The sequence below is a fragment of the Micromonospora sp. NPDC002296 genome (assembly GCF_040296145.1).
Classification (GTDB): domain Bacteria; phylum Actinomycetota; class Actinomycetes; order Mycobacteriales; family Micromonosporaceae; genus Micromonospora.
Map to the genome: position 1 here is coordinate 339,883 of NZ_JBEOWQ010000001.1, position 45,747 is coordinate 385,629.

Sequence of the window (45,747 nt, forward strand, 5' to 3'; positions counted from 1 at the left end):
CTGACGGGCAGAAGTACGCGCTGCACCTGATGCCGTCCGGCGCACTCTCACCGAGCGCGATGATCATCATCGGCAACGGTGTGGTGGTCGACCCGAAGGTGCTGCTGACCGAGATCGACGGCCTCGCCGAGCGCGGGGTGGACGTGTCCCGGTTGCGGATCTCCGGCGACGCGCACCTGATCATGCCGCACCACCGGGCCCTGGACCTGGTGGTGGAGCGCTACCTCGGCAGCTCCCGGATCGGCACCACCGGCCGGGGCATCGGCCCGGCGTACGGGGACAAGGTCGCCCGGATGGGCATCCGGCTTCAGGACCTGCTCGACCCGGGCATCCTGCGCAAGAAGCTGGAGCTCGCGCTGCGCGAGAAGAACCAGATCCTGTTCAAGGTGTACAACCGCAAGGCGATCGACGTCGAGGCGACCGTCGAGGAGTACCTGGAGTACGCCGAGCGGCTCAAGCCGTACATCGCCGAGACCCGGGTGATGCTCTGGGACGCCCTCGACCGGGGCGAGACGGTCCTGCTGGAGGGCGCCCAGGCCACCATGCTCGACATGGACCACGGCACGTACCCCTTCGTGACCTCGTCGAACCCGACGGCGGGCGGGGCGTGCGTGGGCGCGGGCATCCCGCCGACCGCGATCAACAAGGTCATCGCGGTGAGCAAGGCGTACACCACCCGGGTGGGCTCCGGCCCGTTCCCGACGGAGCTGTTCGACGACAACGGTCAGCACCTGCGCAAGGTCGGCCACGAGTACGGCACGACCACCGGCCGGGAGCGCCGCTGCGGCTGGTTCGACGCCGTCGTGGCCCGGTACGCCTGCCGCCTCAACGGGGTCACCGACCTGGTGATCACCAAGCTGGACGTGCTCACCGGCCTGCCGAAGGTCCCGCTCTGCGTCGGGTACGAGATCAACGGCGAGCGCTTCGACGACATGCCGATGACGCAGACCGAGTTCCACCACGCGACTCCGATCTACGAGGAGCACGACGGCTGGTGGGAGGACATCACCAAGGCGAGGACCGAGGCCGACCTCCCGGAGAACGCGAGGCGCTACATCGCCCGCATCGAGGAGATCTGCGGCACCCGAGTCAGCATCGTGGGCGTAGGCCCCGGCCGCGAGGAAAACGTAACCCGCCACCCCCTCCTCCCCTAACCCCACCCCACCCCCACCACCCCACCACCCCGCCTCCCCGCCTCCCCCTCCCCGCCCCCGCCTGCGTTGATCATGAAGTTGTTGCCCGCCATCTCGGCGTGTCGCGGCAATAACTTCATGATCAACGCAGGCGGGGGTGGGGTTTTCCACAGGGCGGGGTGGGGGTTTTCCACAGGGGGTTTCGGGGGGCGGGTGGGGGGCGGGAATCTGGTTTTGTGGATGCGGTGGGGGTGGTGCGCCGGGTTGCCGCTGCGCAGGACGGCGTCGTGACGTTGGCGCAGGCGCGTGCCGCCGGTCTCACCGTGCACGAGGTGCAACGGTTGTGCCGCTCGGGGCGGTGGCGGGCGATCGCGCGAGGCGGTTACCTCGTGGACGCCGACCTGTACGACGGCGTCCCCCGGGCGGCCCGGATCAGGGCGGCGGTGGCGTCCTTCGGTCCGGGCGCAGCCGCTGTCCTCGGGACCGCCGCCGAGCTGCACCGGATCGCGGGGCTGCCCCGGTCCGACGCGATACACCTGTCCGTGCCCGGGGCGGTCGCCAGGCCGGCCCGGGCCGCGCATCCCGAGGTGGTCGTCCACCAGTTGGTGATCGCGCCGGGTCAGCTCGGATCGGTCGGGGGGATCGCGGCGACCGGGCCCCTGCGCACCGTCTCCGACCTCATCCTTCGTGAGGACCGTTACGCCGCCGTGTCCCTGCTCGACTCCGCGCTGAACCGAGGGCTCCTCGGGCCCGAGGAGTTGCGCCTGATCGGGTCCATGATCCGGGGGAGACGGGGAGCGGTCTCGGCCCGCCTCCACCTCACCGAGGCGGACGGTCGGGCGCAGTCGCCGCTGGAGACCCGGACGAGGCTGCGCTGCGTGGACGGCGGGGTGCCGCCCGAGGTGCTCCAGTTGGAGGTGCGTGACGCCGACGGTTACCTGCTCGGCATCGGTGACCTCGGCTGGCGTGCCGCGCGTCTGATCGCCGAGGCTGACGGGCGGGAGCCGCACAGCGGTCCGCAGGCGGTTTACGCCGACCGCCGACGCCAGAACCGACTCATCAACGCGGGCTGGCGGGTCCTGCGTTTCACCTGGTCGGACACCCTACGTCCCGACTACATCCCCTGGGCCGTCCGCCAGGCGCTCAGGGGCGTCCCGCTCCGGTGATCATGAAGTTGTCGCCCGCGACACGCCGGGCGGCCGACAACAACTTCATGATCAACGGAGGTGGGAGAGGGGGTGGGAGAGGGGGTGGGTAGGATTTCGGGTCGTGCGGGTACTTCTTTTGGGTGGTGGGGGGCGGGAGCATGCGCTCGCGCTCGGGCTCTGCGCGGATCCGGCCGTCGAGGGGCTGATCGCCGCGCCCGGTAACCCGGGGATTGCCGGGGTGGCCGAGTTGCGGGCGGTGGACGGCGCCGATCCTGCCGCAGTGGCCGCGCTGGCCGTGGAGACCCGGGCCGACCTGGTGGTGATCGGGCCCGAGGGCCCGTTGGTCGCCGGGGTCGCCGACGCCGTGCGTGCCAAGGGCATCGCGGCGTTCGGGCCTTCCGCGGAGGCCGCCCGGCTGGAGGGTTCGAAGACCTTTGCCAAGGACGTGATGACCGCCGCCGGCGTGCCGACCGCCCGGGCGTACACCTGCGCGGACGAGGCGTCCACCGCCGCCGCGCTGGACGAGTTCGGGCCGCCGTACGTGGTGAAGAACGACGGGCTGGCCGCCGGCAAGGGGGTTGTCGTCACCGACGACCGGGCCGCCGCGCTGGCGCACGCCGCCGAGTGCGGCCGGGTCGTTGTCGAGGAGTACCTGGCCGGCCCCGAGGTCTCCCTCTTCGTGGTCACCGACGGTGAGGCGGCGGTGCCGCTGTTGCCGGCGCAGGACTTCAAGCGGGTCGGCGACGGCGACGCCGGACCGAACACCGGCGGCATGGGGGCGTACGCGCCGCTGCCCTGGGCGCCGTCCGGCCTGGTCGACGAGGTGATGGCCGACGTCGTCCACCCCACCCTGGCCGAGATGCGCCGCCGGGGCACCCCGTTCGCCGGGCTGCTCTACGTCGGCCTGGCGATGACCGCCGCCGGCCCCCGGGTGATCGAGTTCAACGCCCGTTTCGGCGACCCGGAGACCCAGGTCGTCCTCGCCCTGCTGGAGACACCGCTCGGCGGCCTGCTGCACGCCGCCGCCACCGGCACCCTGGCCGACCACCCGCCGCTGCGCTGGCGCGACGGCGCGGCGGTGACCGTGGTGGTGGCCGCCGACAACTACCCGGGCACCCCGCGCACCGGCGACGTGATCACCGGTGCCGACCGTCCGGGCGTCATCCACGCGGGCACCGCCCGCCGGGCCGCCGACGGCGCGTTGCTCTCCGCCGGGGGCCGGGTCGTCTGCGGTACGGCCACCGGCCCCACCCTCGCCGCCGCGCGGGACGCCGCGTACGCGCTGGTCGGCGGCATCGGGCTGGCCGGCGCGCAGCACCGCACCGACATCGCCGCGGCGGCGGTCGACGGCCGGATCACAATTCCCCGCTGACCCGGCACCCCTCGCCTCCGGTTGACCGGTGAGGTGAGGGGGTGGCGGATCGCCTGCCGGCATCGAGGGCTACCGCGAGTACGTCGCGTCGCGGCTGGACCCGCTGCGCGCACGGCGTACCCGCTGTGCGGCGACTGGCACACGGCGGACGACCTGGCGTCGATGGCGCTGGTCCGGCTGTTGCGGCACTGGCGACGGGTCTCCGCGATGGACAACCCGGACGGCGCGGTGCGGTCGGCGAGCGACGGGGCCGCCCGGCACCCGGCCTGACCTTGTACCAAGGAACCGTGGGTCGGGTCGGGTCGAGTCGGGGGCCGTCGGGGCGACCGGCGGGGGTGGGTCAGACCATGCCGAGGGCGGCGCGGATGACGGCCTGGGCGGTGGCGCTCAGCTCCTCGCCCTTGGCGTTCGTCGCGGTGATCGAGTACTCCACCCGGAACCGGCCGTCCCGGGTGGAGGCCACGGCGGCCAGGTAGCCGAACCGGGAGCCGGTCTTGGCCCACAGGGTCTCGCCGTTCGGCAGCGGCGTGGCGGTCAGCCCGGCGCTGTACCGGGCCGGCCCGCCCTCGACGTCGTCCACCTGCGGGAGGGTGAACATCTCGGTGAGCTGAGGCTCCGGCACCACCCGGCCGGTGAACAGCGCCGTGATGAAGGTGTCCAGGTCGGCGAGGCTGGAGATGACGTTCCCGGAGGCCGGGGTGAAGGTCTGGCTCCAGGTGGTCGCGTCCACCAGCTCGGTCGCCCCGCCGCGCACCACGGCCTGGTAGCCGTGCGCGTGCGGGCCGCGGATGCGCGGGTCGTCGCCCGGCGCGTACGTGTCCCGCAGGCCGAGCGGCCGGGCGATCCGCCGGTCCAGCTCCGTGGCGTACGAGTGGCCGGTGACCTTCTCGATGAGCAGGCCGGCGACGATGTAGCCCATGTTGGTGTAGTGCTGCTTCTCTCCGGGCTCGAACTCACGGTCGTTGTCCAGCCCGCGCCGGACGATCTGCTCGGGGGCCCAGCGGTCGTACCGGTGGGCGAGCTGCCACTCGACACCGCCCGGCATCGTCGGGCTGGGGATGCCGTTGGTGTGGTCGAGCAGCTGGCGGACGGTCACGGTCGGGTAGTCGGCGGGTAACAGGCCGGGCAGGTATCCCTGCACCGGCCCGTTCAGGTCGACCCGCCCCTCGGCGGCGAGCTGGAGCACCAGGGCGGCGGTGAAGACCTTGGTGGCGCTGCCCACCCGGAACCGCGCGTGCGGCGGAACCGGGGACTGGGTGCGCAGGTCCCGTACGCCGCTGGTGCCCGTCCAGCAACCCTCCGGGGTGGTGATCCGCACCTGGGCGCTGGTCGCGTCGGCGCTGGGCAGGCCGGCGATCGCCGTCCGGAGAGGGCTGGGGTCGAGGGTGCCGGGCCGGCATCCGGCGCCGCCCCGGCCGAGCGCCGCCGTCCCGGCGCCCACGGAGCCGGCAGCCATGGCGGCGGAGCCGGGGGCGGGGGTGTCGGCGGTGCGCGGGGCGGCGGAGGCCGTGCCGGGGGCGGTGACGGTCAGCAGGGCACCGAGTGCGGTGGCGACGAGGACGGTCCGGCGATTCGTGGTTTTCATGCGGTCGAGCCTGCCCGCCGGGGGAGCCCGGGGCATCCGGGAGAGTCACCCGGCGCACCCCGGTCGGCGGCTCGGGTGGGTCCCTGGTGCGCCCGGTCCACGGCCGGGGAGAACCCCTGGGCAGTGCTGGTGGCGCGGTCGGGCAGGACCCGGTCAGTCGTAGTAGCGGCGCAGCTCGCGGTTCAGCACCTTGCCGGTGGCGTTGCGCGGCAGGTACTTCACGAAGACCACGTCCCGGGGCACGGAGAACCGGGCCAGGTAGTGCCGGACGTACTCCCGGACCGCCTCCGGGTCCAGCGTCTCGCCGGGGTGCAGGGCGAGGAACGCGGCCAGTCGCTCGCCGTACTCCGGGTCCGGCACACCGATCACGGCAGCCTCCCGGACCTGGGGGAGCCGGGCGATCAGGTCCTCCACCTCGGACGGGAAGACGTTCTCCCCGCCGGAGACGATCATGTCGTCGGCTCGACCGTCGACGAAGAGGAGCCCGTCGACGCCGACCCGGCCGAGGTCCCCGGTGTCCAGCAGCCCGTCCCGGCTCTCCCGTCCCGCCCCCGAGGTGTAGCCCTCGAACAGCATCTCGTTGCCCACGAAGATCCGGCCGACCCGGCCGTCGGGGACCTGCCGCCCCTCCTCGTCGAGGATCCGCAGCCGGGTTCCGTGCGGCGGTCGGCCGGCGGTGGTGGGGGCCCGTCGTAGGTCGGCGGGGCCCGCGATGGACGCCCAGGAGACCTCGGTGGAGCCGTACAGGTTGTAGAGGACGTCGCCGTAGGCGTCCATGAACCTCGTGGCCAGCCCGCCGGGCAGCGCGGAACCGCTGACCGCGACCACCTTCAGCGGCGGCCTCCGGCCGGGCGGGGGCACCTCCATCAGCCGCTGCACCATCACCGGCACCGCGAACATGGCGTCGCAGCGCTGCGCCACCAGCGCGTCCAGCGTGGCGGTCGGGTCGAAGCGGCGGTGCAGCACGATGGTCGCCCGCAGCGCGAAGCAGACCTGGAGGGCGGCGTACCCCCAGGTGTGGAACAGCGGAGCGGCGATCAGCACGGTGTGCCGGACGTGCAGCGGGATGCGGTCGATGATGGACACCAGCGGGCCGAAGCCGTGCGGGGTGGGCCGGCGGGCCCCCTTGGGCGAGCCGGTGGTGCCGGAGGTGAGCACGATGGTCCGGCCGTCGCGCGGCGGCGGCCGGAGGTCGCCGGGCTGCGCCCACGTGACCAGCTCCTCCAGCCGGGCCTCGTCGACCCGGTGCAGCTCGGCGGGGAGGCCGGGGAGCCGGTCGGCGAACTCGGCGTCGTGCACCAGGACCTTGAGCGCCTGCTCCTCGGCGACGGTGGCGAGCTGCGCGGCGGAGAGCCCGGAGTTGACCAGCACCGCGTCCGCGCCGAGCAGGGTGGTGGCGACCATGGCCTCGATCAGCCCGTGGTGGTTGCGGCAGAGCAGCCCGATCCGGTCCCCGGCCTGGACGCCGAGCACGTCGCGTAGCGACTTCGCCAGCTGCTCGGCCCGGTCCAGCAGATCCCGGTACGTCAGCTCGGCGCCCAGCTCGTCGACGACGGCGGTGCGGCCCGGGTCCCGGGCGGCGGCCTGGCGCAGCTCGCCGGCGAGGCTCCAACCCCACCTGCGCAGCGCGCCGAGCTGGGAGGCGATCCGGATCGGCCGGCCCGGGGTGAGCAGCCCGCGCCGGGTCAGCGTGGCGACGACGAACGGCAGGTCCATGCACGGCCTCCTTCGGCGGTGCGCGTTCCGGCGGCGGGTCAGCGGATGTGCATGCCGGAGATGGCCCGGGAGATGACCAGCCGTTGGATCTCCGAGGTGCCCTCGAAGATGGTGTAGATCTTCGCGTCCCGGTACCAGCGCTCGACCGGGTGGTCCCGCAGGAAGCCGGCCCCGCCGAGCAACTGGACCGCCTTCTCGGTGACCGACACGGCCACCTCGCCGGCCTTGAGCTTGGACATCGAGCCCTCGCCGGCGGTGAACGGGCGGTTGTTGCGCCCCATCCAGGACGCCCGCCAGACCAGCAGCCGGGCCGCGTCGATCTCCATCCTCATGTCGGCCAGCGCGAACGCGACGGCCTGGTTCTCGATGATCGGCCGACCGAACTGGACCCGGTCCTTCGCGTAGTCGAGGGCGTACTCGTAGGCGGCCCGGGCCACGCCGAGCGCCTGCGCGCCGACGGTGGGCCGGGACAGCTCGAAGGTGCGCATCGCGGCCTGGCCGGAGGCGCGCCGGCCGGAGCGGGCCCGGTCGAGCCGTTCCAGGAGGGCCTCCCGCCCGCCGAGCAGGCAGCGGCCCGGCACCCGGACGTCGTCGAGGAAGACGTCCGCCGTGTGCGAGGCGCGCAGCCCCAGCTTGCGCAGCTTCCGGGTGGCGCTCAACCCGGCGGTGCCCGGCGGTACGACGAACGCGGCCTGGCCGCGCGAGCCGAGTTCCGGGTCGATCGAGGCGGTGACCACGTGCACCCCGGCGATCCCGCCGTTGGTGGCGTACGCCTTCTGCCCGCGCAGCACCCACTCGTCGGTGGCCTCGTCGTAGACGGCCCGGGTGCGCATCGCGCCGACGTCGGAGCCGGCCTCCGGCTCGGTGGTGCAGAACGCCGCGACGGCGGGCGAGTCGACGTCGCCGAAGCACTGCGGGACCCACTCGACGAGCTGGTCGGGGGTGCCCGCGCCGTAGATGGCGGCCACCGCGAGGGAGGTGCCGAAGATGCCCAGGCCGATGCCGGCGTCGCCCCAGAAGAGCTCCTCGCTGGCGATCGGGAGGGACAGGCCGGTGGGGTCGGCCCAGCAGGTGGCGAGGAACTCGAAGCCGTACAGGCCGACCTTCGCCGCCTCCTGGATGACGGGCCAGGGGGTCTCTTCCCGTTCGTCCCACTCGGCGGCGGCCGGGCGCACGACCTCGGCGGCGAAGCCGTGCACCCAGTCCCGCAGGTCCCGCTGTTCCTCGTTCAGGTCGAGCGAGAACTCGGCCATGTCAGGCCTTGGGGATGTCGAACAGGTTGGCGATGTTGGCGGCCAGGCCCAGGTCGCCCTTGGCCTTCAGCTTGCCGGTCATGAACATCATGACCGGGTTGGCCCCGCCGGAGACGATCTTCAGGAACTCGACCGGGCCCATGGTGAGACTCAGCTTCGGGTCGTGCTGCGGGGTCTCGTTGACCACGCAGGCGCCGTCGGCGATGGCGATCTCGTACGCGTCGGTGCCACCGTCGGGGCGGCCGGTGATGTTCCAGTGGATCACCGCGTTGGTGGCGCCGGCCCGGTCGGCGCGGAACAGCGAGGGCATCCGGCCGAAGACCTCGCTCAGGACCTTGCCGCGCAGGTCGCCGGACATCACCTCGGCGATCTTGTCGTCGGGGGTGGACTTGACCAGCTGGGCGAACTCCTTCGGGCCGTAGTTGGCGAAGTTGGCCGGGTCGAAGTCGGTCATGGGAGATGCACCTCTCGGGCGGCGAATGTGGTTACTCAAGCGTAACCTTACGCATGAGTAGGTATGCTCGCAAGGTGTCCAGCACCCCCACCTTCAAGCGCCTGCCCCGGGCCGTACGCGAGCAGCAGATGCTCGACGCGGCCGTCCGGGTCTTCTCGCGGCGCGGCTTCCACGCGGCCAGCATGGACGAGATCGCCGAGGCCGCCGGCATCTCCAAGCCCATGGTCTACGCATACCTCGGCACCAAGGAGGAGCTCTTCGTCGCGTGCCTGCACCGCGAGGGCACCCGGATGACGGAGGCCATCGCCGGGGCCGCCGCCCCCGACCTGGACGCCGACGAGCGGCTCTGGCGCGGGCTGCGGGCGTTCTTCGGCTTCGTCGGGGCGCACCGGGACGGCTGGGCGGTGCTCTACCGGCAGGCCCGGGGCTCACAGCCGTTCGCCGGGGAACTGGCCGCCATGCGGGCCCGGCTCGTGGAGGTGGTCGCCGGGATGCTCGACCACGCGCTGCGCGCCCGGGGGCGCGAGGTGAGCGCAACGGACCTGGAGGTCGTCGCGTACGCGCTGGTCGGCGCGAGCGAGTCGCTCGCCGACTGGCTCGCCGACCACCCGGAGGCAGACCCGGAGAAGACCGCCACCCGGATGATGAACGTCGCCTGGCTCGGCGCCGACCAACTCCTGCGCGGCAGCACCTGGCGTCCGCCGCAGCGGTAGCCCGGCGGGACCGCGATGGAACCAGAAGGAGGCCCCGCCTCATGGCGGGGCCCTCAGTTCGACCGGCGGCCGCGAGGGTGCGAACACTACGTCGGGAAAGACCCTTTACCAGCGACCTCCTTCAATGTGCCGGGACCGTCGCGCCCGGTATCGTCAGCCATGACGATGATGGCCGTCGAGGCCCGTTCGGTATCTCTTGCACCGCCCTGACAACACCGACGACGGCGTCTGACATGGGGGACGGATGGAAGACCAGCGTGCTGCCGCCGAGTCGATCCAGGACGGCTTGGCCGCCGAGAGGTTCGCCGATCAGTTGCGAAAACTGCGGACCGACGTGGGCAACCCGTCATTCCGGAAGATGGCCGGGCGGTCGGGCCGCATCTCGCACACGACGCTGCACGAGGCTGCCGCCGGGACCAGGTTTCCCTCGTGGGAGACCACGCGCGAGTTCGTCCGGGCCTGCGAGGCGGACGAGGTCCAGTGGCGGCGCCGATGGGAGGATGCGCAGAGACCGGGGCCGGGACACTCCGTTGCGGACGGCGACCTGACGCCGGTCAGCACCGATTCCTCGGCCGCGGAGCACCCGCAGGCGGCGGCGGAGGACGAGGTCACGGGCGCGCGACGGCACCGGTTGCGGTGGCTCGCCGTCGTGGTGGCGGTGGCGGTGGTCGCGGTCCTGGGCGTCACCGTCCGCGGCCTGTGGTCCCCGGACGGCTCCGGCGCCATGGCGGCGTCGCCGTCATCGGCAGGATTCTCGGACGCGTTGATTCCCGGGGACTCCAGCCAGTTCGTCGCCGACGTCACCATTCCCGACGGTACGCGGGTGAAGGTGAACGCCCACTTCGTGAAGGTGTGGGCGCTCGCGAACGTGGGATCGGTCGCTTGGCACAACCGCTTCCTGGCGCGGATGAACCCCACCGGTGACGATGACGGTTGCCAGGTGCCGGATCGGGTGGCGATCGGCGACACGCCGCCCGGCGAGCAGGTGATGATCAGTGTTCCGGTCACCGCCCCGAGCCGCCCCGGGAAGTGCTGGGTCGGCTGGAAGATCGTCGACGAGCACGGGCGGGCCTACTTTCCCAGCCGCCGGCCGATATTCTTCATGGTCACCGTCACCGCCTGACTGCGTCTGGCGGCAGCCGCGGTCAAGCCCGGCGAACCGCCGCCCCGGTCGATTTTTCGGGCCCCGGCTCGCCCCGACCGGTGTCAGAGTGCGCATGTTCGATGTAAGTCCCTGGCGGCACCCAAGCTGACAACACTGAATTCGCCGAGGTCGATGACGTACTCGCGGATCTGACAGGACAGCGGGGTACCGAACAACAGATTCCTTCTCGCAGAGTGATGTTCGTTCCGAACGCGACTCACTACCTACGAGGAGGATCGACCATGCGCCATCCCTGGTTAGCCGTCGGGCTCGCCGCCCTCTGCGTGGCCAGCGGCGTTCCGGCCCATGCGTGGGCCGCGACATCCGGCGGCACAGCGCAGCGGACCGTCACCACAGCCGGGCGGCCTGTCGTGGACATGGAGGCCACCGTCCTGGCCGCCCAGATCGACCCCCGTCGTTCCGACGACACGCTGACCCCGGGCGCGAAGAGTTCCGTGCTCGCCGTCGAGCAGGCGCTCCAGGCCCAGAACCTGCTCAAAGCGCAGTGGGTCGACGGCTACTTCGGCACCGAGACCATCTCCGCGTATGCGGCCTACCAGCGCTCGCTCGGCTACACGGGCCTGGCCGCGAACGGGCTGCCCGGCACGACGTCGCTGACGAAGCTCGGGCAGAACCGGTACACCGTCGGCAACACGATCGGCCCGGGCACGAGGGTCCAGCGTGACGGGTACGTCGTCGACGCCCGTACTCAGGCGATGCTGGCCGAGGCGCAGCGTCTGCTCGGTCACACCCTGGTGCTCGAGCAGGGCTCGTACAACGTCGGGGGCGACCCGACCTCGGCCGGTACGCACGACGGCGGGGGCGTGGTGGACATCGCGGTCACCGGCATGACCGCGGCCACGCGTACCGCCGTCGTGCGGGCTCTACGCCAGGTCGGCTTCGCAGCCTGGGTCCGTAACCCGAGTCAGGGTGACTGGCCGTGGCACATCCACGCCGTGGCGATCAACGACACGGACCTGTCCAGCCAGGCACAGCACCAGGCCGGCGACTACCACCTCGGCATGAACGGCCTGGCCGACCGTGGTCCGGACGACGGCCCCCGGATTCCGATCAGAACCTGGGAGCAGTACCAGCGCGGGCAGTGACCCGCTTCCGACCCGATCCACCAACCATCGCTCACTGTCCACGAGAGGACACCATGAACATCCGCAAGAGTCTCGCCGTCGTCGGCGCCGCGCTCGCCATGACCACCTCCATCGTGAGTGTCGCCTCGCCGGCGTCGGCGGCGGCCCGGGACGGGGTCTGCGACAGCGGCGAGTTCTGCTACTACTACAACAGCGACCAGGCTGGTTCGATCTCGGACTTCACTGATTCGCTCGGTGACTACGGCACGACCCAGCCGTCGTGTTACGAGTTCAAGGGTGCGGGCAACGGGCAGGGCGTGTGCGTGAAGAACAACGCCGCGTCGGTGTGGAACCGTACGGGCAAGACGGTGCGGGTCTACTTCAACAGCAACTTCGCCGGTGCGAGCCAGGACTTCGCGGCCGGGGCGGAGGGGAACCTCAACGCCACGCTGAAGAACAACAACGCCTCGCACGACATCGGCGGTTCCGACGGCGGCACCTACCCGGCCGACCCGCGCGCGGCCGAGGCTGTCGCGTTCGCGAGGGCGCGGCTCGGGCACACCGACTGGAACAACCAGTGCGAGCTGTTCGTCGAGCGGGCGTTCGGCACCAGCGGCCGGTTCGCCACGGCGCTCACGCACTACAACTGGCAGAAGAGCAACGGGCGTATCCACACCGGCTCGGTTCCGCCTGCCGGAGCGGCGGTGTTCTTCACGTCCACCACGTATGCCGGGCACGTCATGCTCTCGATCGGCGGCAACAGCGCCATCAGCACCGGACCGAGCGTCTACCAGACCAATTCGTTCCGGCAACGGTCGGACTACCTGGGCTGGGCCTACGTCCCGAGCGGCTGGTGACCCGGCATGCGCTTGCACGTGCACCTGAGCAGCGCCCGGGCCAACTTCCAGCACATGCTCCACGTCTGATCGGCGGCGGCGAATGACCATCCTGAGAAGAGTTCCGGGCATTCTGGCCGTCCTGGTGGTGGCGCTCGCCGGCGTCGCGGTGGCGCCGGGCGCGGCGTCCGCCGCCGGCCGGGACGGGGTCTGCGACAGCGGTGAGTTCTGCTACTACTACAACAGCGACCAGGCTGGTTCGATCTCGGACTTCACTGATTCGCTCGGTGACTACGGCACGACCCAGCCGTCGTGTTACGAGTTCAAGGGTGCGGGCAACGGGCAGGGCGTGTGCGTGAAGAACAACGCCGCGTCGGTGTGGAACCGTACGGGCAAGACGGTGCGGGTCTACTTCAACAGCAACTTCGCCGGTGCGAGCCAGGACTTCGCGGCCGGGGCGGAGGGGAACCTCAACGCCACGCTGAAGAACAACAACGCCTCGCACGAGCTGCTGGGCACGGGCGGGCCGACGGGCTGCACCACCGACGGCACCGACAGCAAGCTGCCGAGCACCATCCTCGTCTACCGGGTGGGTCTCGGGCGGGTCGACCGGGTCGACTTCAAGACGTACGTCAAGAACGTCCTCCCGAACGAGTGGGTGACGAGTTGGCCGAACGCCTCGCTGCAGGCCGGTGCCGTAGCCGTCAAGAGCTACGGCTGGTACTGGGCCCTGCACTCGACCCGGAAGACCCCCGGCGGACAGTGCTACGACGTCCGTGACGACACCGCCGACCAGGTCTACCGGCCGTCGTCGGCGCAGGCGTCGACGTCCTCTGCGGTGGACAGCACCTGGTCGACCCGGATGACCCGGAGCGGCAACATCCTGCGGGCGCACTACTGCGCGACCACGACCGCGTGCGGTGGCTGGGTGACCGGGGACTGGATGTCGCAGTACGGCTCGCGTGATCTCGCGAACGCGGGCAACAACTACCAGGCGATTTTGCACTACTACTACAGCAACGTGGTTGTCTCCTGACGTCACGCGCAAACCGCGCCGCCCGCCGCAGATCCGCGACGGGCGGCGCGCTCGGGGCTGCGGCCCGTTACGGCGCCACCCGTGCTCGGCCGGCTGGCTGTAGCGGCGATGAGCGTTGTCGTTCAACTCCGGCCGGCGGCGCGGCGGTGGGCGCGGCGCCGCAACTGGCGGATCGCCTCCAGCAGCCCGGTGATCGCGAACGACAGCCCGACGCCCGCCAGCACACCCGCGACGGGATTCCGTTCGAAGGCCAGCCCGCCGAAGTAGCCGAGCAGCCCGCAGTAGACCGCCCAGGAGCCGGCGGCCAGGGCGTCGAAGAGCAGGAACGACCGCAGCGGGTACCGCACGGCGCCCATCGTCAGGGTCACGGCCGTGCGCCCGCCGGGCACGTACCGGGCGGTCATGAGGATGACGCCGCCGCGCCGGTCCACCGCCCGGCGGGCCCACTCCGATCCGCTCCGTCGGCGGCTCTCCGCCGGCAGCCGGGCCAGCCGGTGCGCGCCGCCGCCCCGGCCGATGGCGTACGACAGGTTGTCGCCGGCCAGCGCGCCGACCGCCGCCACCACGATCACGGCGGTCAGGTCGGGTTGCCCGCTCGCCGCGAAGACCCCGGCGGTGACCACGACCGTCTCGCCGGGGACCGCCGGGAAGACGGCGTCCACCGCGGTGACCAGGAAGATCACCAGATAGACCCACGGCGAGGTGACCGTGTCGTGGAGCAGGTCGAGCACCGACTGCATGCCCTTCATGCTCTGCCGCCGCACCGTCAGGAAGGGGTCATTCCTATACAAAAGGCGTCAACAAGGGGCCCTTCCTTACCGCCTTTCCCTCGGCGGTGGGCGAGTGGGAGGTGAGCACCACCGGCACGCCGAGCGCCTCCTGCACCGCCGAGGGCCAGTCGGCCGGCGGGCCGTCGTCGTACACCGGGCGGGCCGCCAGCAGGCGGGCGGTGAGCGCGGCCTGGCGGTCCAGGTCGCCGGGCGGGCCGGGCTCCAGCCGGTCGGCGATGTCGTAGCGGCGGCAGATCCGCAGCCCCCGGTCCGCCAGGTCGAGGTGGGTGAGCGCGAGGCCGTCGACCCCGCCGGCCACCGCCAGGGCGTACCGGTGGGCGACCGCGTCGAAGTGGCCGAACCGGAACCGCCCCTGCCACGGGTTGGTCGGGTTACGCGGGTCGGCCAGCGGCAGCGCCGAATCCTCGGTGACCAGTGGACCGGGGCCGTGCCGGGTGGTCGCGATCCGCAGCACGCCCAGCCGCTCGGCCCCGCCGGGCTGGCCCGCCTCGGCGAGCAGGGCCTCGGCGTTGGCGAACGTGGTGGTGCTCCACGTCGTGTACGGGTGGAAGCCGTGCCACTCGTCGAGCAGCACCCCCTGCGCTCCCTCGAAGACGCAGGTCCCGGCGCGCAGCACCCCGGCCAGGTACGTCCGGTCGACGATCGCCACCCGTCCGGCGAACCCGGTGAACGCGGGCAGGCAGTCCTCCACCGGCGGGGCGTCCAGCGGGCCGAGTTCGGCGGTCAGCCGGTCCCGCAGCGCGGCGAGCCGGCGGCGCAGCACCGCCGGGGTGCGGCAGTCCGCCACCCGTGGCGCGGAGTCGGGGGGGGGGGGGGCCGGAGCGGGCGGCTGGGGGCGCCCCCCCCCCCCCCCCCACCCGCTCCGCTCCCCCCCGCGGCGGGGGGCTGGGGCCCCCCGCCCCGGGGGGGGGGTGGGGGGGGGGCGCGAGACCGTACGCGACGGTCTCGCCCACCCCCAGCCCGCAGGAGCCGTGCCGGTCGGCTCCCCGGGCCAGCTCCCGGGCCCGGTTGGCGGCCCGGTGGTACGGGGTCGCCAGCAGCGCCTCCCCGTCGACCGTGAGCCGGTCGAGCGCGTCGGGCACCCCCACCGAGGCGAGGTGGTCGGCCTCGGCGGCCAGGGCCAGCGGGTCCACCACCACGTGCCGCGCCAGGTGGGTCCGCACCCCCGGTCGGAACGTGCCCGCCCCGAACTGCGCGAACGTGTGGTGCCGCCCGTCGCGCAGGACGACGTTGTGCGCCGCCTGCGCGCCCCCGTTGAAACGGACCACCGTGTGGACCGGCCGGGTCCCGCACAGCCAGTCCACGACGGTGCCCTTGCCGGCGTCGCCGTAGCCGAGGTCGACCACCGTCACGTGGCTCACAGCCGGGTGACCCCCCGAGTCGACGGCGGCGCCGACGGGGCCGGCAGCGCACACACCTGGTCCCGCGGGCCGCCACCGAGGCGGGCCAGCGCCTTCGACACCGTGCCGGTGGCCGTCGAGCCGGCCCGCTTCAGGTCGGCCAGGCCCTGGTCCAGGTCGACGGCCTGCTCGCCGAGGCCGACGGTCAGCGCGATGGTCTCGCAGACGGCGTCCAGGTCGTCCAGCACGACGGCGTTCTGCCCCAGCAGGTCGCGCCAGAAGTCCAGCACCTTGGCGTTGCCGGCGTAGTGGCTGCCGGCGGGGAGCAGGTAGTACGTGTCCCAGCGGCGGGTCACCTCGTCGACGATCTGCCGCAGCGGCACGTCCTCGCCCAGGTCGTCGCCGATCAGGCGGCTCACCTGCCGCCGGTCGACCCTGGGGTAGGCCAGCTCGTCGCCGATGACGAACAGGTAGCCGCGCCGGCCCCGCTTCTCCCAGCAGTCGGTCACCGTGTGCCGGGCCATGTAGTACATGGCCAGCTCGTACGACTCCGTCATCTGGCCGCCACCGCCGCCCTCCAGCACGATCCGGCCGAGGTCGTCGTCCATCCGGTTGTCCGACTCGAACTGGCCGACCTGCAACGGCACCCGGTCGCAGGTGGCGTCGCCGATCGCGCCGAACATGATCTGCGGGTCGCGGGCGTAGCCCTGGCGCAGCAGCAGCCCGAGCAGCTGCGGCAGCTTGGTCTGGAGGGTGCGTGGGACGTGCCTCATCGAGCCGGTCACGTCGAACAGCACCGAGATGGCCGTCGACTGCGGGTGCTCGGCCGAGTCGCGGCTCTCCCGCGCCGCACCGCGCGGGTCGAGGGCGGGGTGCACGGTGCGCGCCCCGCTGTCGCTGTAGGAGAACGCGCTCTTGCCGGTGGCCCGGCGGTATCGGTCGGCGGCGTCGTACACGTCGGTGGACCACATTCCACTGCCCATGGCAGCCTCCTTAGGGGTTGAGGGTGAAGGGTCGGAAGGTGCGCGGCCCGTAGAGCCGCTCCAGCACCTCGTCCAGCTCGCCGAGCAGCCGCCAGGCGTCGTCGGGCCGGGAGTTCAGGGCCGGGCGGCGGCAGCCGTCGGCGAAGGCGCGCAGCTCGCGCGGAGCGCGGTCGCCCATCAGCCAGGTCATGCAGCGGGCGGCCATCGCCAGGTCGGTGCCCGGTCCGCAGGGCCGCTTCGCGGCGACCTCGGGCGGGTACCAGTCCTCGTGGCCGGGCACCAGCGCCGGGACCGCGCCCTCGCCGACCACCGAGAAGCACCAGTCCACGAGCACCACGCCGTGCCCGGCGGGCTCGATCAGCACGTGCCGGGGCAGCACCGCGCCGTGCACCACGCCGGCCCGGTGGGCCAGGCCGAGGGCGACCAGCAGCCGCCGCCACATCCAGGCCGCGTCCCGGGCGTCCAGCCCGTCGGGGTACGCCCGGCGCACCTCGTCCAGGCTGCGCAGACCGGGCGCGGTGGCCAGCACGCTGATCCGCCGCTGGGCGCCGGTCGCCGCGTCCCGGTGCCGGAAGGAGTCGACGAGCCGGGGCACGTACGGCAGGTAGCGCGGGTCGCCCCGCTCCTCGACCGTGCGCAGGGCGTGCGCCTCGCGGGCCATCAGGTCGTTGTCGGTGGGGTTACGGGGCAACTTGAGCAGCTGGTCCGCCCCGACGTCGTACAGGTCGGCCAGGTCGCCGGTGTGGGCGAGCGGGCCGAGCCGGTACGCCCCGAGGACGAACGCCTGGCTGGCCCGCCAGCGGGTGGTGACCCGCACGAACGCGTCGGTGGCCTCGGCGCGTACCGCCTCGTCGAGCGCGCCCAGCCGGTCGGGGTGCAGGGCCGCGACCAGTTCGCGGTACCGGTGTGCCGACGAGTCGGCGCCGAACAGGTCGACGTCGGTGCGGGCCGTCGCGACCAGCCGGATGGCCTCGTCGGTCCTCATCACACCGTCTCCTCCCGGGCCGGGCGCAGCAGCGCCGGGTGCAGCAGCCGGGCGTCGCCGGCGCGGTAGAGCTTGGCGCGCGGGCCGCCGCGGGTGCCGCCGCGCTCGGTGCTGGCGCCGGTGCTCTCCACGAAGCCCGGCACGGAGAGCACCTTGCGGTGGAAGTTGCCCGGGTGCAGCGGGTGCCCCCAGACCGTCTCGTAGACGGCGCGCAACTCGGTGACGGTGAACTCGGCGTCCAGGAAGCGGGTGGCCAGCGGGGTGTACTCCAGCTTGGACCGGGCCCGCTCCAGCCCGTCCTCGATGACCCGGGCGTGGTCGAAGGCGAGCGGACGGCTGGCCAGCGCGCTGACCGGCAGCCAGAGCGCCTCGTCGGCGTCGCTGCCGGCGGCCGGGTCCGGCAGGTCGGGGGCGAACGCGAGGTGGGCCACCGAGACGACCCGCATCCGGGGGTCCCGGTCGGGAGCGCCGTAGCTGGCGAGCTGCTCCAGGTGGATCCGGCGCAGCCGCTCGCCGCCGAGCCCGGTCTCCTCGGCCAGCTCGCGGCGGGCCCCGGTGGTCAGGTCCTCGTCGGGGTGGACGAAGCCGCCGGGCAGCGCCCAGTGGCCCTCGAACGGCGGTGCGCCCCGGCGGACGAGCAGCAGGTGCAGCGCGCCCTCGCGAATGGTCAGGGCGACCACGTCCACGGTCACGGCGACGGCCGGATGGTCCCGCGGGTCGTAGGCGGCAAGGAACTCCTGCTCGTTCACATCTTCCCTCTCACTCTGAGAATAACTCGATGTGAGAACAACTTAGCCCACGAAAGAGTGAACGGCAAGCCCCCGGCTCGGCAGGGGTGGACGGTCAGCGGACGGCGCCCGCCAGGTGCGGGCGGCCGGAGCGCGCGTCGTGCAGCGCGAACGCCCAGGCCGCGCCGTCGGCGGTGGCGCTGAGGGCCACCGTGGACGGCAGCGGCACCGGCAGCTTGAACGCCACGTCGACCGTGTACGCGTCCGGCAGCCGGCTCTCCAGGGCGGCCAGGCAGCGCGCCTTGCTCCACATGCCGTGCGCTATCGGGCGCGGGAACCCGAACAGCCGCGCCCCGGGCCGGGAGGTGTGGATCGGGTTGTGGTCGCCGGAGACCCGGGCGTAGTCGATGCCCACCCGGGGCGTTACCCGCCAGTGCGCGGTGGCGGCCGGCGCCGGGGGCCGCTCGCCCCGGTCGCGCCGCTCGCCGCCGCCGGCCGTGCGCTCCCTGCCGAGGTACGTCGAGACGCCCCGCCACACCTCCTCCCCGCCGACCGACCCGACGAGCACCACGTCGACCTGCCGGCCCCGGTCGTGCGGGCGCAGCTCCTCGGCGTACGCCCGGAAGTCCAGCGTCTCGCCGGACCCGACGGGGCGGTGCACGGTGATCCGGTTGGCCACGTGCACCAGGCCGACCAGCGGCATCGGGAACTCCGGCGCGGTCATCAGCCGCAGCGCCAGCGGGAAGCCCATGACGTGCGGGTACGTCGCCGGCAGCCGGTCGGTCAGCCGGAACCCGCAGACCCGGTCGTAGTCGGCGAGGTGCGCCCGGTCGACGGCGACCCCGGCGACGGTCAGCTCGACCCCGGGCAGCACGTCACCACGCCGGCGGCCGGCCCCGGGCAGGGCCCCGAGCAGGGCACGCCGGTACAGCGGGCCGGCCTGCGGCAACCGGGGCAGCTCCACGAACTTCCTGGCCATCACGCCCCCAGCAGACTCTGGCCGCAGACCCGGACGATGTTGCCGCTGACCGCGCCGCTGGCCGGCCAGGCCAGCCAGCCGATCGTCTCGGCCACGTCCACCGGCAGGCCGCCCTGGGACATGCTGTTCATCCGGCGGCCCGCCTCCCGGATCACCAGCGGGATGCGGGCGGTCAGCCGGGTCTCGATGAAGCCGGGGGCGACCGCGTTCACGCTGATCCCGCGCTCGCGCAGCACCGGGGCGAGCGACTGCACCAGGCCGATCACTCCGGCCTTGGAAGTGGCGTAGTTGGTCTGGCCCCGGTTGCCGGCGATCCCGGCGATCGAGGAGACCGAGACGATCCGCCCGCCGGCCGGGATCAGCCCGTGCTCCAGCAGCACGTCGTTGATCCGCTCCTGGCTGGAGAGGTTCACGTCGAGCACCTGGTCCCAGCGGTCGGCGTCCATCCGGCCCAGGGTCTTGTCCCGGGTGATGCCGGCGTTGTGCACCACCACGTCGACGTGTCCGTGCCGGCCGGCCAGGTGGTCGGCGAGCCGGGTCGGTGCGTCCGGGGAGGTCAGGTCGAGCTGCACGGCGGTGCCGCCGATCTCGTTCGCCACCGCGGCCAGCTCGTCCCCGGCGGCCGGGACGTCCAGCGCGACCACCTTCGCCCCGTCGCGGGCCAGCACCCGGGCCAGCGCCGCACCGATGCCCCGGGCCGCCCCGGTTACCAGGACGACCTGGCCGTCCAGCGGTCGGTCCCAGTCGGCCGGCGGCTCGGCCTGGCCCGCGCCGATCCGGACCACCTGCCCGGAGACGTACGCGGACCGGCCGGAGAGCAGGAATCGCAGGGTCGCCTCCAGGCCGGTGCCCGTGCCCGCGTCCCCGGCCGGGGTGACGTGGACGAGCTGGGCGGTCACGCCCCGCCCGAACTCCTTGCCGATGCTGCGGGTCAGTCCTTCGAGGGCCCGCTGGGCGGTCGCCTCGCGCGGCGAGCCGCACTCCTCCGGCGGGGTGCCCAGCACGATCACCCGGCCGCTGGGCAGCACCGAGCGGGCCTGCGGGTGGAAGAAATCGTGGAGCTGGCGCAGGCCGGTGGAGTCGGTGATGCCGGTGGCGTCGTACACCAGGGCGGCGTGCCGCCGCTCCGGGCCGGGCGCGGCGGCCGGGTCGGCCAGCTCGACCCCGGCGGCGGTCATGATCCTGCCGACCTGCTCGACGAGCCGGCCGCCGGTGGCCGCGCCGAGCAGCACCGGCCCGGGGACCAGCGGATCGCCGGGGGTGTGCCGGCGCAGTCGTGGCGGGTCGGGCAGCCCGAGGCGCTTGACCAGCGCGCGGCCGGCCCCCGATCGGACGAAACTCGCGTACCTGTCGGTCATAGGCGTAGCCTACTGGCCAGTAGGTTGTGGGCAAGCCCTGAATTGGAGGCGGGATCGTGCAGAGCATCCGGCGGGTCGCGGTCATCGGCGGCAACCGCATCCCCTTCGCCCGGTCCAACTCCCGGTACGCGAGCGCGTCCAACACGGACCTGCTCGGCGCGGCGCTGGACGGCCTGGTGGCCCGGTTCGGGCTCGCCGGGCAGCGGGTCGGCGAGGTCGTCGCGGGGGCGGTGCTGAAGCACTCGAAGGACTTCAACCTGACCCGCGAGGTGGTGCTCGGCTCCCGCCTCGACCCGCGCACCCCGGCGTACGACATCCAGCAGGCCTGCGGCACCGGCCTGGAGGCGGCGATCCTGGTCGCCAACAAGATCGCCCTCGGGCAACTGGACGTCGGCATCGCCGGCGGCGTGGACACCACCTCCGACGCGCCGCTCGCGGTCAACGAGGAGATGCGTCGCACCCTGCTCCGGCTCAACAGCGCCCGGACCCTCGGCGAGCGGCTGAGGATCGCCGCGAAGCTGCGCCCCTCGCAGCCGTTCCAGCCGGAGATCCCCCGCAACGCCGAGCCGCGCACCGGGCTGTCGATGGGCGAGCACGCCGCCCGCACCGCGCTGCGCTGGGACGTCGACCGGCAGGCCCAGGACGAGCTGGCGCTGCGCTCCCACCAGCGGCTCGCCGCCGCGTACGAGCGGGGGTTCTTCGACGACCTGATGACGCCGTACCTCGGGCTGACCCGGGACCAGAACCTGCGCCCGGACAGCAGCCTGGAGAAGCTCGGCTCGCTGAGGCCGGTCTTCGGGCACAAGGGCCCGGACGCCGACCGGGCCACCATGACCGCCGGCAACTCCTCGCCGCTCACCGACGGCGCGTCGACGGTGCTGCTCGCGTCCGAGGAGTGGGCGCGTGAGCACAGCCTCCCGGTGCTCGCGTGGTTCAGCTGGTCCGAGACCGCCGCCGTGGACTTCGTGCACGGCGACGAGGGGCTGCTGATGGCCCCCGCGTACGCCGTGCCCCGGATGCTGGCCCGGGCCGGGCTGACGTTGCAGGACTTCGACCACTACGAGATCCACGAGGCGTTCGCCTCCCAGGTGCTGGCCACCCTGGCCGCCTGGGAGTCGCCGGAGTTCTGCAAGGACCGGCTGGGCCTGGACGCCCCGCTCGGCGCGATCGACCGGGACCGGCTCAACGTCAACGGCTCGTCGCTGGCCGCCGGGCACCCGTTCGCCGCCACCGGCGGTCGGATCGTGGCCACCCTGGCCAAGTTGCTCGCCGGGAAGGGCAGCGGGCGGGGGCTGATCTCGATCTGCGCGGCCGGCGGCCAGGGCGTGACGGCGATCCTGGAGCGCTGACGCCACGGGCGATCGACCCTGCCGGTCGGGGCGGCCGGCGGGGTGAGGTGTGCTCGGGGCCGGTCAGCCGTGCCGGTGTAAAGCGGATGAATACCCACATCAAGGACGAAACCTCTCAAGGATAAGGACAGCTCGCTGTCCTATTCCTGGAGGTTCGTGATGAAGATTCCTCGTTGGGTGCTGGCTGCTGTTTCCAGCGCGGCTTTGGCGGTCACCCCCACCACCGCGCAGGCCGCGGCCCCGAACTTCACCGATCAGGCCAGCGCGTCCGTCCCGAACGCCATCGATCAGGCCGGCCCGTCGGCGTCCCGCCGGGCGGGCTGGCCCCGAGGCGAGACCGGGCGGGCCGACGCCGGCCAGCCGCAGCCGCCGACGCAGGGCCTGTGCCGCCCAGGCACCCCGCCGGACGCGCCGCCCACCACGGTCCACTTCGACGGCAACCCGCTGCTCGGCCCCGCCGTGCTGCCCGGCGTACCCCCGGTCGGCCCCCTGCTCACCGGCTACCGGCGCATCGGCGGCCTCACCGTGACCGGGTTCCTCCAGCAGTACGGCAACGCCACCCGGACCGGGTACGTCTACCCGCCCGCGAGCGGCTTCGTCCTCGGCCCCGACGGCCGGCCGATCAAGAACCAGCAGACGCTGCTGCCCGGCTACCGGCTCGACCGCTTCGGCTTCCCGGGCGGCGCGTTCCTCGCCCCGCTCGGCACGCCGTTCAGCGCCCGGTCGCTGCCGCCCTCGAACCTCAACACGCCGTCCGACGCCCCGCTGGCCAATTACCACGTCTACTGCGTGGTAAGCCCGTTCACGGTCGACTCCGGGCCGATCGCGCCCTGGTTCGCCCAGTCCGGCCTGGGCACCCAGTTCCAGCTCAACCCGGCGTACCTGCCGCAGGCCGGGGCCAGCCTGAGCATCACGTGGCTGCTCCAGCACGGGTACCTGGTCGAGGAGGACCTGACGGCGGCGGCCTGCGCCGTCCCGCTCCAGCGCGGCTACGCTCCCGCCGTCTGCTGATGCCAGGAGACGCGGAGGGGAGGCCGGGCGTGGACCGGTACGAGGTGCGCGGCGCACTGCTGGCGGAGGGGCTGTCACCGGACGCCTTCGAGATCGAGGACGTGCACGAGCACGTGCCGGTCCCGCCCGACTTCTGGTTCCTGCGACGCTCGCCGGACGGGCGTTGGGAGATCGGCCTGTACGAGCGCGGCGTGCACGACGTCCGCCAGGCGTACGACTCCGAGCAGGCGGCCGCCGCCGGCCTGTACGCCGCGCTGACCGGCCGTCCCGCGCCCTTCTGATCAGGTCCCCGTCGCCCGCTCCCGCCGGCCTTCCCGAGAGTGTTCGCGCAGGTCGGATCGCTCTTGCTGAATGTGCCTACCTTGGGTGCCAGCCCGCCCGGACGTCCCGGTGGCGGTGCCTCCTCTAGGAGTGGTCATGCCCGGTCGAGCTCTGCTCCGCCCCGCTGCCGTCATCGTCCTGGCCACCGCGCTCGCGGCCAGCGGCTGCACGTCCACCGCCACGAGTTCCACGGAGTCCACCGCGTCGACCGCCGTGACCGAGGCCCCCGCCGCCGCGCCGAAGCCGACCGCCACCGGCACCGGCACCGGCTCCGGTTCCGGCGCGCCGGCCAGCACCGGCGCGACGGGCGGCGGGTCGACGGGCGGCGGCTCGACCGGGGGCGGCGCGAAGGGCGGCGGCACCGGCAGCAGCGGCGGCCAGTCCGGCACGAAGTCGACGTCGAACGCGCCCACCATCGCCTACTTCCGCGTCGCCGACAAGCCGTTCTGTCCGGCCGGAACCAACGTCAACCCGATCGCCGGGGGCCCGGTCCTCGTGGAGTGGAGGGTCAGCAACGTCGACTCCGTCGCCCTCTCGATCGACGGCCCCGGCATCTACGCCGACGACTACCCGTCGGCCGGCAGCGAGGCATTCCTCTTCCCCTGCTCGGGTGGGGAGGGCGACGTCCAGAAGCACACGTACACGCTGACCGCGCGTAACTCCCACGGCAAGCAGACCAGGACCATCGTGGTGAGCGCCCCGGTGCACGACGTGCCCACGGTGTGAGTGCCGGTGGCCTGGCTCGGGTGACGAGCCCGACGTGCGGGAGAATGAGGTACGTGACGACGATCCCGAACGTGCTCGCCAACCGATACGCCTCGCCCGAGTTGGTCGCCCTCTGGTCACCGGAGGAGAAGATCCGGATGGAGCGGCGGTTGTGGCTAGCCGTCCTCCGCGCCCAGCGTGATCTCGGCGTGGCCGTCCCCGACGGGGTCGTCGAGGCGTACGAGCGGGTGCTGGACGACGTCGACCTGGCCTCGATCGCCGAGCGCGAGCGGGTCACCCGGCACGACGTGAAGGCCCGGATCGAGGAGTTCAGCGCGCTCGCCGGGCACGAGCACGTGCACAAGGGGATGACCTCCCGGGACCTCACCGAGAACGTCGAGCAACTCCAGGTACGCGCCTCGCTGGAGCTGGTCCGGGACCGGGTCGTCGCCACGCTGGCCCGGCTGGCCCGGCTCGCCCACGAGCACTCCGGCCTGGTGCTGACCGGCCGCTCGCACAACGTCGCCGCGCAGGCCACCACGCTGGGCAAGCGCTTCGCGTCGGCCGCCGAGGAGCTGCTGATCGCGTACGAGCGGCTGGAAGACCTGATCAACTGGTACCCGCTGCGCGGGATCAAGGGCCCGGTCGGCACCTCCGCCGACCAGCTCGACCTCTTCGACGGCGACGCCGGCAAGGTCGCCGAGCTGGAGCGCCGGGTCGCCGAGCACCTCGGCTTCTCCCGGGTGCTGGACAGCGTCGGTCAGGTCTACCCGCGCTCGATCGACATGGCGGTGCTGGCCGCACTGGCCCAGGTGGCCGCCGCGCCGTCGTCGCTGGCCACCACGATTCGGCTGATGGTCGGCCAGGAGTTGGTCACCGAGGGCTTCAAGCCGGGCCAGGTGGGCTCCAGCGCGATGCCGCACAAGATGAACACCCGGTCCAGCGAGCGGGTGAACGGCTTCGCGGTGATCATCCGGGGGTACCTGTCGATGGTCGGCGAGTTGGCCGGCGACCAGTGGAACGAGGGGGACGTCTCCTGCTCGGTGGTCCGCCGGGTCGCCCTGCCGGACGCGTTCTTCGCCGCCGACGGGCTGTTCCAGACGTTCCTCACCGTGCTCGACGAGTTCGGGGCGTACCCGGCGGTGATCAACCGGGAACTGGAGCGCTTCCTGCCCTTCCTGGCCAGCACGAAGATCCTGGTCGCGGCGGTCCGGCGGGGCGTCGGCCGGGAGGCCGCGCACGAGGCGATCAAGGAGCACGCGGTCGGTGTGGCGCTGGCCATGCGCGAGCGGGGCACCGCCGAGAACGACCTGTTCGACCGCCTGGCCGGGGACGAGCGACTCGGCTTGTCCCGCGCCGACATCGACGACCTGGTCGCCGACCGCACCGCCTTCGTCGGCGCCGCCGAGGCCCAGGTCAACGCGGTCACCACCCGAATCGCCAAGATCGTCACCGCCCACCCCGACGCCGCCAACTACTCCCCACCCCCCATCCTCTGAGCCACCCCACCCCCGGGCGGGGACTGCGCCCGGGGGTGGGGTGGGGTCAGGAGTTGCGGGTGGGGGTCTCGGCGGCGGAGCTGAGGTTGGGGGCGCTGGCCGGTTCGGCGATGCCACCGGGGGACCCGGTGATCGCCGGGTCGTTGGCCGTCTCGGCCGCGATCATGGGCTGGTCCGGGGGCATGATGTCCGGGGTCTTGGGGGCCACGATCACCGCCGTGCCGTACGCGCAGATCTCCATCCACATCTCGCCGCAGTCCCGGCTGTCGAAGCGCATGCCGATCACGGCGTTCGCGCCGAGGCGGCGGGCCTCCTCGCCGAGGCGGGCCACCGAGTCCGTCCGCCAGCGGGTCAGGTTGTCCGGCGCCATCGGGTCGTACGCGCCGCCGCGGAGGTTCTTCACCCCCTCGCGGTACGGGTTGCGCGTCCTGGCCATCGAGGACACCACTTCGCCGAGGATCTGGCGGATCTCGTAGCCGGGCAGTTGATCCGTCGTCACGACCAGCACGGTTCGATGCTGTCGCATCGGCCGGGGGCCGGTTCGTCGGCCGTGGTCAGCTGACCGGATGCTGCAAAACGGGTCGGCGCGGACGGCCGGCGCTCCGCCGACCATCCGCGCCGCCCGCGGTGTCAACGACCCGACAGGCCCCAGACGGGGTGCCGGGACGGCTGACCGTCAGACACCGGCCACCGAGGTGATCCAGGCCCGGTTGTACGCGACGCTGCCGTAGTTCTGGATGCTCGACCCGTCGGCGGTGGAGGCCACGCCGACCTGGAGCCCGTTGTAGAACTCCGGGCCACCCGAGTCGCCCCGCCACGCGTTGCCGTTGAGCCGGGTGCTCCGGATCGCCTGCCCGCCGTACGCGTCCGTCACGTTGGTGCTGGTCACCTGGACGCTGGCGGTCTTGAGCTGGCTGGAGGGGGAGCAGCCGCTGTAGCAGGTCATGCCCCAGCCGTAGATCGTGTTGGTGGAGCCGACCGGCGGGTTGGCGCTGGCCAGCGTGACGGTGGACGTGCTGACCGTGCTGGACAGCCGCAGCAGGGCCAGGTCGTAACGGGTGTACGAGGCGCTCACGGTGCGGGTGGTGCCGCCCGAGGCGTAGTAGACGCTGCCGACCCGCACGGACATGGTGCCGCTGACGCAGTGCCGGGCGGTGAGCACCCACTGCGCGGCGATGACGCTGCCGGAGCAGGTGAACGAGCCGTTGCTGAAGACGGCGGCCGCCCACGGGGCGGAGGAGACGGTGCCACCGCCGATGATCGGCTGAGGGCCGGCCGGGGCGGCGACTGCGCCACCGGCGGCGCCCAGGACGCCGACCAGGGCGGTGCCGACCACGGCGAGCAGGGAACGGATACGCATCGGGACGTACTCCTTGCCTCTCGGACCCGGGATCGCCGGGTCGGTCGCGCCGGCGTGGGTCTCGGTTCACCCGCCGACGGTGCATTGAGTTATGTCGATGGATAGTAGGGGTCGGCGCATCGTGCGGCAAGGGTTCAATCGAGGCTAGCCGATGTAACAATTTGGCTTTTCGTGGCGTGGCGAACGTCCTGCTCCGGGACGTTTCACGCAGGACCGGACACGTGTGACCCACCACTCCGCCGGTTATGTTGATCACTGCCTGAACTGCCCCCGGCCGGTGCGGCTGAGGCGGTATCTGCCAGGTAGGCTGGCTGCGCTCGCCCGTTGTGGGTCGGCACCCAACTGCGTACACAGTCAGGAGTGCCCAGTGCCTCGCGTCGTCGTCGACGTCATGCTCAAGCCCGAGATCCTCGATCCTCAGGGCCAGGCCGTCGCAAACGCGCTGCCCCGGCTCGGCGTCAGTGACGTCGCCTCTGTCCGGATCGGCAGGCGGATCGAGATCGAGTTCACCGGTGAACCGGACCTGGACCAGGCCCGGGAAATTGCCGACAAGCTGCTCGCCAACCCGGTCATCGAGGACTTCACCGTCCGCGTGGTCGAGGCCGACGAGACCGTGGGCGCACGCCCGTGACCGCGCGGGTCGGTGTGGTGACGTTCCCCGGCTCGCTCGACGACGGGGACGCCGCCCGGGCCGTCCGGATCGCCGGAGCCGAGCCGGTCCGGCTCTGGCACGGCGAGGCGGACCTGCGCGGGGTGGACGCCGTCGTCCTGCCCGGCGGCTTCTCCTACGGCGACTACCTGCGCTGCGGTGCCATCGCCCGGTTCGCCCCGGTGATGGAGACCCTGGTGGACGCCGCCCGGGGCGGCCTGCCCGTGCTCGGCATCTGCAACGGTTTCCAGATCCTCTGCGAGGCCCACCTGCTGCCCGGCGCGCTCACCCGCAACCAGCACCTGCACTTCCGTAACCGGGACCAGGCCCTCCGGATCGAGGCCGCCGGCACGGCGTGGACGAACACGTTCCAGCCGGGCCAGGAGGTGCTGATCCCGGTCAAGAACGGCGAGGGCTGCTACGTCGCCGACGCCGCGACGCTCGACCAGCTCGAGGCCGAGGGCCGGGTCGTCGCCCGCTACGTTCGCGGCAACCCCAACGGGTCGCAGCGCGACATCGCCGCGATCACCAACCCCGCCGGCAACGTGGTCGGCATCATGCCGCACCCCGAGCACGCGGTGGAGGCGCTCACCGGCCCCTCCCTGGACGGCCTCGGCTTCTTCACCTCGGTGCTCAAGCACCTGGTGGGGGCCCCGGCGTGACCGTGCGCGGCACAATCGGTCGGCTCAACCGCCCCTGCGGCGGCGAGCGCAGCGAGGAGAGGTCATGACCACCCATCCGGACCCGGCGGTACGGGAGAACCCGGGCGGCTTCCCGGCCGTCCCGGCGGAGCCGTTCACGGCTCCCGTGGCGCCGCAGCCCGGCCCGGTCCCGGCCCGGCCCGTCGAGGCGGTCCGCCACCCCGACCCGGCCCGGTCCGCGCCCACCGGCGACTGGGCGCACGGCCCGGACACCGTGCCGCGTGCCATGGACACCCCCGGCGAGCTCCAGCCGTACGCCGAGCTGGGCCTGCGCGACGACGAGTACGACCGGATCCGGCACATCCTCGGTCGCCGCCCCACCCAGGCCGAGCTGGCCATGTACTCGATCATGTGGAGCGAGCACTGCTCCTACAAGTCGAGCAAGGTGCACCTGCGCCAGTTCGGCGAGAAGGCCCCGCCGAGCGACCGGCTGCTCGCCGGCATCGGCGAGAACGCCGGCGTGGTCCAGGTCTCCGACGAACTGGCGGTGACCTTCAAGGTCGAGTCGCACAACCACCCGAGCTTCGTCGAGCCGTACCAGGGCGCGGCGACCGGCGTCGGCGGCATCGTCCGGGACATCCTCGCCATGGGCGCCCGCCCGGTCGCCGTGATGGACCCGCTGCGCTTCGGCGCGGCCGATCACCCCGACACCGCCCGGGTGCTGCCCGGCGTGGTGGCCGGCGTCGCCGGCTACGGCAACTGCCTCGGCCTGCCCAACATCGGCGGCGAGGTCGTCTTCGACCCCTGCTACCAGGGCAATCCCCTGGTCAACGCGCTCTGCCTCGGCGTGCTTCCGGTCGACCGGCTGCAGAAGAAGGAGGCGGCCGGCCCCGGCAACGTCGTGGTGCTGATGGGTGCCCGGACCGGCCGGGACGGCATCGGCGGCGTGTCGGTGCTGGCCAGCGCCACCTTCGACGAGGGCAGCGAGCAGCGCCGTCCGTCCGTGCAGGTCGGCGACCCGTTCATGGAGAAGCTGCTCATCGAGGCGTGCCTGGAGCTGTACGACGCCGAGCTGGTCGTCGGCATCCAGGACCTCGGCGGCGCCGGGCTGACCTGTGCGCTCACCGAGACCGCCGCCTCCGCCGGCACCGGCATGCGGGTCCTGCTGGAGCGGGTTCCGCTGCGCGAGGCCTCGATGGAGCCGCACGAGATCCTGGCCAGCGAGTCGCAGGAGCGGATGCTGCTGGTCGTCGCCCCGGACAAGCTGGAGGCGGTGCTCAAGACCGCCGAGAAGTGGGGCGTCTGGGCCACCGCCATCGGCGAGGTCACCGCGCCGTCCCCGGACGGCCAGCCGGGCCGGCTGGTGATCACCTGGCGCGACCAGCTCGTGGTGGACGTCCCGCCGGGCTCGCTGGTCGACGACGGTCCGGTCTACGCCCGTCCGATGCGCGAGCCGGCCGACCTGATCCTCATCCAGGCCGACCGGGCCGAGACGCTGCCCCGGCCGGCGACCCCGGAGGCGCTGCGGGAGACCGTGCTGCGCATGATCGCGTCGCCGAACCTGGCCGACAAGACCTGGGTCACCGAGCAGTACGACCGGTACGTGCTGGGCAACACCGTGCTCGCCCAGCCGGAGGACTCCGGCGTGATCCGGATCGACGAGCGCACCGGTCTGGGCGTCGCCCTGTCGCTGGACGGCAACGGCCGGTACGCCCGGCTCGACCCGTATCACGGCACGAAGCTGGCACTGGCCGAGGCGTACCGGAACGTGGCGGTGACCGGCGCGAAGCCGATCGCCGTGACCAACTGCCTCAACTTCGGCTCGCCGGAGGACCCGGGCGTGATGTGGCAGTTCGCCGAGGCCGTCCGCGGCCTGGCGGACGGCTGCCTGGAGCTGGGCATCCCGGTGACCGGCGGCAACGTCAGCTTCTACAACCAGACCGGCGCGGCGGCGATCCACCCGACCCCGGTGGTCGGCGTGCTCGGCGTGCTGGACGACGTGGCCGAGCGCGTGTCGATGGGCTTCGTCCCGCGCACCGACGGCGACCACGACCAGCTCTTCCTGCTCGGCGAGACGCACGTGGAGCTCTCCGGCTCGGAGTGGGCCTGGGTGACCCACGAGCACCTCGGCGGCATCCCGCCGCAGGTCGACCTGTCCCGCGAGCGGCAGCTCGCCGAACTGCTGGCCGAGGCCGCCCGGGTCGGGCACCTCAGCTCGGCGCACGATCTGTCCGACGGTGGCCTCGCGCAGAGCCTGGTCGAGTCCTGCCTGCGCCGCGGGGTCGGCGCGCAGATCGCGGTGCCGGAGCACTTCGCCGGCGGTTCGATGCCGTTCGTCTTCCTGTTCAGCGAGTCCGCCGGACGGGTCCTGGTCTCGGTGCCGCGGGGCCACGAGAAGGCGTTCACCTCGCTCTGCGCCGAGCGCGGGGTCCCGTGGGAGATCATCGGGGTCACCGACCAGGCCGGCGGGGCCCTTGAGGTGCGCGGACAGTTCCGGATCGGCCTGGACGAGCTGCGCGCCGTACACGGCGCCACGCTGCCCCGGCTCTTCGGCGGGACGGAGTCGGCCGAGGCCGCCCCGGCCGGGCGGGGCACCGCTCCGGCGGCGACCGCGGCTGCTTCGGCCCCGACTCCGGCGGTCGACACCGTCGAGGGTGCCCGGGAGGCCGTGGCCCCCGTCGCCGCGCCGGCCGAACGGGTGGCGCCGGAGCACACCGGGTTCGCCCTGGCCGACCCGACGGCCGCCGAAACGACGGCGGTTGCCGAGGCCGGGCCCACCGCCGACGCCCCGGGCGGGGCGTCCGGGCAGCCGGTCGACGGCGGGCCCGAGCGGGTCGACGGCGCGGAGCGGGCCGCCGGTCCCTCCGGGGCGACCGAACCCGACGCCGGTGGCGCCGACCGGTCCGCCGCGCCCGACCAGCGCTGACACGTTGGCCGCGGCCGTCTCCGCCCAACCCGGCTCCGGCGCCCGGTTCGACTGGGGGCTGACCGGCGCGGCGGAGCTCGGCCGCGTCTGCGCCGTCCTGGTGGTGGTGGACGTGCTCTCGTTCACCACCGCCGTGGAGGTCGCGGTCGCCCGGGGGATGCGGGTGCACCCGTTCCCCTGGGGTGAGCAGGCGGCGGAGTACGCGCGCCGGGTTGGCGCGGTCGCGGCCGTGGGCCGCCGGCAGACGACCCCGGAGCACCCGTGGTCGCTCTCCCCGGCGGCGCTGCGCACCGCGCCGGTCGTCGCCGACCTCGTGCTGCCGTCGCCGAACGGCTCGGCGATCAGCGCCGCCGCCAGCGCCACCGGGCTTCCGGTGGTCGCAGCCTGCCTGCGCAACGCCCGCGCCGTCGGGCGCTGGCTGTGCGAGCGGGGGTACGGCTCGGCCGACGCCGCGATCGGCGTGATCGCCTCCGGCGAGCGCTGGCCCGACGGCGCCCTGCGACCCTCCGTGGAGGACCAGCTCGGGGCGGGGTGCGTGCTCGACATCCTCTCCGGGGTGCCCGGCGGGCTGTCGGTGGAGGCCGCGATGACCCTCGCCGCGCTGGCCAGCACCCCGGACGTGCCGGCCGCCGTGCGCGGCTGCGTCTCCGGCCGGGAACTCGTCGAGGGCGGCTTCGCCGACGACGTGGAGGTCGCGGTCCAGGTCGGCGTCTCGGACGTGGTGCCGGTGCTGCGGCAGGGCGTCTTCTCGGCCGCCTGAGCCGGCTCGCCCGCCCTCGGCGGTCCCTTTCTCTGTCCTTCCCCGGCCCCGACGGAAGAGCGCGGCTGCCCCGGCGGGCAGCCGCGCTCTGCGTCGCGGTGCGGGCGGTCGGCCCGCGAGGGTCAGTCGTCCAGCCAGTCCAGCCGGCGCCCGCCCCGGTCCTGCTGCGGCGGGCCGTCGGGCCTGGCCCGACCCGGCTGGGCCTGGTCGCCGTAGCCGCCCTGCTGGTCATAGGCGGTCGGCTGGTCGTAGCCGTGACCCTGCTGCGGGGGCTCCTGGCCGTACCCCCCACGCTGCTGCGGGGGCTCCTGGCCGTACCCCCCGCCCTGCTGGTCGTACCCGCCTGCCTGGCCGTAGCCGCCCTGCTGGCCGTAGCCCTCTCCGCCGTAGCCGCCGCGCTGGTCGTAGCCGCCCTGCTGGCCGCCGTAGGCGCCGCCCTGCTGACCGGCGTCGTAGCCGCCCTGCTGGCCGTACCCGCCGCCGGTGGGCTCGCCGCCGCGACCGTACTGCGGAGGCGGCTCCGGCTGGCCGTAGTTGTGGCCCTGGTCGGCCTGGTAGGTGCTGGTCGGGTACGGGTCCGCCGGCGGGGTGTACGAGCCGGTGCCCTCGCCGGTGTACCGGCCGGTCGGCTCGTCGTAGCGCTCGCCGTAGCCGCCGCCCTGGCCCGGGTAGCCCCCGGCCGCCGCTTCCGCCGGTGCGCCGTAGCCCCGGCTGCCGTAGCCGCCGCCGGACGCCGGGGCGTCGGTGCCGTACCCGCCGGGCGTGCCGCCGTACCCGCTCCCGGAGGCGTACCCGCCGCCGGTCGAGGTCGGGGCGTTGCCGTACCCGCCGCCCGACGCCGGGGCGTCGGCGCCGTACCCGCCGTAGCCGGCCCCGGAAGCGGGCGTGTTGCCGTAGCCGGCCCCGGAGGCGGGCGCGTTGCCGTAGCCGCCGGCCGCGCCGTAGCCGCCGCCCCGGGGTTCGTCGCCGTATCCGCCGCCGCTGCCGGCTCCCCAGCCGCCCTGCTGGCCACCGGGGCCGTAGGCGGACGGCGGGGCGCCGTACGGATCCGGCGGGACGTCGTCCACGATCGGCCGCTGCATCATGGTCGGCGCGTCGCTGAGCGAGGTGCCGCCGACCATCGTCGGGTCCGGTCCGGCGCCGACGCGGTTGACCACCCGGGTCTTGTCGTCCGTCCCGTGGTACGCCCCCCGGGCGGCGGGCACCGCGCCCGCTGCGGCAGCACCGGCCGGGGCGTCGTCGTCGGTGTCGTCGCCGTTCTCCCGGCGCTTCATCCAGAGCAGCACCATGGTGCCCACGCCGACGGCCACGAACAGGCCGCCGAGCAGGATGAGCAGCCAGTTGAAGCCGTCGGAGTCGTCCTCGGCGGCGGCGTTCTTCGGGGCCCCCGGGGCGGCCGCGGGGCTGTCCTCGGGGGTCTCCTCGATCGGCTCCTCGGTCGGCAGCGGCTCCTCGCTGGCCGCCGGGGTGGGACTCGGGCTCACCTCGACCTTGATCGCCAGGCTGATCCGCTGCCCGGTCACGCTCTGCCCGGCGCTCGCTTCGAAGGACTTGGTGGTGCGGAACTCGCCCCGGACGGCGCCGATATCGATCCGGCCCGGGGTGATCGGCCGGTCCTTGCTGCCGGTGAAGCGGAAGTTCCCGCTGCCTTCGCTGGTGGTCTCGTAGTGGTGGCCGTCGCTGTCCTGGAGCATGACGGTGGCGTTCGGTACCGCCGAGCCGTTGGCCGAGGCCACCACCTTGCCGGAGACCGACTTGACGGTCTGCACCTGCTCCTGCGTCGGCGACGGCGCGGCCTTCGCCTTCACCGTGAGCTGGAGGTCCCGGCCGTTCTGGCCGCCCTGGGGGCTGGACGCGTTGACCGTCACCCGCTGGTTGTCCGCGTTCGGCGCGTCGCCGGAGGCGCGGAGTTGGACGACGTGGTTCACCGAGCCGGTGCCGTTGAAGTCGACCTTGCCGCAACCGCTCCCACAGCTCACGCCTCGCGGGAGACCCGCCACGGTGATGATGACGAACTTCTCGTCGTCGCTCCTCGGCGTCAGCTGCACGTTGACGGCGGTGGTGCCGCCTGCCTGGATGGTCGCTGAGCCGGGGGAGACGCTGATGTCGGCTGCCAGGGCGGGTGTGGCGGGGGCGGTGAGCAGGACGCCGACCACCAGCGCCACGACCACACCGGCCCGCTGCTTCCAGGCACGTCGGTGTGTTGACACGTCCACCGCCTTCCGGTCTGACTTCCCTGGCCGGCGGGGCGCCGGGCCGGGGATCATCACGGTACGAATACGCCGTCGGCAACTATGCCTTGTCTGACCGGATCGGCGCGACCCAGGGCCGCGTCGAAAGCGTCGGAGCCGGGTCGTATCGTCCCGTCGTGTCCTCTCCGCACACAAAGTTCGCAGCCGTGGCCGCCGCGCTCGCCGCCCTCGACGAGGGCCGTACGCCCGAACGGCCGGTGTTCCGGGAGGCGGTTCGTGCCCTGTTGGCGGCCCTTGCGGATCGAGCACCCGGCCGATCGGTGGAGGTGCGTGTCCCACCTTACGGTGCAGTTCAGTGCATTCCTGGTCCCCGACACACCCGTGGCACCCCGCCCAACGTCGTCGAGCTGGACCCGACGACCTGGTTGGAACTGGCGACAGGCCGCCGAAGCTGGGCGGACGCGGTCGCCGAGGGACGCGTACGGGTCAGCGGTGTCCGCGCTGACCTTTCCGTGCACCTTCCGCTCCGACTGGGCGACTAGTCATCACGCCGGACACGGAAAGGGGTCGCACTGTGACTCTCAGTATTGACACTCATTCGCGTACACTCTGAGGCGACGACAGTGGTCCCGGCCGAGCAAGCGCGGATCCGCCCCCGAGATCCCGCCCGGCCAGTCCAGACCCAGCATGAGGGAGCGGTAAGTGCCCCGAGGCGACGGCCGGCTGAGCCACGACCTTGATCCCCAACGACCCGGCCCGCAGGACGCGTGTGGCGTCTTCGGCGTCTGGGCGCCCGGGGAGGCGGTCGCCAACCTGACCTACTTCGGGCTCTACGCCCTCCAGCACCGGGGCCAGGAGGCCGCCGGGATCGCCGTCAGCGACGGCTCGGGCGTGGTGGTCTACAAGGATCTCGGCCTGGTGGCCCAGGTCTTCGACGAGCCCACCCTGGCCAGCCTGCGTGGGCACCTGGCGATCGGGCACGCACGCTACTCGACGACGGGCGGCTCGACCTGGGAGAACGCCCAGCCGACCATCCGGTCCACCAGTTCGGGCACCACGATCGCGCTCGCGCACAACGGCAACCTGGTCAACACCGCCGAGTTGCAGCGCGAGAGCGCCGAGCGGGGTCTGCTCGCCGACGGCTCGACCAACGACACCTCACTGGTGACCATGCTGCTGGCCAGCCGGCCGGACCTCTCGGTCGAGGCCGCCGCGCTGGAGGTGCTGCCCCAACTGCGCGGCGCGTTCAGCTTCGTCTTCATGGACGAGTCGACGCTCTACGCGGCCCGCGACCCGCACGGCGTGCGTCCGCTGGTCCTCGGCCGGCTGGAGCGCGGCTGGGTGGTGGCCAGCGAGACGGCCGCCCTGGACATCGTCGGGGCGAGCGTGGTCCGCGAGGTGGAGCCGGGCGAGCTGATCGCCATCGACGAGGACGGCCTGCGGTCCAGCCGGTTCGCCGCACCGGAGCCGAAGGGCTGCCTCTTCGAGTACGTCTACATCGCCCGGCCGGACGCCACCATCGCCGGGCGCAACGTGCACGCCGCCCGGGTGCAGATCGGCCGCCAGCTCGCCAAGGAGCACCCGGTCGAGGCCGACCTGGTCATCCCGGTGCCGGAGTCCGGCACCCCGGCGGCGATCGGCTACGCGGAGGAGTCCGGGATCACCTACGGCGCCGGCCTGATGAAGAACCCGTACGTGGGGCGCACCTTCATCCAGCCGTCGCAGACCCTGCGTCAGCTCGGCATCCGGCTCAAGCTCAACCCGCTGCGGGAGAACGTGCGGGGCAAGCGGCTGGTCGTCGTGGACGACTCGATCGTGCGCGGCAACACCCAGCGGGCCATCGTCCGGATGCTGCGCGAGGCGGGTGCCCTGGAGGTCCATGTCCGGATCTCCTCCCCGCCGGTGAACTGGCCGTGCTTCTACGGCATCGACTTCGCCACCCGGGCCGAGTTGCTCGCCAACGGGCTGGACAACGAGGGCATCCGGCGCTCCATCGGCGCCGACACGCTGGGCTACGTCTCGTTGTCGGGCCTGATCGCCGCTACCGAGCAGCCAAAGACCCGGCTCTGTCGGGCCTGTTTCGACGGGGAGTACCCGATCGAGCTGCCGGCCGGGAACCTGATCGGCAAGCACGTGCTCGAGGGTGTGGGACGCCGAGTCGCTGGTGCCTCGGACGTTCCGGAGCACGCCGCCGCACCGCTCGTCGCCGCTCCGGGCGGCGCGACCGTACACCGCCCATAGCACCGCCCGACGCGGGCCCGCCGGTCAGCCCCGGTACCCCGCGAGAACCACAAAGGGGAGAACCGTGACGCACGTGTCCGAGCGCAGCGGCACAGGAAGCAGCCCGACCGGCGCCGGCGGCGACCGCCAGCCCTGGACGGCCGGCACCGGCCGCCCGGCGCGCAAACGCTCGGTCTCGTACGCGGACGCCGGCGTCTCGATCGAGGCGGGCGACCGCGCGGTCGAGCTGCTCAAGTCCAAGGTGAAGCAGACCCGTCGCCCGGAGGTCATGGGCGACCTCGGCGGCTTCGCCGGCCTGTTCCGGCTGGACACGAAGAAGTACAAGAACCCGATCCTGGCGTCCTCGACCGACGGCGTCGGCACCAAGCTGGTGATCGCCCAGCAGCTCGACATCCACGACACGATCGGCATCGACCTGGTCGCCATGGTCGTCGACGACCTGGTGGCCTGCGGCGCCGAGCCGCTGTTCCTGCTCGACTACATCGCCTGCGGCGAGGTCGTCCCGGACAAGGTGGCCGAGATCGGCGCCGGGATCGCCGACGGCTGCCGGTACGCCGGCTGCGCGTTGCTGGGCGGCGAGACCGCCGAGCACCCCGGCGTGCTGCGTCCGGACGAGTACGACGTCTCCGCCACCGGCGTCGGCGTGGTCGAGGAGAGCGAGATCCTCAGCCCGGACCGGGTCGAGATCGGCGACGTGGTCATCGCCATGCGCTCCTCGGGCCTGCACTCCAACGGGTACTCCCTGGTCCGGCACGTGCTGCTGGGGGCCGGCCGGATGCGGCTGGACGTGGTGATCGACGACTTCGGCCGGCAGCGCACCCTCGGCGAGGAACTGCTCACCCCGACCAAGATCTATGCCCAGGACTGCCTCAAGCTGATCGCCGAGGCCGAGGTGCGCTCGATCGCGCACGTCACCGGCGGCGGCATCCCGGGCAACCTGGTCCGGATCCTGCCCGAGCACGTCGACGCGGTGGTCCACCGCTCCACCTGGAAGCCGCAGCCGATCTTCGACCTGATCCAGTCCAAGGGCCGGATCGAGGACCAGGAGATGGATGCGACCTTCAACATGGGCGTCGGCATGTTCGCGATCGTCTCCGCCGAGGACGCCGACCGGGCCCTGGCCACGCTGACCGGCCGTGGCGTCGACGCCTGGCAGGCCGGCGAGATCATCGAGGGCACCGGCAGGGTGCGGATGGTCGGCCAGCACACCCGGGGCTGATCACGCAGCGCTGATCATCCGAGCACCTGATCAGGGGTTCACCCGAGTGGCCATCGCCGCCTAGCCTGAAGGACGCCCTTCAGGCCAGGAAGGAGGGCGATGGTTGCTCGAAAACGGCAGGTGAGCGGGATGCGGGGGCTGTCCCCGGTCCCGTCGTACGTCGTGATGCAGCCGACCACCCTCTGCAACCTGGACTGCGCGTACTGCTACCTGCCGTTCCGGGCGGCGGACCGGCGGATGCCGGTCGCGGTGGCCGAGGCGGTCGCCGCGTCGGTGAACCCGTGGGCGTCGGCCGGCCGGTTCTCGGTGGTGTGGCACGGCGGGGAGCCCCTCGCGACCGGGCGGGAGCACCTGGCCGCCCTGCTCGCCCCGTTCGGGGCGGAGGTCGAACACCACGTGCAGACCAACGCCACCCTGATCGACGACGCCTGGTGCGAGTTCCTCGCCGCGCACCAGGTGCGGGTCAGCGTGAGCGTGGACGGGCCGCGCGGACGCAACGGCGACCGGGTCACCCGGGCCGGCCGGCCGGCGTACGACCGGATCGTGCGCGGGATCGAGACGCTGCGCCGGCACGGGCTGCCGTTCTCGGCGCTGGCGGTGGTCAGCGACCCGACCCCGGGCCGGGCCGCCGAGCTGTACGACTACTTCCTCGGCCTCGGCTGCGAGGTGCTGGGGGTCAACATCGAGGAGACCGAGGGGGTCAACACCCGCGGCAACGCCCACGAGGCGGCGCCGGTGCGGGCGTTCTGGGCCGAGCTGGTGGCCGCCTGGCGCCGGGATCCCCGGATCCACCTGCGCGAGGTGGAGTGGTCGCTCCGGTACGCGGCGGCGGTGCTCGACGGCAGCGCCGACGATCTGCTGCCCCGGCGGCTCGACCCGATCCCCACGGTCGGCCACGACGGGTCGGTGACCGTGCTCTCCCCGGAGCTGGCCGGCTTCACCGACCCCAGGTACGGCGACTTCAGCAGTGGCGACGTGTTGACCACCCCGCTGGCCGAGATCCTGGCCGGGGTGGAGCGGACGACCCCCTGGGTGGGTGAGTTCCTGGCCGGCGTGGAGGCGTGCCGCGCGTCCTGCCCGTACTTCGGCTTCTGCGGGGGTGGGCACGCCGCCAACCGTTACTTCGAGCTGGGGCGTTTCGACGGTACGGAGACCGAGCACTGCCGCAACAGCAAGATCCGCTTACTGGAGGGAGTGTTGGACCATGCCCGAGACCATCGGAGAACGGCAGACTGAACGGGTCGGGGGAGACACCGGGGAACCGGTCGTCGACCGGGTGCGGGACACCGCCGCCGGGCTGGCCGACCTGCTCCAGGAGGCGGCGGACGCGCGCCAGCTGCGTTCGGAGGCGGCGGGAGGCGAGGGTGCCGGCGCGGTCTGCGCCTGGAACCACTTCGAGAACATCCCGACGTTCTACAACTGGAACAACCGGCCCCGATGAGGGGCGGGCGGGTCCGAGATCAAGGACCTGCCGCGGCGACCGGATCGACTCCGGCACGGCAGGCCCCTGATCATCGGGTGGGTATGCCGCCTCCCGATGGGTACATGCGTGAGCACGCGGGACTTGCCGCGTGCTCAGATGTTCCCGGAGGTCAGCGGGTCGGACGGACCCAGGGGTCCGGGTCTTCGTCCGGGTGATCGTCGTCGTCGACGAACTCTTTGTAGTCGTCGTCGACGACGACGTGGTCCGACTTACCAGCACCCGCCAGTTCGCGCTGCAAGGCGGTGAGGTCGGTGTTCGGGGAGTGGTACTTCAACTCCCGGGCCACCTTCGTCTGCTTGGCCTTAGCACGGCCGCGCCCCATGGCTCGACCCCCTCGCACAGAATGCGGGGCAGCCCGAAGGCGGGCCCCGATGACGTCAGGCATCTCTCGTGGCTCTTACGGTACATGGGGATGCCGCTGTTCGGCACCTCGGGTTACCGTCTGCCGGCCCTGCGCGTCGCAGTGACCCGGCTGTCACCAAGTGTACCGGCGTAAGGGCCGAATGCCGAACCGCCCGTGACACCGGACAGATGGGCGGCAATCACCCCGATTTCAGCTTAACGCCGCCGCCCGTCCCGCTCCACGCGAGGAGCCCGACCCGGTGCGTTTTCCGTACCGGGTCGGGCGTGGCGCTCAGCGCAGGTGGATGGCGCGCAGCCGGCCGACCTCCGCCATCCGGCGCTCGGCGAGCCGGTCCGCCGCCACCGCCGGGGGGACGCCGTCCTCGTCGGCCAGCCGCAGGATCTGGCGGGTGGTGTCGTAGATCTTCGTGGCCCGGAGCTTGGCCCGCTCGAAGTTGAAGCCCTCGATCTCGTCCGCGACCTGGATCACACCGCCGGCGTTCACCACGTAGTCGGGGGCGTAGAGGATGCCCCGGTCGGCGAGCAGCTTCTCGATCCCCGGGTGGGCGAGCTGGTTGTTGGCCGCCCCGGCGACCACCTTCGCCCGCAGCGCCGGCACGGTCTCGTCGTCCAGGGCGCCGCCCAGCGCGCAGGGGGCGTACACGTCGATGTCGGCGGCGACCAGCGCGGCGGCGTCCTCGACCAGCTCGACCTGCGGGTGGTTGGCGCGGACCCACTCGCGCGCCCGCGGGTCGACGTCGGTCGCCACCACCTCGGCGTGATCGTCGAGCAGGTGCCGGGTCAGGTGCTTGCCGACCTTGCCCAGCCCTGCCACGCCGACCCGTCGGCCGTTCAGGGTGGGGGCGCCCCAGACATGCTCGGCGGCGGCCCGCATGCCCTGGAAGACGCCCCACGCGGTGAGCACCGACGAGTCTCCCGCGCCGCCGTGCTCCACGCTGCGTCCGGTGACGTAGCGGGTCTCCCGGGCGATCACGTCCATGTCCGCGACGAAGGTGCCGACGTCGCACGCGGTGTAGTAGCGGCCGTTCAGCGACTCGACGAAGCGCCCGTACGCGCGCAGCAGCGCCTCGCCCTTGAGCTGCGCCGGGTCGCCCCAGATCACCGCCTTGCCGCCGCCCAGGTCCAGCCCGGCCAGGGCGTTCTTGTACGCCATGCCGCGGGACAGGTCGAGCACGTCGGCCAGCGCCGCCTCCTCGCTGGCGTACGGATAGAACCGGGTGCCGCCGAGCGCGGGGCCCAGCGCGGTGGAGTAGATCCCGATGATCGCCCGGAGTCCGGTCTGCGTGTCCTGGCAGAACACGACCTGTTCGTGGCCGGTGGATGACGGGCCGTCGGTGCTGGCGAATACGCCCATGGCTGGCTCCTGTGTCGGTGTGCGTCCTTTTGGGACGCGGACCTGTGGCACGCCGGCGGGATGGTGCCGGTGGGTCGAGCCTAATGTCGGCCGAAGCCGTACTGTCGTCTCAGCATGTCCGACGTCCGGTCGTCCGGCGGGTGAGCAGGGACGTCGGGCGCGCGATCGGGGCGCTGGCCGCGTCTGGATTCCGTCTCGTGGGAGGATCGCGCAGTGCCGTCGCTCTTCGCTTCGTACCTGCGGGTGTACGAGCCCCTGACCGCCTTCGACCGGGACCGTCAGTCGTACTGGCGGCGCTACGCGTCCGAGGGGCGGGCGGTGGCCCCGTCGGAGGGGCCGGGGCGGCAACGCACGGCGGTCATCGAGGCGCTGGGCGCGGGCTGGACCCGGCTGCCCGACCCGCCCGAGGAGGCCTACGTCCTGGAGGCCGACGACACCCTGCTGGTCTGCCCGTGGAACCTGCGGATCCGGGTGGCCGAGGCGGCGTTGAGCGCTCGGGACGGCGTGCCGTCGGTGCTGGCCGACGCGTTCGTGCCGCCGGTCCTCGCCGGTCAGGCCAAGGCGGTGGTGGAGGACTGGCGCAGCGGGGCCCGGGTGCTGGAACACGGCGTTCCCCGGGTGCACGAGCAGATCGCCACGTGGGGCGTGCCGCTGCGCTGGTTCGTCCTGTTCGACGCCGAGGAGCGGGACCTGGTGACCCATCCCGGGCGACGCGCGCTGCGCTACCGGACGGAGATCTCCAAGGCCCGGCGCCGATCTTCGCGGGCGCTGTCGGTGTTGCGCAAGACCGTCGGCGAGGCGCCGATCACCGAGGCGGTCGAGGAGGCCGCCCGGTGGCTGGAGGAGTTCCACCCGCGCTCGGTGGTGGAGCTGGACTACGGCGGCCTCGTCCAGTTGCTCTCCGACGAGACCCTCGACGCGGACGACTCGCCGGCGCTCGTCGCCACCGGGCTCGCCGGGCTCTCCAAGGGGGAGGCCGAGGAGGCGTCCACGGCCTACGACACGCTGGTCGCTCGCTGGCGCGCGGTTCAGCTCCTGGAACGCTGCAACTAGCCCCCACCTGGGCGAAGACTACGCAGGAAGCCGCAAAACACCCCTGGAAGCGCTCCCAATTCGAGGTGTGCTCGTAGTTGGAGCATCACGACCAGTGATTATGAGTCCGAATAAGGTGGTTCCTGCCGTGTATTAGTCGTATAAATCGGGCATGGTTCATCCGTCCGTCTAGGGACCTTCGGCCGTTCGGCCCATGTCGGACATCGGGGACTAGCCGGACCATGGGAGACGCGTCGGCCGGCGGGACCCCGGCCGATGTCTATACCTGTGGAGGAGTGACCGATATGGCATCGCGAACGCACGAACCGGAGCCGCTGCTCACACCGGCCGAGGTGGCGTCGATGTTCCGTGTCGACCCGAAGACGGTGACCCGGTGGGCGAAGGCTGGCAAGCTCAGCGCCATCCGGACCCTCGGGGGGCACCGCCGTTACCGCGAGTCGGAGGTTCGGGCTCTGCTGCAGGGGCAGATTCCCCAGCAGCGCCAGGGAGACTGACCGCCGGGAATTCTACAGACGTGCGAAGCAGGGGCGGCGGACAACGGTCCGCCGCCCCTGCTTCGTGTCCGGCCCGGGCGGTCACTCCGACAGGCTGATCCGGATGCCCACCGTCCCCCGCTCGCCCCGCCGCAGCCGGCTGCCCAGCAGGCTGAGCCGCCCCACCAACCGGTACTTCTGCTTCAGCAGCTCGCGGATCCGGCGGGTGTCCGCCGGGCCGCAGATCGTCGCGTGACCGGGCACCGCCTCGCCGTGCGGCCGGCCCCGCAGGTCGCACGGGGCCACCGTCACCTCGCCACTGCGCCGGATCCGCTTCACCTTGCCCGAGTCGGCGACGGTCCAGGCGGCCAGCGCGTCACCGTCGCGGGCGGCCCACACGGGAGTGGGCACCGCCCGCCCGTCCCTGCGGAACGTGGTCAACAGCACGTACTTCTCCGCAGCGAGGCGGTCCAAGGTGGTCACGCCGCAAGGATACGACCGCGCGACCCGCTGCCCATGGGGTTAGCGTGAACCCCGTGACCGGGGAACCCAGGATCGGCGACGTATTCGGCGAGTTGCTGCGGGACGCGCTCGCCGTGCAGACCGGGCTCGGTCCCCGGCCGATGGCCGGCGGGCGGCTGCCCCGGCCCGTCATCGAGATCATCGAGCGGGACGACGGCCTGATCAACGGTGCCCCCGCCGCCCACTACCTGGCCGGCCCCGCCGAGTGGCAGCCGTACGACCACCGGGCGGTGGACCGGGTCCGGGGCGAGACGCTGGACATCGGCGTCGGCGCCGGCCGGATCGCGCTGCTGCTCCAGGAGCGCGGAGTGCCGGTGACCGGGCTGGACACCTCCCTCGGCGCGTTGAAGGTGTGCCGCCGGCGCGGGGTGCGGGACCTGGTGCACGGCACGATCGACGAGCACGTCGCCGACGGCCGGCGGTACGACACCTTCCTGCTGCTCGGCAACAACCTCGGGCTGATCGAGGGACGGGACCGGGCATCGGCGTTCCTCGCCGCGCTCGCCGCGCTGGCCCGGCCAGGCGCGCGGGTCATCGCGCACGGCACCGACCCGTACGGCACCACCGACCCGGTGCACACCGGCTACCACGAGCTGAACCGGCACCGGGGTCGGCTCGGCGGGCAGCTGCGGCTGCGGCTGCGGTACCGGGAACTGGGCACCGAGTGGTTCGACTACCTGGTCTGCTCGGTGGCCGAGCTGGCCGAGCTGGTCCGCGGCACCCCGTGGCGACTGACCGACGTGGACGACCGGGACGCCCCGTACTACCTGGCGACCCTGAGGCTGACCGGCTGACCGGCTGACCGGCTGACCGGTCGACTCCGGTACGCGCAAGGGGCCCCTGCCGGACGGGAAGTCTCGGCAGGGGCCCCTTCAGTGCGCCTCAGACCTGGACGGTCGGGGGGAGCGGCTCCGGCGGGAGGCCACCGTCGCCGTCGACCACCTCGTCGGGAGTCCCGTCCTCGTCGATGTCGACCATGGTGATGTCCACCTTGCCGTCGCCGTCGGTGTCGAACTGGAACAGGTCGGCCCGACCGTCGCCGTCGGTGTCGACGACCCAGACGTCGGTCTTGCCGTCGTTGTTGGTGTCCGCGCGGAGCAGGTCGACCCGCTCGTCCCCGCGGGTCTCCACCGTCGCCGGCTTCTCCACACTCTCCGGTGCCTGGCTCATGTTCCGGTTCCTTCCCTCGGTTGACGGCGCAGTACCCGGTTCGGCGTGCCCCCACGCATGCCACCGGTGCCCGTGCTGCATAGGGTCGCACCCATGAGCCAGCGGAGCGGGCGGCCCGGCGCGGCGGAGACCCCGCATGCCGCCGTCGTGCGCAGCGAGGAGACGTCATGAGTCGTTTTGTCGTCGTCGGGGCCGGCACGATGGGCCTGGGCATCGCCTACGTGGCGGCCGGCGCGGGATACCACGTCGAACTGGTCGAGGTCGACCCCGACCGGGCGACCGCCGCCGAGGCGCGGCTCGGTGAGCTGTGGGACCGGGCCGTCCGGCGGGGGAAGCTCGCCGCGGACGAGGCGGCGGCGCACCGGGGGCGGGTGACGCTGGTCCCTTCCCTCGGTGCCGTCCCGCCCGAGCCCGACGTGGTCGTGGAGGCCGTGCCGGAGCGGCTGGAGCTCAAGCGCGCCGTCCTGCGGGCCGCCGCCGCGCTGCGCCCCGCGCTGCTGGGCAGCAACACCTCCAGCATCTCCATCGGGGAGCTGGCCACCGGGCTGGACCGGCCGGAACGCTTCGTCGGGCTGCACTTCTTCAACCCCGTCTGGGCCATGGCGCTGCTGGAGGTCGTGGTCGGCCCGGACACCGCCGAGGAGACCACCGCGGCGGCCGTCGCGCTCGCCGGCCGGCTGGGCAAGGACCCCGTCGTCGTACGCGACCTGCCCGGCTTCGCCACCTCCCGGCTCGGGGTGGCCCTCGGGCTGGAGGCGATCCGGATGGTCGCCGACGGGGTGGCCGACCCGGCCGACATCGACAAGGCGATGGTGCTCGGCTACCGGCACCCGGTGGGCCCGCTGGAGCTGACCGACCTGGTCGGGCTGGACGTCCGGCTGGACATCGCCCGCACCCTCCAGACCGCCTACGGGGACCGGTACGCGCCGCCGCCGCTGCTGGAGCAGATGGTCGCCGACGGCAGGCTGGGCAGGAAGTCCGGGCAGGGCTTCTACCGCTGGGAAGGAGGCGAGAAGCGGTGAGCGGGCTGCGGATCGACGAGCGGCCGGACCGGCTGGTGGTGACGCTGGACCGGCCGGAGAAGCGCAACGCGATCGACGCCGAGCTGATCGGTGAGCTGCACGACGTCTGCGCCGAGCTGGAGGCGCGGCCCCGCCTGCTGCTGCTCACCGGCGGCGCGGAGGGGATCTTCGCGGGCGGGGCGGACATCGGCCAGCTCCGCGAGCGGGGCCGGCTGGACGCGCTCGCCGCGATCAATTCCGCCGCCTTCGCCCGGATCCGGGCGTTGCCGATGCCCACCGTCGCCGCCGTCGACGGCCCGGCGCTGGGCGGGGGCGCGGAGCTGGCCTACGCGTGCGACCTGCGGGTGTGCACGGCGCGCGCCGTCTTCGGTCAGCCGGAGGTGCGGCTGGGCATCCTGGCCGGCGCGGGCGCGACCCACCGGCTCCCGGCGCTGGTCGGTGAGGCCCGGGCCAAGGAGCTGCTGTTCACCGGCCGCCGGGTGGATGCCGCGGAGGCGCTGCGGATCGGGCTGGTCAACCGGGTGGTGGACGAGCCCGCCGAGCTGCTGCCCGCCGCGCACGGGCTGCTCGACGAGATCGCCAAGGGCTCCTCCCTGGCGCTGCGGCTGACCAAGCTGGCCGTGGACGCACCGCCGGCCGCCCACCCGCACCTCGACCTGGTCAGCCAGGCGGTGCTCTTCGAGGATGAGGAGAAGCGGCGGCGGATGACCGAGTTCCTGGAGCGCCGCAGGCCCCGCTGACGGCGCGCCGCAGCCGGGCCCGGTGCTCCGGACGCGCGACGGCCGCCCCCGCGAG

At 72.9% G+C, this 45,747-nt stretch carries 45 protein-coding genes and 1 pseudogene (1 of these 46 only partly in view); 27 read left to right on the forward strand and 19 right to left on the reverse strand.

Annotation, left to right across the window (positions count from 1 at the left end; translation table 11 throughout):
• The 3 genes from ABT023_RS01605 to purD form a co-directional block, all read left to right on the forward strand.
• Positions 1–1,154, forward strand: partial view of an adenylosuccinate synthase gene (locus ABT023_RS01605; protein ID WP_350880507.1) — the 3' portion only. It extends 136 nt beyond the left edge of the window; only the last 1,154 of its 1,290 coding nucleotides appear in the window; the start codon falls outside the window, past its left edge; its stop codon occupies positions 1,152–1,154.
• Between the two features lie 233 nt (positions 1,155–1,387).
• Positions 1,388–2,299 carry a type IV toxin-antitoxin system AbiEi family antitoxin domain-containing protein gene (locus tag ABT023_RS01610; RefSeq protein WP_350880509.1) on the forward strand — a complete coding sequence of 304 codons (912 nt, stop codon included), beginning with the start codon at positions 1,388–1,390 and terminating at the stop codon, positions 2,297–2,299.
• 103 nt (positions 2,300–2,402) lie between these two features.
• Positions 2,403–3,653 carry a phosphoribosylamine--glycine ligase gene (gene purD, locus ABT023_RS01615; protein WP_350880511.1) on the forward strand — a complete coding sequence of 417 codons (1,251 nt, stop codon included), beginning with the start codon at positions 2,403–2,405 and terminating at the stop codon, positions 3,651–3,653.
• 340 nt (positions 3,654–3,993) lie between these two features.
• On the opposite strand, the gene ABT023_RS01620 is transcribed toward purD, so the two are convergent.
• The 4 genes from ABT023_RS01620 to ABT023_RS01635 all read right to left on the reverse strand — a co-directional run bounded on the left by ABT023_RS01620 (position 3,994) and on the right by ABT023_RS01635 (position 8,661).
• Positions 3,994–5,238 (reverse strand): serine hydrolase domain-containing protein, encoded by a 1,245-nt coding sequence (locus tag ABT023_RS01620; protein WP_350880513.1) that lies wholly within the window; start codon positions 5,236–5,238, stop codon positions 3,994–3,996.
• A gap of 153 nt (positions 5,239–5,391) precedes the next feature.
• Positions 5,392–6,954: an AMP-binding protein gene (locus ABT023_RS01625; RefSeq protein ID WP_350880515.1), complete on the reverse strand. Its 1,563-nt coding sequence runs from the start codon at positions 6,952–6,954 to the stop codon at positions 5,392–5,394.
• A 38-nt stretch (positions 6,955–6,992) separates the two neighbouring features.
• Entirely contained in the window at positions 6,993–8,207 is a 1,215-nt protein-coding gene (locus ABT023_RS01630; RefSeq protein WP_350880517.1) for an acyl-CoA dehydrogenase family protein, read from the reverse strand.
• Between the two features lies 1 nt (position 8,208).
• A complete protein-coding gene (locus tag ABT023_RS01635; RefSeq protein WP_350880519.1) occupies positions 8,209–8,661 on the reverse strand; it encodes an SCP2 sterol-binding domain-containing protein in 453 nt (150 codons plus the stop codon).
• Between the two features lie 74 nt (positions 8,662–8,735).
• On the opposite strand from ABT023_RS01635, the gene ABT023_RS01640 reads away from it, so the two are divergent.
• The 5 genes from ABT023_RS01640 (at position 8,736) to ABT023_RS01660 (ending at position 13,475) form a co-directional block, all read left to right on the forward strand.
• Positions 8,736–9,374: a TetR/AcrR family transcriptional regulator gene (locus ABT023_RS01640; RefSeq protein WP_350880521.1), complete on the forward strand. Its 639-nt coding sequence runs from the start codon at positions 8,736–8,738 to the stop codon at positions 9,372–9,374.
• Positions 9,375–9,618: 244 nt separating this feature from the next.
• Positions 9,619–10,497 (forward strand): NBR1-Ig-like domain-containing protein, encoded by an 879-nt coding sequence (locus ABT023_RS01645; RefSeq protein WP_350880523.1) that lies wholly within the window; start codon positions 9,619–9,621, stop codon positions 10,495–10,497.
• A gap of 263 nt (positions 10,498–10,760) precedes the next feature.
• On the forward strand, positions 10,761–11,624 hold the full coding sequence (locus tag ABT023_RS01650; RefSeq protein WP_350880525.1) for a peptidoglycan-binding domain-containing protein: 864 nt from the start codon (positions 10,761–10,763) through the stop codon (positions 11,622–11,624).
• A gap of 53 nt (positions 11,625–11,677) precedes the next feature.
• Complete coding sequence (locus ABT023_RS01655; protein ID WP_350880527.1) at positions 11,678–12,460, forward strand: peptidase inhibitor family I36 protein; 783 nt, start codon at positions 11,678–11,680, stop codon at positions 12,458–12,460.
• Between the two features lie 82 nt (positions 12,461–12,542).
• Positions 12,543–13,475: a SpoIID/LytB domain-containing protein gene (locus ABT023_RS01660; protein ID WP_350880529.1), complete on the forward strand. Its 933-nt coding sequence runs from the start codon at positions 12,543–12,545 to the stop codon at positions 13,473–13,475.
• 122 nt (positions 13,476–13,597) lie between these two features.
• On the opposite strand, the gene ABT023_RS01665 is transcribed toward ABT023_RS01660, so the two are convergent.
• The 8 genes and pseudogenes from ABT023_RS01665 to ABT023_RS01700 form a co-directional block, all read right to left on the reverse strand.
• Positions 13,598–14,215 carry a DedA family protein gene (locus tag ABT023_RS01665; RefSeq protein ID WP_350880531.1) on the reverse strand — a complete coding sequence of 206 codons (618 nt, stop codon included), beginning with the start codon at positions 14,213–14,215 and terminating at the stop codon, positions 13,598–13,600.
• 43 nt (positions 14,216–14,258) lie between these two features.
• Entirely contained in the window at positions 14,259–15,053 is a 795-nt protein-coding gene (locus tag ABT023_RS01670) for an adenylosuccinate synthetase (protein WP_350880533.1), read from the reverse strand.
• Positions 15,054–15,188: 135 nt separating this feature from the next.
• A pseudogene (locus ABT023_RS01675) lies at positions 15,189–15,627 on the reverse strand (adenylosuccinate synthetase); the annotation flags it as partial.
• Positions 15,624–16,589: a hypothetical protein gene (locus ABT023_RS01680; RefSeq protein ID WP_350880535.1), complete on the reverse strand. Its 966-nt coding sequence runs from the start codon at positions 16,587–16,589 to the stop codon at positions 15,624–15,626. The gene ABT023_RS01680 and the pseudogene ABT023_RS01675, both read right to left, overlap by 4 nt.
• Positions 16,590–16,599: 10 nt before the next feature.
• Complete coding sequence (locus ABT023_RS01685) at positions 16,600–17,574, reverse strand: RIO2 family protein (RefSeq protein WP_350880537.1); 975 nt, start codon at positions 17,572–17,574, stop codon at positions 16,600–16,602.
• Positions 17,574–18,323, reverse strand: a complete 750-nt coding sequence (locus tag ABT023_RS01690) for an NUDIX hydrolase (RefSeq protein ID WP_350880539.1) — start codon at positions 18,321–18,323, stop codon at positions 17,574–17,576. Before ABT023_RS01690 ends, ABT023_RS01685 begins: the two co-directional genes overlap by 1 nt.
• Before the next feature lie 94 nt (positions 18,324–18,417).
• Complete coding sequence (locus ABT023_RS01695) at positions 18,418–19,281, reverse strand: MaoC/PaaZ C-terminal domain-containing protein (protein ID WP_350880630.1); 864 nt, start codon at positions 19,279–19,281, stop codon at positions 18,418–18,420.
• Positions 19,281–20,639 carry a 3-oxoacyl-ACP reductase gene (locus ABT023_RS01700; RefSeq protein ID WP_350880541.1) on the reverse strand — a complete coding sequence of 453 codons (1,359 nt, stop codon included), beginning with the start codon at positions 20,637–20,639 and terminating at the stop codon, positions 19,281–19,283. The genes ABT023_RS01695 and ABT023_RS01700 overlap by 1 nt, the downstream gene beginning before the upstream one ends.
• A 56-nt stretch (positions 20,640–20,695) precedes the next feature.
• Here ABT023_RS01700 and ABT023_RS01705 point away from each other — a divergent pair, with 56 nt between their 5' ends.
• The 5 genes from ABT023_RS01705 to purB all read left to right on the forward strand — a co-directional run bounded on the left by ABT023_RS01705 (position 20,696) and on the right by purB (position 25,524).
• Complete coding sequence (locus tag ABT023_RS01705) at positions 20,696–21,988, forward strand: acetyl-CoA C-acetyltransferase (protein WP_350880543.1); 1,293 nt, start codon at positions 20,696–20,698, stop codon at positions 21,986–21,988.
• Positions 21,989–22,147: 159 nt separating this feature from the next.
• Positions 22,148–22,999, forward strand: a complete 852-nt coding sequence (locus ABT023_RS01710; RefSeq protein WP_350880545.1) for a TNT domain-containing protein — start codon at positions 22,148–22,150, stop codon at positions 22,997–22,999.
• 29 nt (positions 23,000–23,028) lie between these two features.
• Entirely contained in the window at positions 23,029–23,280 is a 252-nt protein-coding gene (locus ABT023_RS01715; RefSeq protein ID WP_350880547.1) for a hypothetical protein, read from the forward strand.
• A gap of 136 nt (positions 23,281–23,416) precedes the next feature.
• Positions 23,417–24,046, forward strand: coding sequence for a hypothetical protein (locus ABT023_RS01720; RefSeq protein ID WP_350880549.1), 630 nt, complete (start codon positions 23,417–23,419; stop codon positions 24,044–24,046).
• Between the two features lie 53 nt (positions 24,047–24,099).
• Positions 24,100–25,524, forward strand: a complete 1,425-nt coding sequence (purB, locus tag ABT023_RS01725) for an adenylosuccinate lyase (protein ID WP_350880551.1) — start codon at positions 24,100–24,102, stop codon at positions 25,522–25,524.
• A 46-nt stretch (positions 25,525–25,570) separates the two neighbouring features.
• On the opposite strand, the gene ABT023_RS01730 is transcribed toward purB, so the two are convergent.
• Positions 25,571–26,137 carry a YbjQ family protein gene (locus tag ABT023_RS01730; protein WP_350880553.1) on the reverse strand — a complete coding sequence of 189 codons (567 nt, stop codon included), beginning with the start codon at positions 26,135–26,137 and terminating at the stop codon, positions 25,571–25,573.
• Between the two features lie 63 nt (positions 26,138–26,200).
• Positions 26,201–26,884 carry a S1 family peptidase gene (locus tag ABT023_RS01735; RefSeq protein WP_350880555.1) on the reverse strand — a complete coding sequence of 228 codons (684 nt, stop codon included), beginning with the start codon at positions 26,882–26,884 and terminating at the stop codon, positions 26,201–26,203.
• Positions 26,885–27,251: 367 nt separating this feature from the next.
• On the opposite strand from ABT023_RS01735, the gene purS reads away from it, so the two are divergent.
• The 4 genes from purS to ABT023_RS01755 all read left to right on the forward strand — a co-directional run bounded on the left by purS (position 27,252) and on the right by ABT023_RS01755 (position 31,860).
• Complete coding sequence (purS, locus tag ABT023_RS01740; protein ID WP_350880557.1) at positions 27,252–27,515, forward strand: phosphoribosylformylglycinamidine synthase subunit PurS; 264 nt, start codon at positions 27,252–27,254, stop codon at positions 27,513–27,515.
• Entirely contained in the window at positions 27,512–28,195 is a 684-nt protein-coding gene (gene purQ, locus ABT023_RS01745) for a phosphoribosylformylglycinamidine synthase subunit PurQ (protein WP_350880559.1), read from the forward strand. Before purS ends, purQ begins: the two co-directional genes overlap by 4 nt.
• Positions 28,196–28,259: 64 nt before the next feature.
• Positions 28,260–31,100, forward strand: a complete 2,841-nt coding sequence (gene purL / locus ABT023_RS01750; RefSeq protein WP_350880561.1) for a phosphoribosylformylglycinamidine synthase subunit PurL — start codon at positions 28,260–28,262, stop codon at positions 31,098–31,100.
• A gap of 4 nt (positions 31,101–31,104) precedes the next feature.
• Positions 31,105–31,860: a 2-phosphosulfolactate phosphatase gene (locus ABT023_RS01755; RefSeq protein ID WP_350880563.1), complete on the forward strand. Its 756-nt coding sequence runs from the start codon at positions 31,105–31,107 to the stop codon at positions 31,858–31,860.
• Between the two features lie 122 nt (positions 31,861–31,982).
• On the opposite strand, the gene ABT023_RS01760 is transcribed toward ABT023_RS01755, so the two are convergent.
• Entirely contained in the window at positions 31,983–34,127 is a 2,145-nt protein-coding gene (locus tag ABT023_RS01760; RefSeq protein ID WP_350880565.1) for a carboxypeptidase-like regulatory domain-containing protein, read from the reverse strand.
• A gap of 131 nt (positions 34,128–34,258) precedes the next feature.
• Between ABT023_RS01760 and ABT023_RS01765 the strand changes: the two genes are divergently transcribed.
• The 5 genes from ABT023_RS01765 to amcA all read left to right on the forward strand — a co-directional run bounded on the left by ABT023_RS01765 (position 34,259) and on the right by amcA (position 38,953).
• Complete coding sequence (locus ABT023_RS01765) at positions 34,259–34,594, forward strand: sterol carrier family protein (protein WP_350880632.1); 336 nt, start codon at positions 34,259–34,261, stop codon at positions 34,592–34,594.
• Between the two features lie 160 nt (positions 34,595–34,754).
• Positions 34,755–36,293 (forward strand): amidophosphoribosyltransferase, encoded by a 1,539-nt coding sequence (gene purF, locus ABT023_RS01770; RefSeq protein ID WP_350880567.1) that lies wholly within the window; start codon positions 34,755–34,757, stop codon positions 36,291–36,293.
• Positions 36,294–36,357: 64 nt separating this feature from the next.
• Positions 36,358–37,512: a phosphoribosylformylglycinamidine cyclo-ligase gene (gene purM, locus ABT023_RS01775; protein WP_350880569.1), complete on the forward strand. Its 1,155-nt coding sequence runs from the start codon at positions 36,358–36,360 to the stop codon at positions 37,510–37,512.
• 129 nt (positions 37,513–37,641) lie between these two features.
• Positions 37,642–38,748 carry a cyclophane-forming radical SAM peptide maturase AmcB gene (amcB, locus tag ABT023_RS01780; protein ID WP_350880634.1) on the forward strand — a complete coding sequence of 369 codons (1,107 nt, stop codon included), beginning with the start codon at positions 37,642–37,644 and terminating at the stop codon, positions 38,746–38,748.
• Positions 38,717–38,953 (forward strand): multiple cyclophane-containing RiPP AmcA, encoded by a 237-nt coding sequence (gene amcA / locus ABT023_RS01785; RefSeq protein ID WP_350880571.1) that lies wholly within the window; start codon positions 38,717–38,719, stop codon positions 38,951–38,953. The genes amcB and amcA overlap by 32 nt, the downstream gene beginning before the upstream one ends.
• A 151-nt stretch (positions 38,954–39,104) precedes the next feature.
• Here the strand turns inward: amcA and ABT023_RS01790 are convergent, their stop codons facing one another.
• The gene (locus tag ABT023_RS01790; RefSeq protein ID WP_350880573.1) at positions 39,105–39,317 is read right to left on the reverse strand and encodes a DUF3073 domain-containing protein; all 213 of its coding nucleotides are present in this window, start codon (positions 39,315–39,317) and stop codon (positions 39,105–39,107) included.
• A 312-nt stretch (positions 39,318–39,629) separates the two neighbouring features.
• Positions 39,630–40,712 carry a Glu/Leu/Phe/Val family dehydrogenase gene (locus ABT023_RS01795; protein ID WP_350880575.1) on the reverse strand — a complete coding sequence of 361 codons (1,083 nt, stop codon included), beginning with the start codon at positions 40,710–40,712 and terminating at the stop codon, positions 39,630–39,632.
• A 213-nt stretch (positions 40,713–40,925) separates the two neighbouring features.
• Here ABT023_RS01795 and ABT023_RS01800 point away from each other — a divergent pair, with 213 nt between their 5' ends.
• Entirely contained in the window at positions 40,926–41,765 is an 840-nt protein-coding gene (locus tag ABT023_RS01800) for a DUF8083 family protein (protein ID WP_350880577.1), read from the forward strand.
• 284 nt (positions 41,766–42,049) lie between these two features.
• Positions 42,050–42,259, forward strand: coding sequence for a BldC family transcriptional regulator (locus tag ABT023_RS01805; RefSeq protein WP_007073996.1), 210 nt, complete (start codon positions 42,050–42,052; stop codon positions 42,257–42,259).
• 81 nt (positions 42,260–42,340) lie between these two features.
• Here the strand turns inward: ABT023_RS01805 and ABT023_RS01810 are convergent, their stop codons facing one another.
• Positions 42,341–42,721, reverse strand: a complete 381-nt coding sequence (locus ABT023_RS01810) for a PPOX class F420-dependent oxidoreductase (RefSeq protein ID WP_350880579.1) — start codon at positions 42,719–42,721, stop codon at positions 42,341–42,343.
• A gap of 53 nt (positions 42,722–42,774) precedes the next feature.
• Between ABT023_RS01810 and ABT023_RS01815 the strand changes: the two genes are divergently transcribed.
• The gene (locus tag ABT023_RS01815) at positions 42,775–43,554 is read left to right on the forward strand and encodes a class I SAM-dependent methyltransferase (RefSeq protein ID WP_350880581.1); all 780 of its coding nucleotides are present in this window, start codon (positions 42,775–42,777) and stop codon (positions 43,552–43,554) included.
• Positions 43,555–43,642: 88 nt separating this feature from the next.
• On the opposite strand, the gene ABT023_RS01820 is transcribed toward ABT023_RS01815, so the two are convergent.
• A complete protein-coding gene (locus tag ABT023_RS01820; RefSeq protein WP_350880583.1) occupies positions 43,643–43,930 on the reverse strand; it encodes a hypothetical protein in 288 nt (95 codons plus the stop codon).
• A gap of 167 nt (positions 43,931–44,097) precedes the next feature.
• Here ABT023_RS01820 and ABT023_RS01825 point away from each other — a divergent pair, with 167 nt between their 5' ends.
• Positions 44,098–44,952, forward strand: a complete 855-nt coding sequence (locus ABT023_RS01825) for a 3-hydroxyacyl-CoA dehydrogenase family protein (RefSeq protein ID WP_350880585.1) — start codon at positions 44,098–44,100, stop codon at positions 44,950–44,952.
• Entirely contained in the window at positions 44,949–45,692 is a 744-nt protein-coding gene (locus ABT023_RS01830) for an enoyl-CoA hydratase/isomerase family protein (RefSeq protein ID WP_350880587.1), read from the forward strand. Before ABT023_RS01825 ends, ABT023_RS01830 begins: the two co-directional genes overlap by 4 nt.
• The last annotated feature ends 55 nt before the right edge of the window (positions 45,693–45,747 follow it).

Coding starts and splice junctions, on each gene's coding strand:
- ABT023_RS01620 (WP_350880513.1), bottom strand. CDS start 5,238: ATGAAAACCACGAATCGCCGGACCGTCCTCGTCGCCACCGCACTCGGT.
- ABT023_RS01625 (WP_350880515.1), bottom strand. CDS start 6,954: ATGGACCTGCCGTTCGTCGTCGCCACGCTGACCCGGCGCGGGCTGCTC.
- ABT023_RS01630 (WP_350880517.1), bottom strand. CDS start 8,207: ATGGCCGAGTTCTCGCTCGACCTGAACGAGGAACAGCGGGACCTGCGG.
- ABT023_RS01635 (WP_350880519.1), bottom strand. CDS start 8,661: ATGACCGACTTCGACCCGGCCAACTTCGCCAACTACGGCCCGAAGGAG.
- ABT023_RS01645 (WP_350880523.1), top strand. CDS start 9,619: ATGGAAGACCAGCGTGCTGCCGCCGAGTCGATCCAGGACGGCTTGGCC.
- ABT023_RS01650 (WP_350880525.1), top strand. CDS start 10,761: ATGCGCCATCCCTGGTTAGCCGTCGGGCTCGCCGCCCTCTGCGTGGCC.
- ABT023_RS01655 (WP_350880527.1), top strand. CDS start 11,678: ATGAACATCCGCAAGAGTCTCGCCGTCGTCGGCGCCGCGCTCGCCATG.
- ABT023_RS01660 (WP_350880529.1), top strand. CDS start 12,543: ATGACCATCCTGAGAAGAGTTCCGGGCATTCTGGCCGTCCTGGTGGTG.
- ABT023_RS01665 (WP_350880531.1), bottom strand. CDS start 14,215: ATGCAGTCGGTGCTCGACCTGCTCCACGACACGGTCACCTCGCCGTGG.
- ABT023_RS01680 (WP_350880535.1), bottom strand. CDS start 16,589: ATGGGCAGTGGAATGTGGTCCACCGACGTGTACGACGCCGCCGACCGA.
- ABT023_RS01685 (WP_350880537.1), bottom strand. CDS start 17,574: ATGAGGACCGACGAGGCCATCCGGCTGGTCGCGACGGCCCGCACCGAC.
- ABT023_RS01695 (WP_350880630.1), bottom strand. CDS start 19,281: ATGGCCAGGAAGTTCGTGGAGCTGCCCCGGTTGCCGCAGGCCGGCCCG.
- ABT023_RS01700 (WP_350880541.1), bottom strand. CDS start 20,639: ATGACCGACAGGTACGCGAGTTTCGTCCGATCGGGGGCCGGCCGCGCG.
- ABT023_RS01710 (WP_350880545.1), top strand. CDS start 22,148: ATGAAGATTCCTCGTTGGGTGCTGGCTGCTGTTTCCAGCGCGGCTTTG.
- ABT023_RS01720 (WP_350880549.1), top strand. CDS start 23,417: ATGCCCGGTCGAGCTCTGCTCCGCCCCGCTGCCGTCATCGTCCTGGCC.
- ABT023_RS01730 (WP_350880553.1), bottom strand. CDS start 26,137: ATGGTCGGCGGAGCGCCGGCCGTCCGCGCCGACCCGTTTTGCAGCATC.
- ABT023_RS01735 (WP_350880555.1), bottom strand. CDS start 26,884: ATGCGTATCCGTTCCCTGCTCGCCGTGGTCGGCACCGCCCTGGTCGGC.
- purL (WP_350880561.1), top strand. CDS start 28,260: ATGACCACCCATCCGGACCCGGCGGTACGGGAGAACCCGGGCGGCTTC.
- ABT023_RS01760 (WP_350880565.1), bottom strand. CDS start 34,127: ATGATCCCCGGCCCGGCGCCCCGCCGGCCAGGGAAGTCAGACCGGAAG.
- amcB (WP_350880634.1), top strand. CDS start 37,642: ATGCGGGGGCTGTCCCCGGTCCCGTCGTACGTCGTGATGCAGCCGACC.
- amcA (WP_350880571.1), top strand. CDS start 38,717: ATGCCCGAGACCATCGGAGAACGGCAGACTGAACGGGTCGGGGGAGAC.
- ABT023_RS01790 (WP_350880573.1), bottom strand. CDS start 39,317: ATGGGGCGCGGCCGTGCTAAGGCCAAGCAGACGAAGGTGGCCCGGGAG.
- ABT023_RS01795 (WP_350880575.1), bottom strand. CDS start 40,712: ATGGGCGTATTCGCCAGCACCGACGGCCCGTCATCCACCGGCCACGAA.
- ABT023_RS01805 (WP_007073996.1), top strand. CDS start 42,050: ATGGCATCGCGAACGCACGAACCGGAGCCGCTGCTCACACCGGCCGAG.
- ABT023_RS01820 (WP_350880583.1), bottom strand. CDS start 43,930: ATGAGCCAGGCACCGGAGAGTGTGGAGAAGCCGGCGACGGTGGAGACC.
- ABT023_RS01825 (WP_350880585.1), top strand. CDS start 44,098: ATGAGTCGTTTTGTCGTCGTCGGGGCCGGCACGATGGGCCTGGGCATC.